Source organism: Cytobacillus sp. C11.1 (assembly GCF_058145115.1).
Map to the genome: position 1 here is coordinate 632021 of NZ_CM176935.1, position 57671 is coordinate 689691.

The window sequence follows — 57671 nt, forward strand, 5'->3', positions numbered from 1 at the left end:
GGCATTCTGTTACCCCATCTGACATTAATATAATCATATCTCCGGGATTTACTCCTTTTTCGTACTGGCGGTACTTAGTTTTTTTATCTATGCCCAGAAGAAGGCCTTTAGCCACTAGCTCTGTAAATTCACCTTCATCGGCATTGAAGAAAAGCCCTGGCTCATGGCCGGCAGAACCATATGAGAACATATGGGTATTTGTATCGTAAATCCCGTAGAACATTGTTATAAACATAGTCAGATCAACGTTTTGTTCCACAACCCGATTAAGGCTCTCAAGGACACTTTTAGGATCATTGCGGTTTTCAGGCAAACTATCCATGGCGTACTTAATCATGGACATACATAAAGCTGCCGGAAGGCCTTTTCCGATAACATCAGCAATCGCAATGCTAATACTGCCATTTTCATCCTGAACAAAGTGGAAATAATCACCGTTCATATGTTTAGCAGGAACACTAATTGCGCCAATGTCCAGCCCTTCTACAGAAGGAACCTGGGTACCCAGCAGAGTCTGCTGAACATTAGCGGCAATTTCCATTTCCGTTCTAAGCTCCTGCTGAATATGCTTCAAGTTCTGGTGCTCCCTATAGGCAAATCCATACCCAATCATGACTTCCAAAAGGATATCAAAAGAATGGTGAACATACTCAGGCAAGTCTGGATACAGTTCACCCATCAGACTTTTATGAACGCTAATAATCTCTTCAGGAGAGACTTTGTGTTCAATCGACTTCCTGCTGAACTTCTGGCCCTGATACAAAGCCTGTTCAGATTGTTCCTTTATATAATTCTCCAGAATATCCCGATACTTTGACTCCATCATTTCTCGGAAATCCATACCGCTTCCCCCTAACGGAGCCACTTAGTTGCTTTTATATCTGTCCCAGTTCCCGGATTGGAGTCAATTAAGAACTCATCCATTAACCGTTTGACACCTGGCAGGCCGGCTCCTAATCCCCCCGATGTTGAGAATCCATCTTCCATTACTTGGCGTAAATCATTTATTCCAGGGCCGCTGTCTACTGCAACTATACGCAATCCCGCTTTTCCGCCGTCATATATTTTTTCTATACAGATCTGTCCTTGTCCGGCGTATAAGTAGATGTTCCGGGCAAGTTCACTAATGGCTGTAGTGATTCTGGCCTGGTCAACTGTACCAAAACCAAGCTCTTTAGCAACATTCCGCCCAAGCTGGCGGGCTGCAACGATGTCCCATTCGTTTATGATTTTAACGCAGGATTGGTTTTCCATACAGTTACTCCCCCAATTCCTGTTGTAATTTCTCCAAACCTTTTTCTAAATCTAATGCAGTAAGGACATCATCTAACCCAATACCTAACTCAATCAGCGTAATTGCGACGGCAGGCTGTATTCCGGTAATGACTACTTTTGCACCCATCAGTTTGGACATATTTATTACGTCGCCTAAAACTTTAGCGATGAATGAATCAATAAAGTCAATAGAAGTTAAATCAATCACGACTCCATTTGCACTTGTTTCATGGATTTTATGAAGCAAATCCTCCTGAAACTGAAGTGCAGTCTGGTCATCTAATTCCCATTGGATGGAGACTAACAAACAATCGTTTAACTTTAAAATCGGAATTCTCACTTTCACTCCGCTCCCTCCACATTCACAATTTTGCGGCTTGTTAACTCAAGGGCCGCTTCAACTCCCTTTTTAAGAGTATTCTTTGTAGTAAACTGGTTTAAATCGATGCCCAAGTTTACAATTGTTTGGGCAATTTCAGGGCGAATTCCTACAAGCATGCATTTCGCTCCGACAAGCCTTACAGCATCAGCAGCCTGAATAATATGATGGGCTACCATCGTATCGACAACCGGCACACCGGTAATATCAATGAGAACCACTTCAGAACGGTGTTTAACGACCCCATTTAAAAGATTCTCCATGATCTGTTTCGCCCGCTCCGTATCAATAGTACCGACAAGTGGCATAACCGTTATTCCTTCAAAAACAGGTATCAGCGGAGCAGACAATTCCTGGAGAGCGATCTTTTGCAGGGAGACCGTTCTTTCCCATGTGGTTGAATACATATTAACGACTTCATTCACCATCGGAGTCATCCAGCTGTCAAATTCATATACAATTTTCAGCTGGTTTTCATTCGTAACAATTCCTGCATCCTGCATGCTCTCAAATACAATTTTTCCGAATGTTTGCAATCCCTTGGTTACAAAACTGAGAGGCCAGCCCAAGCGGACAATTTTCTCAGAGAAATCACTTAGCTTTGAAGTGAATTCCTCATTTGAGCTTTTTATATTTGAAATAATCAGGTCTATAAACTCCCGGCTCGTCCCAACAAATACCTGGTCGGAAACAACCTTGGTAACTCTTTCGTCCGCATTTTCCTTAGTGGCTTGAAGCCAGTCATTGAAAATAACGTCTTTATTTTGCTGAATATAATTTAAAATTGTGGAATCCATTAGTGCCTCCCTATTTTATCATATATATATTATTAGCCTTCCAAATCCCCTTTATTGTAAAGCAAACAAAAAATTTGTAAAAAAATAAGTAAACCCCGTTCCATATACATCTATTTAATGATAACAAGGATTGCCAGTCAAATGATACCTATTATGTTTCCCTAATAATAGAACGATGCATGTTATTTCGACAGTTTTTTATAAAAAACCTCTTTTCAACCTATAAATAGGATTAAATTAAGGGGCTGACTATTAAAACACCAAGGTGTAGTCCTCCATTTAATTGGGTATATTTACACAACTGATGCTTTTTAAAAATATAAAAGACTTTCTTTTTTACCCTCTTTCAAAAGATGTAAACCTTTTTTGCATAAAAACAAAAAAAACGCCCTTAAAAGAGCGTTTTGTTAGAATTCGATGAGGCCTAAGCTGATTTGCACGGCTTCATCCACTTTTTCCATCATTTCGTCATCGAGATGGGTTATTTTATCGGTTAAGCGTTGTTTATCAATTGTACGAATCTGTTCTAATAAGATGACCGAATCCCTTTCAAAACCATAACGCTTCGCATCAATTTCAACGTGAGTAGGCAGCTTAGCTTTTTGAATTTGAGCTGTGATTGCTGCAACAATTACTGTGGGACTAAACCGATTCCCGATGTCGTTTTGGATGACAAGCACTGGACGGACGCCGCCTTGTTCTGAACCAACAACTGGGGATAGGTCTGCAAAATAAACGTCACCACGTTTGACAATCAAAGGATTATCCTCCGCTTACTAGACGTTCAACTGTGTGTTCTGCCTCGTATTCCGCTTGAAATGCTTCAGATGCAATCGTCAAATTTATTTTCGCCATCTCCATATAGCCTCGTCTCATGGATTCGCGAATTTGTCTTTTTTTGCGTTCACGCAAATACATTTTGGTTGCTTGATAAATGAATTCACTCCGGTTAACGTTTTCCTGCTTTGCAAATCCGTCTAACTCGGTTAAAAGATGTTGCGGTAATTTTACCATTATCTCTGTTGTTGTGCTGGACTCAGACACAAACATACACCTCCACCATCACTACACACCATTTTTATATCTACCATTTTCAATATTACCATTAATAACGCCCACTGCAAAGGGGATTCTTTAATTCTTCTGTATTATCGGCCAAAAAAATAACCTTTTATGCATGAAATTCGATGAAATGGCAATTGAAAGCAATCGCCCTCTTCATTATAGCAGATAATTGACTCCCCCGATAATCTGGCCATCTCTTTTATATATGCGCGGAACCCGAGAAGATACCATACAGGTAATTTCATAGTTAATTGTTTCAAGTTTTTCGGCAACTTCATCCACAGTAACTCTTTCGCCGCCCTGTTCGCCAATCAGAGTAACCTGCGTTCCAACAGGCATTTCATGAGGAAGCTTAATCATGCATTGATCCATGCATATTCTCCCAACGATCGGAACCCTCATACCTTCTGCAAGAACTTCCTGCCCCTGAAGCTTTCGGATCCAGCCATCCGCATAACCGATCGGCAAAGTCGCGATCCATTCATCCTCACTAGCCTCATAAGTGGCACCATAGCTAACCTTTTCACCTTTATGAATCTTCTTGACATGAGCAATTCTTGTATTTAGGGAAAAAGCCTCTTTCAGCGGAAAAGGAAGCTCGGGCTTCATTTCCATTGAAGGAGCCAGTCCGTACATGCTGATGCCCATTCTCACAGCATTTAAATGGGCCTGGGGAAATCTAAGACCAGCAGCGCTATTACTGGAATGGACATACTTCGGAACCGCTTCCATCCATTCCACCATCTCCTCAAATCGGCTCAGCTGCTGCTCAAAATAAGCATTATTCAAAGAGTCTGCTGTGGCAAAATGGGTAAATACCCCTTCAATCAGAAAGCGCTTGTCCCCTTTGATAACGCTCTCAATTCCCTGCAGCTCATCCAGGCTGCGAATGCCCAAACGTCCCATTCCTGTGTCAAACTTTAAGTGGATGGCCAGCACCTCACTGCTCTTAATGAAATTTTTGGCAGACGCTAGCCAATCCTTTTGAAATACTGTAAGGGAAATATTCTCTTTGGCTGCATCACCCGCATTTTCCGGACGGCTCGCACCCATTACTAAAATAGGGGCTGCAACCTTTTTCTTTCTCAAAGCTATCGCCTCATCGAGTGTTGCAACTGCAAGATAGGAAGCACCTGCATCCAATGCAGCTTCAGCCACAGCGGCGTCGCCATGCCCATAACCGTTCGCCTTTACAACAGCAATGACAATTGTGCCTTCTTTTACATGCTTTTTCATTGACTCTACATTATATGAAATATGGTCAAGATTTATCTCTGCCCAAGTATCTCTATACATATTTGTTTGTTCACCCATTGATGTATTCACGTCCTTTAGCCAATTCCATAATCTGTACATGTCGATTATCAAACTCCACAGGAGGATTTGTCAAATGAATTATTTGGCTATAAATATGGAATTTCTTCTATCAAACGCAAATCGGTAAGTGCCCATAATTTTAACAAATATGGCCAAGCGGCCGATAATATATAAGGTAAACAGCATGAAATCAGTTCAATTCCCGAAAACTCAACCTGATTTTTAGCAAAAACAAATCTATAATCTGGAAACAATAATAAAACAGGCCCCTCTTGAGGACCTGTTTAAGGTAAGACTTTATTTCACCATGTCACCCTGGACGGAACGGGCAAGCATGGACATCTCTTCCGGAGATAAATCGTTGGAAGCAATCATGTAATCAACACCCTGGTATGTCCATGAAATGGTGTTGTCAGATAAAGCTCCAATTGTAAATCCAAGATCAACCGGTTCTCCTTTGACTGAAGTTACGGAGGATGAAGCTGGCATTACAGTGGCTTTTTCTTGTACAAGCGTGAAGGATTTTTCGCCATCATAGGTTAAAACAACCCGCTTGCCGCCTTCTGTTTTCATTTCCTTCTCATCGACTAAATTCACTCCTGAAATTTCCATTTGAGGATATTTAACCGAGAATTCCTGTTCTTCCACCTCTGCCATAACCGGTACTTCCAGCTGGGCACCTGTCATGTTCTTCTGCATATCAAAGTCCTTTTTATCAAAGCTGGCATTAAACTTCACATTTGAGAATTCTACAGTTACAAGTGCATTTTTATCCGGATCCATAACCTTTACGCTAACCGGAGACAAGTCAGACTTTTTCAGTGTGATTTCCTGGACTGGAAGCATCTGATTATTTTGGTATCTTGTCTTCGTTTCAAACACATAATGATCTTTTGTAGCTGAGAACTTAGCTTCCTTATCCTCAATAATATCCTTGACTAATGATTCATATAAATAAGCCTGGCTGCTGTTTTGCGGCCAATCACTCTGGAAGCGGAAACTCTTATTCAGCGCAGGAGTGAGGACAAATACGCCGTCATCGTTCCGCAGAATCATTTGGCTTTGGTCCTTTTGGGCATTTTTAAGATTCACCCGGTAATAGGTTGGTTCCTTATGCCAAACTTCAATATCGTAGGTTTGCGGGTCAGTGCCCATTTGCAGAGTCATTTTGGCATCTGCCTTATACCCTTTAATGTCTTCCAGCTTATTGCCAAGCTCCTTTACAACATCGTCTTGTGATTTAGATCCACAGGCAGACAATGCAAAAACAACCATGAGCCCGGCAAGCAGCATTAACAACTTTTTCTTCATTCCTTCAGCCCCTTTGTCTCATTTCAGTGAGATCGGCCAATCCTTTTGGCCTGTCTCTCCTATCGCACTATGAATATATGAGACAACCTTAGGGAATATGCTAGGAGGAATGGCGAGCTTTGTTAATTTCTTGCCTCTGTTAAAATGGCCTGTTGAATTCACTCAAGAAACACCTAACCGCGGGCTATACCAGGCCCCTTGTCGCATGGGTATGCTTTAACACGCTTCTCCCGATAGAGTTTCGTGCCTCCTGCTCCAATCACCAGGGTACCAATATTATGATGAGCTTTAAAACAGCCAGTTACTAAGCTTCTTCGATGACCACCTGCGCAACGGCATATTCTCTGCTATGGGAAATTGACAGGTGGACTCCTTTTTTAAAAGGTTTCGATATAAAAGGCTTTCCTAGTTCATCCTTTTCAATTTCAATATCCTGAAAGGAAAGTTTTTCGCCAATTCCGGTTCCGGCTGCTTTAGAGAAGGCCTCTTTCGCAGCAAATCTCCCAGCAAGATACTCTACACGCCTTTTTTCTGGCAATTCGTTATACACAGCCAACTCCCACGAAGTCAGAATCCTCTCAGGAAACCGCTCCTGCCTGGCTATTATTTTTCGAATGCGGTCAAGCTCGGCAATATCTATTCCAATACCTGAAATCATCACTCATCTTCCTTCTATTTAGAATATCTGCTGCATAAAGAATACAGTAGAAGCTTGGGTATGTACACACACGAAGACCTGGGTGCTGGCCTAAAGTGCTTTATTTATATGAACAAGGGTTATCGCATGATGAAAACAGCCCTTTCAGGCTATGATGGAGATAGAAGAAACCTATTAACCAACAATAACGGAGGTTGCCAATGTTTACGAGAACGGAAAGCTTAAAAGAATTTATTCGTTTTTACCCTGTTGTTTCCGCTATCATTTTTATCCATATCTTACTCTATTTATTAACAGTCATTCCCATCTTTCCCAATGTGCTGATATTTGAAAAACTCGCGGGAGTCAATCTATATATCCGCCAGGGTGAATACTGGCGGCTGTTCACCCCGATGATTTTGCATAGCGGATTTCCCCATGTTCTATTCAATAGCTTTTCTCTTGTTCTATTTGGCCCTGCCCTGGAACGGATCCTCGGGAAAATAAAATTCATCATTCTATATGTTACAGCCGGGGTGGCGGCCAACATCGCCACACTCATTCTGGAACCAAGGACATATATACATGTTGGAGCGAGCGGAGCTATATTTGGTTTATTCGGCTTCTTTGCTGCCATCATTATCTTCCGCAAAGACCTTTTATCAAGGGAGAACTCGCAAATCATTCTGACCATCACCGTGATTGGTGTGATCATGACCTTTTTGCAGCCAAATATAAATGTAACAGCCCATATTTTCGGGCTTATCGCCGGGTTCCTGATCGGCGCAGCTTTCCTTTCAAAAGGACGTCAGTCTAGGACAGCCGGGATAACACTTCCAGGGAAAATATCCGGATTGCGCCCTTCCCTAAAAGGAATACCAGCTTCCAGGCTCCTATTATGGAGTGTAATTTTGCTGTTGGCTGTATTGGGGTTTCTGGCAAAATAAAAAGGCTCTTTTCTAAAAGATTTCTTGTTTATAAAGGCCCTTTTCTCATAGATTGTTGTTTTTATTTATGAATTCTGCCCGTTGATTTCAGCACGGGGCACTCAGCGAACCCGCGGGGAGGGTAGCGAGCCTCCCGAAGTGGAAATTAACCACTTCTCAATACTTGTTTAATAAGCAACAAAGTTGGCGAAAACAGCCAAATAAAAAAGAAAGGCGCTCATTGGCGCTTTTCTTTTGGTAATGCATTATTTCCGTTCAAGCCTGTATAAGAGTACCATTTATATATCGCACTTACGTCTTCTCGATCAAGATCAAGCACCGTTCCGCCAGTTCCGCCAGTCCCAGACATGGCTACTGCTTCAATGGTAGCCAGATTCCGCCTTTTTTGAAAATAGCTTTCTCTCATCGATAGCGACTGAATGCGATTTTTCCTCATAAAAACAGTCGTCCTGACTATGCCGCGATATCTGAGCGCAAGCTGATGTGAACTAATATCCCAACCCGCATCTTTGTACTTGAGATACGACCAGACAAAGGAGATGATCAACAGCAGCAGAGAGAAGTATCCCAATGGCCTGAAAAAAATAATTGGAGCAATAATAAAGGGCAGAATTCCCAGAAGCCCCCTCCAAATATATCTATTGAGCGCTCTCTTTGGAGCTTTGAAAAAGTCTGGCTGGAGTTCGTAATCAGGCAAATCTGATTTTAACAATCCTGCTATCCTGCTTCTTTTTACAATTGGCAAAACCATGACACGGGCGCTTTCACTATCTTCGAGCGAACCGCCAGCGCTTTCTATATAAACAGTGGCCAATCCAAACGGCTGCCTTATAAGATTCTCACTGATCTGAATAGCCTGGATGCGGTGCAGCGGAATGGTAATTTGCCTTTTCTCCAGTAAACCTCTGGTTATGATTAATTCCTTGTCTGTTTTTTTCAGTGTGAAATCGGCATACTTTAGCATCGTTCCTACAAGGGCAATAATCCATGCAAAGCCGAAGCCGATAAAGATAAGAATGCTCACAAAAATCACGCCGTTAGCAATAAACCCTTCCAATCCCGCAAACACTTTATCATAAGGAATGATTTCTTCAAATTGAAAAATAAAAGCAAAAACTGCGGAAATGACAACCCCCACTCCACCTGACGTTGAAGCAAGAAGGAGCAGCTTTCCCGGTGAGATTTTATAAATGATTTTCCGCTTTGCTGCAGGTGATTCAAATTCATTGCTGATTTCTGAAGGTTTCTTTTTGGCCGTTGAAAATGCCTGTTGAATAAAGTCAGCATCTTTCCTGGAAATAGCGGTCAGTACTGCTTCCGCATCTCCTGCACCGCTAGAACCAGCGGTTTCCACCTTCATTTTCACAAGCCCGAATGGCCTTTGCAGCAGCCCTTCAGATAAGTCCAAACTTTGAATTCTTTCAAGAGGGATATACCTTTTCTTTCTGACTAAAATACCATACTCAATTCGGAGCTCCCCCTCCTCAAGCCTATAGGTATATCTTAGCCAGGAAAGGACTCCGAAGATAAACACAGCTATAACAACTCCAGCTGTAATAACCAGCTGAAACACTTCGCCGTTTCCACCCCTGCTTCCAAAAACGACAAAGATTAAAAACGGAACAATTAATTCCTTCAGCTGCTTCAGGAAATTCAATACTGCAGATATTGGATGTAGGCGTCTCGGATTAGACATCATCGTCTGCAACCCTTGCCAATTGAGAAATGAAAAAGCGCAGCTCCTCCGCTTCCTCCACATCCAACGCAGGAATCTCATGGACTGTAGCAGCAGTGGATATTATGACAGTTGCCAACCGATACTTCCGCAAAATCGGCCCTTGTCTTGTGTCAACATGCTGGACCCGAATCATCGGGACAAGCGTTCTTTTAATAACAAAAATTCCATGTTTAAGTTCAATTTCTTTTTCCCGAACCTCATATCTCCATCTCTTCCACCTCAAAGTTGGAATAATCGTAATCACAAAATAGGCATAGGCAGAAAAAAACATCAGGGCAGCCCCTATCACCCAGATAGGCCAATCGAATAAGCTGGCTAAAGCAATGATTCCCCCTGATAAAAGCAAAGGAAATACAGAGTGGATCGTGCCGGAGATTCGCCATGCAAGCAGTCCCCGTGCCGGAATCCTTTTATGCGGCTCTGTAATCATGTAGTACCCCCTGGAATTCCAAAATATCACTCTTATTAGTATACATGACACGAAAAAGAAGTGTCTTCCTTTTATGAAAAAAGTGGGGGCTTACGCTTAAATTTCAAAGCTCGACTGGTCAATAAATTTAAGGTTCGGTTTCGTCCTTAGGTCTTTAGCCAGCTGGAATAGGGCACTGTCCTTCATCTTCGCTTCAATCATACAATGGATTTCTGGAACTGAGCCTTTTATATTTTGCAGGAATTCCATGAACATTTCTGAGTCGACATTATCTGCATGGGCCCTGAAGTCCTTTTCTGATTTCGGGCTGGAAATATGCATTTTCACAGGAAGATCAGAATGTTCCCATGTACCAGCAACTCTCTCCCACTGATCGATCCAATTGTCATTCTGAAAGTTCGCCAGATGATGATGGTAATCAAAAACAAGTGGAATTCCAAGTTTTTCACAAAGATACAAGGTGTCATCAAGCGTAAAGGTCGTATCATCGTTCTCGAGGATAACCATCCGCTGAATGCCGGCTGGCGTGAACCCCCAATTATGTATAAACTGCTCCAAAGCCTTTTCTTTATCGTCATAACCGCCGCCCACATGAAGAACACAGCGATGAGACGGGTCAACCCGCATTCCTTTTAACAGCGCCCGATGCATAGCTAACGTTTTAATGGACGTATTCAGCGTTTCCACTTTTGGTGTATTAAGCAGTACAAAATGGTCTGGATGAAAGTCCACCCTCATTGGATTTTCCTCTAAAAAGTCCCCGATATTGGATAAAGCCTCCTTAAGAGGACGCATATACTTCCAAGCAGACAATTCCTCATGATTTGCAAGTGGAATTAACCGGGAGCTGAACCGAAAAAAATGAATATCATGTGCCGCATTATGCTTCAGCAAGCGTAGGCAGTTCTCCAGGTTAGAAACCGCAATCCGCTCAAGCCTGCCAATGGCCGCCTCCCGATCCTTGATAGCAGAAAATTGTTTGAACGTCATCGTTTGCGAGGGTGAAGCATTTTTTAAATTCATGCTCATTGCGACATATCCGAGGCGCACTATCGTCATGGTTAGTTCCTCCTATACCTGCGTTTTCCTTAGTATATACGGCTGTGGCGGAGAAATTACTATAAATGGCTGAGGCAGTCTTATCAGGGGCAAAGGCAACTTTAAAGAATTTTGCCGGAAAAATCCCACAAACAAAAAAAGAGAGCAGAAACTCTGCTCTCCCCACTTATTACCGATAGCTATTGCTGTTTGATCGGTTATTGTTATTATGGCGTTTTCCAGTGTGGCCTTGGCGGGATTTGTAGGATCCTTTTTGGCCTCCTTGTCTGCCTCTTCCTCCGTAGCCGCCGCGGCTTCTGTCGTTTGGCTTTCGGTCACGCTTGGCTGGAAGCGGCTTTTCTTCCGTTAGCTTAACTGGAGTTGTATCCGGTTCTTTTGTCAGCATTTTCAGCACGGCCTGAACAACTGTCGAAGCTTCTTTTTCGGCAAGCAATTCATCCGCAGCTTCTTTATAGCTATCAAGGTTATTTTCCTCGATTGTTTGCAGGATTTTGTCCATAACCGCTTTTTGCTGGCCTTCAAGTGCTTCATCCAGTGTTGGAGCATCCATGCGTTCCATTTTTCTCTTCGTTGTTTTTTCAACAACATGCAGATAAGACTTTTCACGCGGGTTGATAAATGTCATCGCAACACCTGTTTTGCCGGCACGGCCTGTACGTCCTATGCGGTGAACATAGCTTTCAGGGTCTTGCGGGATATCGAAATTGTATACATGTGTAACGCCGGAAATATCCAGTCCTCGAGCAGCAACATCTGTCGCTACAAGTACATCAATGCTGCCTTCTTTAAATTTGCGCAAAACAGAAATGCGCTTTGCCTGGCTTAGGTCTCCGTGGATTCCTTCAGCCATGTATCCGCGCAGGTTCAATGCCTCTGCAAGTTCATCAACGCGGCGCTTTGTGCGTCCGAAAACAATGGCCAATTCAGGTGATTGGATATCCAAAAGCCTTGTTAGCACATCGAACTTACTTTTTTCATGTACTTCAATATAATATTGCTCAATAGATGAAACAGTCATTTCCTTGGCCTGTACACGTACAACTTGAGGGTCCTTCATGAAACGCTCTGCCATTCGGCGGATAGGGGCAGGCATAGTAGCTGAGAAGAGAAGCGTCTGGCGCTCTTCAGGAATTTGCGCAAGGATTGCTTCAATGTCATCAATGAATCCCATGTTCAGCATTTCATCCGCTTCATCGAGAATAGCCGTATGGACATTATCAAGGCGCATCGTTTTGCGGTTGATGTGGTCCAGTATCCGTCCTGGCGTTCCAACAATAATATGCGGCTTGTTCTTTAAAGCGCGAATTTGGCGGTTAATATCCTGTCCTCCATAGATTGAAAGGACTTTTGTTCTTTTGCCATAACCAATTTTATATAGCTCTTCAGATACTTGAATAGCAAGCTCGCGAGTTGGAGCGATCACGATTCCCTGGATAAAATCCTTCGTGTTGTCAATTTTATCAATCATCGGAATTCCAAACGCGGCCGTTTTTCCAGTACCTGTTTGCGCCTGGCCGATTAAGTCTTTATTTTCTAAGCTCAATGGAATCGTTTGGGCCTGGATTGGAGTCGCTTCTTCAAAACCCATTCGTTTTAGTGCTTTCATTGTCGCTGGGCTGATGCCCAAGTCTTGAAACTTTGTCAATGTATTCATTCTCCTTCTAATCATAGAAAAATTTTGTTCCTGCACATTGCAGGCAGGAGTTCTCCTGAAAATTGGCCTATGAGGCACTCTTCCGGACGATTATAAGAAAAGTTTAGGCATCCCTGATAAGTGCCTGAACAGAAAGTATCCAGCTTCAGAAAGCTATACCTTCTTATTTTTATAAAAAGTGCGGTGTAATTTCGCTAAGAAGAGTCTCACTCAATATGAAACCCGCTTGAGGATAGGATGAGGGTAAGTTCAAACCCTAATTGATTTATGGACAAGTAGGTCTCTTGAAATGAATGGCTAACCATATTTTAAGATGGATAGCACTCAATAAAATACGGCCTAACAGAAAGTACGTCAATAGAGGGAATTTTATTGCTTTGGCCAATTCCCTGTACAAACATACTTCCGTATTTAATGAAAAAAGACATTCTCCTGTTGGAGTATGTCCGGGTTTCCAAAAGAAGTTCCTGTTGGCACTTTGGTGTTAATATTACCATTTTCAAGTAAGCAATGCAAACTTGACGACTGGCTGAAAACCCTATCATGCCGGCTTTTCTTTTAGAAAAACGAGGATTTCGTGAAACAGCTGATCTCTTTCTTCACAATGACAGATTAAATGCTTCGAGTCTTTTAAAAAAATCAGTTTTTTAGCAGAAGAACCAATATTATTGTATAAGTATCGTGCGCTTCTGGGAGGAACGACACCATCGCTTTCCCCTTGTGCGATTAGAGTCGGTACGGTAACCTGGTTCAGAATCGGCCTAATAGAAGCCACCAGACGGCGAAACTGAAGTGTGGCTGTTATTGGTGTAGCACTGATTTTTTGCTTGTACCTGACAAACATTTCATTACCAGCCAAGTTGCCCCGGAAAGCATCCTTTACCATATCCTTAATATCGGAAAAAAGCTGCTTAGGATTTACGTAATAGGCAGCCGCACTGAGAAGAACTAATTTATCCACAGGATAATGCACGGTTAAATAACTGGCAATCAGGCCGCCCATTGAAAAACCGACCACATACACCTTCTCACACCGGTTAATAAGCCTTTTTAGGTCTTCTTCCGCATGCTCAATCCATTTGTGATATGCGATGCCCTTAAGCTTCAATTCATCCCCGTGACCCGGCAATGTTGGCACTGAAATCTCCCAGTCTGTATGTTCCTTTAAATAATCAACGAGGGGCTCCACTTCATAAGGGGCTCCTGTAAAACCGTGTATACACATGCAGCCAATCATCCGTGATCACCGCCTTTTTTAAAAAAATGGAGTCATTTTCTATTTTACACTTTTTCCTTTTTCGCATACTAATCAAACCTATTGCAAGAGCTTAATTTAGAGCAGAAGAACTATAGAAAAATAATTTAACCCCTGTTCCACGTGGAACAGGGGTAAGTTACCTATAATAACAGTTTTAACCAATTTACATGTGCTAAGGGGTTTTAAAGCCTTCTGATAGCTTCACAATCATTTCATTCATTCGTTTTGCTTAGTTTGCTTACGCTTTGTACTAGCAACCCAGTCGATATTTTAAGGGGGTGCCAGAGTATTGAAAAAGAAAAGGCATTCATTGCTGTTCTAGTACCTGTATAATTTCTGTTAAATCTGCTGCATTATGCTTTTTATCTTTATTGGGCAGCAATTTTCAATTTTTTGGCTATTCAGCAATCATGTCATAGATCTCCTGGTAAAAGTTATTGAAGGGCTGAGACGACTTCTTCCAGCTTCATGCCCCTTGATGCTTTAACCAGTACGATTGTTTCTTTATCGACATGCTTCTTCAATTCTTCAATCAATGGCTGTTTATCTGTAAAAGCAATCACCCTATCGGCTGTGAGTGATTGTTCTGCCCCCTTGGCAATAAACTCACCGAGCTTGCCGAATGTAAAAACGTAATCAACTTTTTCCGAATCTACTGCTTTCCCAATGGCAAAATGGAAATCTTCCTCCTGAGGCCCAAGCTCCAGCATATCGCCGAGAACCAGAATTTTCTTTTTATAGCCAGGCAGATTAGCAATAAGCTCAATTGCAGCATTCATGGAAGTCGGGCTTGCGTTATAGGCATCATTGATAATCTTTTCGCCGTTCTTCCCTTCTAAAATTTCCATTCGCATATTTGTCAGCTTCAAGCCGGAGAAGCCCTCATTCATTTTTTCATATGGCACACCAAAATGTGAAGCTGCACTCATGGCCGCCAGCGCATTCAGGACATTGTGTGTACCTAATACCGGCAGATAAAACTCTTCATTTGTGCCATTAATCATAAAAGTACTGCCGCTGTCATTCTGTTCAATACTAAGCGGATAGACATCATTTGTTTCGGTTCTGCCAAAGGTCCTTAAAGCTGCTGAACCCGTATAAGAATTTAATTTTTCATTAAGAAGCGGTTCGTCACCATAATAAATAACCACGCCGTTATCCTGAAGACCATTAACGATCTCAAGTTTAGCCTCCGTAATTCCCTCTCTGGATCCTAAGTCCTGAAGATGTGACTCGCCTATATTCGTAATAATTACTGCTTCCGGACGGGCAAGCCTTGTAAGGAAATCAATTTCCCCCCGTCCGCTCATGCCCATTTCCAATACAGCAATTTCTGTATCCTCTTCTAAAGCGAGGATTGTTAAAGGCAGGCCAATATGATTATTGTAGTTTCCTTCTGTCTTCTGCACCTTGTATTTTACAGAAAGCAAATTGGCTGTCATATCCTTGGTCGTTGTTTTCCCATTGCTCCCCGTAATACCTACTGCTTTTACCTTTAGTTCACCGCGGTAGCTTCTCGCCAATTCCTGGAGAGCTGTCAATGTATCTTCTACCAGCAGGATTGGCAAATGAAGCGGAGGATTCGGGACATCCTTTTGCCAGAACGCTGCGGCTGCCCCTTTTCGAAGGGCGTCTTCTACAAAACGATGGCCGTCGGAGTTTTCCCCTTTGAAAGGGACAAACAGATTGCCTTGCTCGATTTTTCTTGAATCAATACTTACCCCTTTAATGGCGGTATCATAAAAAGATGAAAAATCATTCTCAATCTTAATCATTTGTCCAATCTCTTGAAGTGTTTTCTTAATCATACGGCTCCTCCTATTTTGACAGTTTTTCATTTTTGCACGAATGGCAGCTGAAACCCTATCAGTTATGTACGAACAAAAGGAACACGGCAAAGATGCCGTGTTTCCTTAATGATAACGTTAATGCAGCCAAATGGCTTTACATTGTGTGTTTAATATTTTGTTTTTCAGTGTGCCGTTCAATTGCCAGATTTACAAGCTTTTCAATTAGCTGAGGGTACTCAACACCAGTATGCTTCCAAAGAAGCGGGAACATGCTGAAAGGTGTAAATCCAGGCATTGTGTTCACTTCGTTAATGTATAGCTTCCCCTCTCTTGTCAAGAAGAAATCAGCTCTGACAAGACCGGAGCAATCGAGGGCTTTAAACGCTGCAATCGCCATATCCTTCAGCTCGCTGTACTCCTTTTCAGAGATTTCAGCTGGTATGATCAATGCTGTATCTCCATCTTCATATTTGGCTTTATAATCATAAAACTCCACTTTTGGTACAATTTCTCCGGCAACAGAGCATTCCGGGTAGTCATTGCCAAGTACACCCGCTTCAATTTCCCTTGCTGTAACGCCTTCTTCAATGATAATTTTACGGTCGAATTGGAAAGCCTCTTTAAACGCTTCCTCAAGCTCTGTACGATTCATACACTTGCTGATGCCCACACTTGAACCTAGGTTGGCCGGTTTAACAAAACACGGGTACCCCAGTTCCTTTTCTACTTTCTCATAGGCAGCTGCGGATTCATTTTCCCATTCACTGCGGATAAACCAGACATATTTCACCTGCGGAAGTCCTGCCTGTGCAAAAATATTTTTCATAATTACCTTATCCATACCAGCAGATGAAGCCAATACTCCATTGCCTACATACGGAAGGTTAAGCAGCTCCAATAAACCTTGAACCGTGCCATCTTCACCGTTAGGTCCGTGAAGCAGCGGAAAAATTACATCGAAAGGACCTTTCTGCTGAGAATCCTGAAAAAGTGTCGGTGCCAATGCTGTTGGCGGAAGCGCCTCTCCTTGGGAAAATTCCAGTTCCTTCACACTGGAAACAGGGCCCTGCAATTGCGGGCCCTTAACCCATTGTCCTTCTTCGGATATATAAATTGGATGAATTTCAAATTTGTCTAAGTCCAGCGCTTTGATTACAGCCATTGCTGTCTGCATGGATACTTTATGTTCTGCGGATTTTCCGCCGTACAATAGGCCAACCTTCGTTTTCATAAAAGAACCTCCATTATTCAATCATGGATTACCAGGCAAGTAGCGCCAAGTGGTATTTCCAGTGTAAGTATCATCTCTTGTCTGCCCGCCAGCGCAAACACGTGCTGGTGAAGCTTCACTTTATTGTAACACTTTCTAAATTAAGAAAGGGAGTGATTACATGTTCAAATATTAAGGAATTTTTTTCTGCTCATACGCCCATATTCCTATATGTATGAAAAAGATTTAAAAAAGGAAACTTTTCTTATCCTTATACCTGAAGAAAATACCTTATTATTACTTCCTTTTCTGCCATAATTTAAAACCCAAAAATCACAATGTTATTTTAAGATAACGCTTTATTTCTTATATTATAGCGTTTTATACCGTAATCCCTTTTTAAGTAGATTAATAGTCAGAATTTATATAATTATTTTATTTTTATAATAAAGCTTTTCACTCTTAACTTTTTATCTAAAACAAGTTATAATCCCCCTATGGAAAACAAGTGTATTTTTAAGGAGGACAAAAATGAAAAAGTTCGGATTGCTTCCCAGAATTATTTTAGCTATCGCTTTAGGTATTATACTAGGTTCTTTTTCTCCTGAATGGTTAATTAAACTATTCGCTACTTTTAATGGCCTATTCGGAAACTTTCTTGGCTTTGCCATTCCGTTAATCATTATCGGGTTCATCGCACCAGGGATCGGCAGCATGGGCAAGGGAGCAGGCAAACTGTTGGGCATTACAACCGGTTTTGCATATGCTTCCACAGTTGCGGCAGGACTACTGGCATTCTTCACTGCCACTGTCCTATATCCGATTCTATTAAAAAATCAAAGCTTCAAGGAATTTGAGAATCCGGAAGAGGCACTGCTTTCTCCATTTTTCCAGGTGGATATGCCTCCTGTAATGGGTGTTATGACAGCACTTCTTATTTCGTTCACTTTAGGGCTTGGCTTAGCGGCGATTAAAGGAAACACGCTGCAGAATGCCATGAACGATTTTCGTGATGTTATTGAAAAACTGATTGAAAAAGTCATTATTCCATTGCTTCCTGTTCATATATTCGGGATTTTTGCCAATATGACACAGGGCGGTCAAGTCGGCGCCATCATGTCAGTATTTGCAAAAGTATTTGTAATGATTATTGCTCTTCATATTATCTTTTTACTGGTTCAATATACGGCTGCAGGAACGGTTACAAAATCAAATCCGATTAAGCTGATTAAAAATATGATGCCCGCTTACTTCACAGCACTTGGAACACAATCATCCGCATCAACAATTCCCGTCACGCTAAAGCAGGTTAAAAAGCTTGGCGCACGTGAAAAAGTGGCTGATTTCTCTGTTCCTTTACTGGCAACGATTCATCTGTCCGGAAGTACCATTACTCTTGTAAGCTGTGCAATTGCTGTTATGATGCTCCAAGGACAAACTGCTTCTTTCGCAGAAATCCTGCCGTTTATCTTAATGCTTGGCGTAACCATGATTGCTGCACCAGGTGTTCCAGGCGGAGCCGTTATGGCGGCACTTGGATTGCTTGAAAGCATGCTCGGCTTCAATGAAACGATGATTGCTCTTATGATCGCACTTTACCTTGCCCAAGACAGCTTTGGAACAGCCTGCAACGTTACAGGTGACGGAGCGCTGACATTACTGTCTGATAAAGCAAACGGAAAAGATAAAAAATTGCAGCCACAGGCTGTAAAAGCCAGCTAATTAAAAGGTGTCCCGATTGGGGCACCTTTTTTGAGCTTGATCAGGAGGTGGGCTTCAAATATATGTAGGATGGACTTATTAGCTGAGTTCGGTCCATCATTACCCTTTGAAATTCTCTTTTACTAATTATTATCCTTCATTACCCCTTTGATGAACACTTCTATATTATTTTGCTATTTTTGTTCTTTTAGTACCTTATTTTGTTTTTATAGAATCCAAAATCTTGATTAGGATTCAGATTTCGGCTCTTTGCGAATATAACGGTCACTTCCCTATGTTTATCGGTCAGATTTTATTATTATCGGTCACTTTTCATTTTTATCGGTCATTTTTTTGCTATATCGGTCACTCTGCGCTGCATCAGCTTTACATCACTTCGAGGGTGAAAACAAAACCTTCCGGCCCCAATAAAAAACTGCCAGATAAAAACCAATTTCAGGCTCTTATCTGGCAGCTTTCTATTTACTTTACAATCATAACCGGCGCTTTAACCCGTTTGGCAATTTTATGGCTTACACTTCCAAGCACCATTTCCTGCAGTGTATTTAATCCACGGCTGCCTACTACCACAATATCAAAATCTCGTTGGTTGGCGTATTCCACAATAGCCGGGCCAGGCTCTCCCTGTAAGAATTTTATTTCATAAGAAAGATTTTTTTCTTTTAATATATTTTCAATAGGCTCCAAACGGCGTTTTCTTACTTCGTCCACAACCGACTTGTCGAAATGATGAAGTATATCCTCTTTTGACTTCTGTCCATCAATTGCGTATACAATGGTGATTTCAGCATCGGGATTTTGTTCGGCCAAATAAATGGCTTTTTTGGCTGAACGAATGGAATGATCGGATCCATCTGCAGCTATCAGTATCTTTTTAAACACGTCTTCACCCCTATATTTTTATCCTTATCAAAAAAATACCACAGTCCAGAAGACTGTGGCAGTAATTTTTATTTTATTTTTAATGCCCGGATAATTTTGCACCAGGTTTGCGGTGGACCGCTATACGCTCAATTAAATTGGAGCTTGGCGCGTTCAATCCCGATAAGCGGACTAACACACCATTATCTCTTAGCTTTAACACAATCTTATCTATTGCAGCGACACCTGAATCATCCCAGACATGCGCCTGAGAAAAGTCGATTTCAACTTCTTTTAGTTCTTCATTAAAGTCAAAGGCTGCTACGAGTTCATCTACAGAAGCAAAGAAAACCTGGCCTGTAACGGCATAAATTTTCTTTGCTCCTTCAATTCGTGATGTAACATGCACTTTAGAAATTTTAGCAACAAAGAAAATCGCACTTAAGATAATACCTGCGAAAACCCCTTTTGATAAATCGTGAGTAAAAACTGTTGTCACAGTAGTTGTTACCATAACAATGCTATCAGTAACCGGAGTCTTGGCAAGCCCCTTAATTGAAGACCAGTCAAAGGTTCCGATTGAAACCATAATCATGACACCAACCAGTGCAGCCATCGGTATTTGAACGACAATATTGCCTAATACTAAAATCAAGAACATAAGGAATGTACCGGCTACAAGAGCAGACAGCCTGCCCCTTCCCCCTGATTTTACATTAATGACGGACTGTCCGATCATTGCACACCCAGCCATTCCGCCGAATAAACCAGCTACGATGTTCGCAATACCCTGTCCGCGGCTTTCCATATTTTTATCACTTGCTGTATCAGTCATATCGTCAACGATTGAAGCAGTCAAAAGTGACTCTAAAAGACCAACAATTGCAAGAGCAAGTGAATAAGGGAAAATAATTTTTAATGTCTCAATATTAAATGGAACATCCGGAATAAAAAATGCCGGCAATGCAGAAGTTAAGGCTCCCATATCTCCAACTGTTCGAACATCACTCTTTGTCATAATGGCAATGACTGTAATCACAATAATTGCTACTAACGGTGAAGGTACTGCTTTCGTAAGCCTTGGGAAAATATAAATAATCGCCAATGCTCCGGCAACCATCGCATACATAACCCATGTAGCATCTACAAATTGCTCCAGCTGGGCCATGAAAATCAAAATCGCCAGCGCGTTCACAAATCCAATCATAACGGCACGCGGAATAAATTTCATAAAGCGGGCTAATTTAAGCACACCAAATAAAATCTGCAGAACCCCTGTTAAAATGGTCGCAGCAAATAAATACTGCAATCCATGATCAGCTACTAATGTAACCATCAGCAAAGCCATAGCACCAGTTGCAGCAGAGATCATCCCTGGCCTTCCGCCAACTATTGCAATCGTTACGGCAATACAGAAGGAAGCATACAACCCAATCATTGGATCCACACCAGCAATAATGGAGAAGGCAATGGCTTCAGGTATAAGAGCCAATGCTACCACAATTCCGGCAAGTATGTCCCCTTTAACATTGCCAAACCATTGTTCTTTTAATGAATTAACTTTCAAACAAACACCCCTTCTCTGAAAAGCAGCAGAGCGCCTGTTTTTCGGCGCTCCTGCTAGACGATATTATTTTTTTATTGTAATGACTTTGAACTCTCATCAAAGTCGAGCCGACAAAAACAATAGAATCATATCACATTTGTCAGGAAATACAAGTTAGAATGAAAGCGTTTATAACACACGAATTCTCTCTATACCTATTAAAATCTCATTTTCTCTATTGGAGACATTATTTTTACACAAACATAAAAAAGGACCCTATGATCAGGACCCTTTTAATCAAATGGCGCTGGATAAAGGCCTATTAAATCCATAATCCAAATAACCCCTCAGTTATCCCGAGGTTATACATATAATAGATTCCAAACAGAAAACTTACTGATCCGGCAGCTTGTGTCAAAAACCGGTTTACCTTAACATTGCCTTTGCAATAAACAAATGGAATACCAAGGATCGTTGTAAAAGTTAACATGCCAAAGATAGTACCCAATCCGAATATCCCTATGTATAACGCACCTTCCCAAACTGTGGACACGGTGGACATGGTCAATAACACCATGGCTGCACTTCCAGCAAGGCCATGGACGAACCCAATAATGGTCACTTTTATTAACGATGATTTTTCCCGGGATTCTGTATTCCTATCAGTATCTTGTTTTTTCATAAATAGTAAACTCTTAATGCCTAAGTAAACCAGCATAATGCCGACAAGAAATTCAAGGGACATTGCCCACTTATCTGTCAGCTCTCCTTTCATGAGAATTAAAGCCATTCCCACGATGAAGAGAGTAAGCGTGTGTCCGATTCCCCAAAACACCCCTGTTAGCGTTGACCGCAATAACTTCTTGCTCTTTCCGACCATCGTGGAAACAGCAATAATATGATCCGGTTCGATGGAATGCTTAATGCCTAATATAAATCCTAGAAATAATACTGAAACCAAACTCATAAACATGTTAACGTTTCCCCCCGCTGCCTAATTTCACGCTGCCATTCATCTAATCTTATTTATATATTTTCATCATAGTCTCTCCATACGTGTTCATAAACCTTTTTCAAAGGGATGTTATGAAGGGCGGCAATCTTTTTGCATTCCTCATATTCAGGGGCTCTTTGGACAACTTTCCCCTTATAGATTCCCTCTTTTACTGTTACTGTTCCCCATTCTATGTTCACCTTTTTAAAGTGACGTTCCAAACGGTGAACTGTTAGAGGATAATAGCGGATGCCAAGAGTGGTTGTTTCTGCAAATAAGATGTCTTTCATTTGATTCACCTTTGCCTGCGAACAAAGCAGCTGCAATAATACTCCTGGCCTATTTTTCTTCATATAGATTGGAGTGTAGAACACATCGTTTGCTCCGGCTTCAAACAGCCGATCCATGACATGGCCCAGCCACTCCCCAGGTATATCATCAAGATTGACTTCCATTTTAAACATCTGGTCATCCATATGCTCATGGTCAGGCGGAAGTTGAGAAGCCATTTCACACACTCCTTTTATTCTTGAATGGAACGTCTACTCCCCAATAATGACACGGAGGACGTTGGGATGGTCTTTAAAAGTTTTAGTTCCAGCACCATAGCCAATGGATTGAACCTTCATAGAAGGTATCGAACAAAACTCTTCTGCCAGTACAGAAATAATAGCGGCACCTGTTGGCGTGGTAAGTTCCGCTCTAACATCCGATTGTTCAATTGGAACGCCTTTTAATATTTCAAGCGTGGCAGGTGCAGGCACAGGATATATCCCATGATCAATATGAATTCTTCCCTTTCCCACCGGAACCGGCGAAGACTTAATTGCAGAGATATCTAACTGGTCTATTAAAATAGCAGCACCGATAATATCAATAATTGAATCTACCGCACCCACTTCATGGAAATGGACTTCATCCAATGGAAGTCCATGGATAAGCCCCTCCGCTTCCCCAATTTTCCGGAAGATTTTTAGCGCCATATCCTCTATATGATGATTGAACCCTGCTTCTTTTATCATCTTTGCAATATCCGAATAGGAACGGTGATGATGATCGCCATGATTGTGGCTATGGGTATGATCATGACTGTGGCCGTGATCATGCTCGTGATGGTGATCATGGCTATGGCTGTGTTCATGATCGTGTTCATGATCATGACTGTGGTTGTGATTATGTTCGTGGTCATGAGTATGATCATGCCCATGATGATCATGGCTATGGCTGTGTTCATGCGCGTGTCCATGACTCTGACCTTCATTCAATAACAACACATCGAACTTGGTGCTTGAAATACCATTTTTTACAACATTTTTCCATTTCAGCTCATATTCATCTTCGATATCCAGCTTCTTTAATTCTTCAACTAGAACACTTGGATCTGCCCCCGCATCGATTAAAGCCCCAATAACCATATCTCCGCTCATTCCTGAGAAACAATCAAAGTAAAGTATTTTCTTCATTAATCCCGGCCCCTTTTTGTGCTAAACGATGGATTAGAACCGCGTTGTATCCGCCGCCAAATCCATTGTCTATGTTTACTACGCTAATTCCTGACGCACATGAGTTCAACATCGTGAGCAATGCAGATAGCCCATTGAAATTCGCACCGTAGCCAATGCTTGTTGGAACGGCTATAACAGGATGGGAAACCAGTCCGCCAACTACACTCGGAAGAGCTCCTTCCATTCCTGCCACAACTACAGAAACAGTTGCATTCTGGATTTCTTCCGCATGATTTAATAGCCGGTGGATTCCCGCAACCCCTACATCATAAAATCGGCGGACTTCACTTCCCAGCACTTCTGCAGTAAGAGCCGCCTCTTCAGCCACCCTTAAATCTGAAGTCCCTGCTGCAACGACTGCAATATAACCTGATCTTAAGCCAATATTATTTTCATCTTTCCAATAGAGAATTTGTGCGATTTCACGATATACAAATTCAGGGCACTCGCGTAATACATCTTCCGCCTTTTCCTTAGAAATCCTGGTAACTAGTACCTGATTATTTCTTGCTCTTAAAGATTGAATGATGGAAATGATTTGTTCAGCTGACTTTCCTTCCCCAAAAACAACTTCCGGGAAGCCCTGGCGCTTTTTCCGGTGATGATCCACTTTGGCAAAACCCAGATTTTCAAAGGTTGCTAGCTGCTCCTTTGCGTCTGAAACACTAAGAGTGCCCTTTTGAACTTGTTGTAAAATATTTTCCAGAATGATAAACAACCCCTTTTTTAAAATCTTATTTATCTAATAGGTGAACAGATCTCGATATAATGGCCATCCGGATCTTCCACATAAGCCACCTTCTGCCCCCAAGGCTTTTCAATCGGCTCAAGCAGAACAGTAACTCCTGCTCCCTTTAACTTTTCTACAACAGCTTCAACCTCTTCCGTTACGAAACCAAGCTCGAAGGTCTGCTCCTTTCTCACTCCATCCGGAATCGGAAGCCCCGTAACCTCACGCCCGCCTTCTCTGGTATTAAAAGAAAGAATCGTACTGCCAGTATCATATTCAATGTATGTTCCAAACTCATTCCTTAACTCCAGGCCTAGCAATTCTCCATAAAAATGTTTCGTTTTGTCCAGGTTTTCCGTATATAGAATGACATAGCCCATTTTCAGCCTCAATCAGTTCACCTTCTTTTAAAATTTGTGCTATATAATAAATTCAATAGAGCAGGTGAATTCTCCTTTCCAAAAATGAAACAAAAAAAATACCAATATAATGATAAGAGCTTATTAAAAGACACTAAATAGAGGTGAGGCAGAGCAAGGCTTGGAGGGAGACAGTAAGACAAGGATTTTCTAAAAAGCGAGTCTCCAGTATTTTAACTTTACGGGGTGTACTGAGGGAAGAGTGGGAAGAATTGAAAGCTCGCCGGCAGTGAAAAGAGACTCGCCTTTATGCGGGCCTCTTTTTAGTCTGTGAGCCATTCTTTAAACCTTTGATAGAATATGAAAATAACTTCCTGCCAGACGCCTTATCTCTTTTGTTTTTCCCTGGGGATAAACGGCGATAAAGCATGTAGATGGACCGGAAGATTTATGGAGATCCAAGTCTGTATTAAAATCACTATTCGTAAACTTTTTATTAAAAAATAGACCATTTAGCTCTTCAATAATGCCCTTTGAGCCAACAGGAAGAGTCTCAACATCCGCGAGGGAGTTAATTTCCTGGAGTAGCTTCAAGGGGGCTGCTTCTGACCCTCTTTCCACTACCTCTTCTCCGACTAAAGGGGTACCAATGACAGCAATCTCAGTTTGGTTTGTATAAAGGAAACGCTCTGAATGGCCATTGCCCTTCATCTTCCCAAGAACTGATAGTCCAACAGCAGACTGCAGCAGGGTGAAGTTACTTTCTGTGCTGCCGTTAATCTCGAGATCCCCGATATCCAATTCCTCAGCACCACGTTTAATGCCTCTTACAAGCGCATCCCAGGCATCCTCTCCGCAGAAATTATGCAAAGCTGCAGCAAAAGGCTCCGCACCAGCCGATATACATTCCATAACAGCTACCCGAAAAGAATAGTATGCAACTGTTTCATATGGCACTTTAACAGAATCCTTCTCTTTTTCCCCGATTCCGCCGCTGTTATCGCTGGCGATGACTATTGCTTCCTCTGAATTAACAGGAAAAATTAAAACATCCCTCATTGCTCTGCCTCCGCTTTTGTAAGGGGCTCAATCAGCCTTGATAGCTTTGGTATTAATATATAAGCAAAAACCATATTTAGAATAGAGCCAATAAAAAGGGAAGGCACAATGGCCATGTAAAAAGCCTTGCCCATCAAAAATATAAAAGGCATCGGGGCAGCAAAAGCATTTCCAAACACAAATAGTACCCCAGCCTGCCAGCGCTTGCCCCTCCGGTATAGGAAGCCAAATACAAAGGATAAAAGAGCCATTTCACCGGCAATGAGGAAATGAAGCGGCCCAAGCGGCAAACCGCTAACCATTGCCGAAATCAGATGGCCAATCGAGGCAACAATAGCTCCGCCGGTTCCACCAAGCAGAACAGCTGCAAGCAGGGCAGGAAACGCATCCAGGGCCACACTTCCGATGATTGCAGGTATTTTAATTGCTGCTCCGACAGCTGTCAAAGCAACCAGCATTCCAGCCATGGCCATTTTCATGCTTTTCATTTATTTGTCCTCCTTGCGCTTACCTTCCCGGAAAACTTTCGCGCTGCGCACATACTCAACATCTTTTTCATTCATCCGGAAATTGATGACTCTGGCAAGAGCGAAGAAATAATCGGATAATCGGTTCAAGTATTTTAAGGCAACGGCAGAAGTCTCCGGATCTGCTTTTCTTAATGAAACAACCAATCTCTCCGCTCTTCTCGTCACTGTCCTTGCTATATGGATTGATGCAGAAGCAGGAGTTCCACCTGGCAAAATAAATCGTTCCAGCTTAGGTGCTTCCTCAATAAACCCATCGATTTTAGCTTCCAGATAATCAACTGATTCCTTGGTTAGCTTCAACTCCCGATTCTTTGAAACATTTGCCAAATCTCCTCCACAATCAAAAAGCTCATGCTGAATTTTCTCCAGGTCATCCAATACATCCTGAAAAACGCTGCCATCAAGCTGTGTCATGGCCTGACCGACAAAGCAATTCACTTCATCAACTGTTCCATATGCCTCAACCCTTACATCATCCTTCTCCACTCTGCCTCCGATAATGCTCGTTTTCCCCTCATCGCCTGTTCTTGTGTAAAGCTTCATAAACCATTCCCCATTTCATTTGATTTTTTGGCTTATGCCATACCAGATTAAATCAACCCTGTTTGATTGGGCTGCGGTATCCTGATAGGCCCAGCCGGTTACATCCCGCCACTTTCGATCATCAGCTTCCATTGGAACAATCCCTTTTGAAATATCGGATCCTATTAAAACGATTTTTCTATGGTTATCTTCCTTTTCCCAATCAAGCCATCCCCTTAAGTAATTCTGCCATCTGGTTCGAACTTCCCTGGCATCCGATTCCTTTAACCAATCCCGGATCCAAGCCTCAATGCCCTCCAGTACAACGATTCCGCTTATGTGAAAACCATTGACTGTTTCACCCTTGTAGGCGGAGACCCACTGGTACGGAACATTCTCCAAGTTATAAAATTTCTTCACCCACCTGGACTTTCCATTAAAGGCGCCGCCCGTAACAAAGTGCATCTCTCACCCCTCCTTAACTCTTCATAATTCCAAAAAAGCTCATATCCTTTTCCAAAGGGGATCTGCCATTCCCAGAATTCTTTGCCTTCAGGACCATGCTTGCTTAACAGGTACCGGATAACACCGCTATGTGTTACAAGCGCGGCTTTCCGAATACCTTTTTCTAGCATCCTATGAATCAGCTTTTGCCAGCCCCTATCAACCCTTTCCGAAAATTCCTCGTATGTTTCCCCTCCAGGCACGCTTTCTGAAAAAGGATCTTTTAACCACCTTTTATATGCAGCATCATTTTTTAACTCTTCATAGGTTCTGCCTTCCCACTCGCCAAAATTAATTTCCCGCCATTCTATGCATGATTCAAGATTATTTCCTGGAAAGAGCATTTGAGCAGTTTGCTGGCATCTGCCTGAATCACTGGATTGAACCAAATCATAGCAGGCAGGCACTTCAGTAATTTTTTTCTTATCGATGGGACATAGAGGGGAATCCGTCCAGCCCAGGTACGCATATCGCTTATTGGCCTCTGTCAGCCCATGGCGAAATAGTGCAATATCCACACAGCCATCCATAACAAAACCTCCGTTCCTTCTACACTTGCACCCAGCACATCCCCTGTCATGCCGCCAAACCATGTTTTAGCTTTTTTTGATAGAAAAAAGAAAAGCAGCACGGTAATCATCATCATTAATAGAAGTCCAAACAGGGCTGGTTCTACTAGAAAACCTGCTGTCCCGGCAATTAGCAGCAAATAAATTGGATAGATATACAAAGTTTTACTGGAAGCGGACTGCTGAAATAAAAATCCAAGGCCTTCCTCCTTTGCGGCCTTCACCCTCATCAGCAGTATTCCCATCATCATTTTTCCGAAAAAAGGGATCAAGGCAATTAAAAAGTAAGAGACACACCTTGATAGAATGGCAATCTCATAGATAAACAGAAAGCGCGACCCCAATAAAACAATTACAGATAGGACGCCAAATGCCCCTGTTCTCGGATCACTCATGATTTCGAGCCTTTTTTTCTGATCGCGATAAGAAAAAAAGGCATCACTCGCATCCATCCACCCGTCCAAATGAATCCCGCCAGTCAGTACGATTCCTGCGAGCCAAACTGCAAATGCAGCTGCTAAAATTGAAAAAGGAGTCCATTCAAGAAAAGCATAAAGCATAAAGGCATAAAGGCTACCCTGAAACAGTCCAACTAGGGGAAATGTTCTAATCGCCTTCTCAAGATGATCCCTGTCCATCGGAAGGGCTATCGGTATCGGAATACTGGTAAAAAATTGAAGATTAATCAATATACCTTTAAGCCATATCATTGGCAGAGCTCCAATGAAAGATGATTTCCTTCAGCTTCTCCCAGTCAAGATGCTTCAGCATGCCCTCGGCCAGTTCATCGTATTTTTCATCGGCCACTGCACCCTCAGCCTCATGACTTTCAACGTTGGAGAGTGAATCCTCTACTGGGATATGATGATTTTTTATGTATGGAAGGACACCAAGTACCGGCAGCTTTGTTTTACTTTCAATCCACTGGATCCCATCCTCGAACAGCTCAGGTTTACCGTGAAATTTATTAATAATAATGCCCTGTACCCGTTGTCTCTCTTTTGGAGAAAGCAGCTCCAAAGTTCCGACAATGCTTGCAAACACTCCGCCCCTTTCAATATCGGCGACTAAAACTACCGGCACATCTGCCATCTCGGCTGCCTTCATATTGACGAGTTCTTTTTCTTTTAAATTGATTTCAACCGGGCTTCCCGCACCTTCCATAACGAGAAGATCGTAATCCCTGCTTAATTTTTCAAGGGCCATCTGAATTGTCTCCAATCCTGCTTGATAAAAAGAATCCTTATAGCACCTCCCCGTAACTGTTCCTATGGGGTCTCCAAGAAGAACAACCTCAGACTTCTGGTCATGCTTAGGTATTAATAGGATGGGGTTCATCCACTCACTTGCCGGAGTTTTTGCTGCTTCTGCCTGCAGCCCCTGGGCTCTGCCAATTTTCTTTCCCTCGTTTGTTTTATATGTGAAATTGCACATGTTTTGCGATTTAAAGGGAGCCACCCTATATCCTTCGTTTGCAAATGCCCGGCATAGGGCAGTTGCGATCAGGCTCTTCCCGACATCCGATGACGTTCCCTGAATCATAATTCCTTTCATGCCGGTTCTCCTTTCATTTGAAGCGGAATGCCTGCCTCGATCAGAAAAGCTTTCTCAGCCTTCTCCGCCATTTTTTGATGAAGACTCCCTAATAATCTTCCATATGTAAAAACAAGTTCATTTCCGCCCATAGGTTCATTCAGCACTTCATTGCTGACAACAATGAGCGTTTTGCAGTCTCGTTGAATGTGCATAATCCCCTCAAGAATATTAGCGTCTATTTGCTTTTGAACAGCCGAATCCTTCCAGCGGTCTTTCGCCAAAAACAGCTCATTGTTCAAAAGAGTTGTTAAACAGTCGAGCAAAACAATATCATTTTTGTCAAAGATCCCTGATAGCTCAGCTAGCCTAGAAGGCTTTTCCCATGTTGTCCATTTTAGGCTGCTGCTTTTTCGATCCTCTTGATGCTTTTGAATCCTTGCCTCCATTTCAGGATCATTGGCTTGCCCTGCAGCAATAAAATGGAGGTTTCCTCCTGCCTGTTTGGCTAAATCACAAGCCAGATTTTCAGCAAAAGAGCTTTTTCCGCTCCTCACTCCTCCGGAAATGAAAATGATTGGTGATTCTCCCTCCATTCTCCCATCGCCTCCATTAGCCGGTCATTATTTTCCGGCCCTTTAATTGCAAATCTTAGCCATTTTCCTCTCAATCCGGGAAAGTTCATTGTATGCCTCGGAATAATTCCTTTTTCCAGCAAATATTGAAAAAGCGGCAACTGATCATCCAACACCGGATCCTTCAGCAAATAAAAGTTCACATCTGAAGGTGAGACCGAGAAGTTGTGCTTTTGGTAAAAAAGGAATAGCCTCTTTTTCTCCTTTTGGATCACTTCCCTTGTTAAGTGAAGATGCTGTTCACCTTCCAGGCACCATTCGCCTGCTTTTAATGCAAGGGCATTGACACTCCAATGAGGCTGAATGGCTGACACTTTTTCTATCAATTCCTCATTTGCCAGCAAATAACCGAGACGCAACCCAGGTATTGCAAACATTTTTGTCATGGACCTTAAAATCATGATATATGGATTATTTTTTATATAAGGGATAATAGATTGATAGTCCTTTACAAAGTCATAAAAAGCCTCGTCGATCACCAGCAGACAATGACGCGCAATGCATGCTTCTATTAGTTCCTTTACTGCTGATTCCGGATAAAAAATACCGGTTGGATTATTCGGGTTACAGAAAAAAACAGCATCCGCATTCATAAGCATTAAAGATAACGCTTCCATATTCAGATTCCATTTATCAGGCTCCAGCTGATGATAGGTGATCTTGCAGCCATTTACTTTACAGGCTGCTTCATATTCTGAAAACGCCGGCTGAACAATTAGTACTCTTTTTCCTGCCATCATTCTGGCTATGAGAGAAATGAGCTCTGCTCCGCCATTGCCAACTAAAATTTGTGTATCTTTAACACCTGCAGCAAGTGCTAATTTCTTTTTCAAGGTTAGAGTATTTGGATCAGGGTAATCTGTGATAAAGTCAATAAGTGTACCCCATTTTTCTATTAATTCCGCCGGCGGTCCAATGGGATTTATATTTGCACTAAAATCAATCCGCTCTTCAGGCAGCAGCATATCCATCGCTGCATATAAATATTGGGGATTAGATCCGTGTGATGGCCATTTCAATAATCATCCCTCCAGCCCATATTAAAATTAAAAACGTGAAAACTGACCGTTTCATAATAGTGATAGAATCCAAGATATGTTCTTTTTCGAGGAAAACATGATGTTCACCCATTGCAGCCCGATTAGAAAGGACTCCTTTATAAAAATTAATGCCTCCAAGCTGGACGCCAAGGATTGCCGCTGTTGCTGCTTCACCCCAGCCGCTATTTGGACTTGGGTGCTTTCTTGCATCCCGAAGCAAAAGCCTCCAAGCCTCCCCCGCTGGAGTTTGTTTGGGCTTGCTGCTAAGGAGCATGCAAAACGCAGTTAATCTGCTTGGAATCCAATTGGCTGCATCATCAACAATGGCCGATGCCCAGCCAAACTTTGCATATTTCTCATTCCGATAGCCGACCATGCTGTCACATGTATTAATGGCTCTGTAAACAAGAGCGAGAGGCGCCCCGCCAATCAATGCCCAAAACAGCGGAGCGGTAATGCCATCACTCGTATTTTCTGCAACTGTTTCGACCGCAGCCCGAACAACTCCGGACTCATCCAGGCAATCTGTGTCTCTTCCGACAATATAAGAAAGCTTTTGCCGTGCATCCTCTATATCGCCCTTTCTTAATGGCTTATATACAGCCACAGCTGCTTCTTTCAGGCTCTTTTGGGCAATTGCTGCTGAAATAAGGATACCTTCCGCCAGAATGCCTGCGATCGGATGAATCTTATAACAAAGGCTGGTAAGAAACACTGATATGCCGGCTACTATAAGCAAAACGATTCCCAGCATGGCGACTCCTTTTAATCTTCTGCAGCGCCCTTGGTTAAGTGCTTTTTCGAGTGTATGTATAAAAGAACCCATCCACCTGACCGGATGCGGCCAATCTGGAGGGTCCCCAATCAGCAGATCTATTACATAAGCTAAGATAATGGCGAACAAATGATAAATAATCATTGTTTAATCCTTCTTTTCGAGTTCTGAATTGCTTCAGCTGTACTTTCATAGACACCTTTTCCAACCACTTTACCAAGTGGTGTGATGGTGCCGGCATACTCCAGCTTTTCCCCCTGCTGTGTGGCAGCCACCAAAATGCTATCAGTAGAGGTGCCGGTTGCAATCGTACCTGTTACAGCATCCATTACCTGCTGGTCTTGCATGGCCTTTGTTTTCGCTTCGGTTGCTGTCATAATACATTGGATAAAAGCTTCCTCTGTCATATTCCCATTGACAAAAACCCACGTATTGATTGTGCCTGGTGTCAGGTGATAGGAGTGCTCCTTGCTTCTGGAGGCATCTATTGCATTTCCGACTCCTGCGGTTACAACAATATAAACAGAGAAATCCTCGTCCTCATAAAGCCGGCAGCTAAAATCCTCCAAGTATACGGCTGTCATCATTCCTACTGTTTCACCAGGTTCAAAACCCTGCTTCTTTATATAGTCTGCCATCTCCAACCTATGGTCACTGCAATCATAATCCTTGCTGACATGCCTGTTGACAAAGGTCCGATTCCAGCCGGTTCCCGATCCAACGACCCCAGAGGACATGGTTCTCATAGGAATGGGTGATTGAAGGATCAGCATTTCCTCATTTTGCTGCAGCAAACTTTCATCAATACGAATAAGTTTCTGCTCATCTGCTGCGGTCTTTTCCGGCACCAGCACCATTTGCGGGGCAGGCACTCTCGGGTGCGGCTGCTTTTCAATCCTTGTTTTATAAACATCCCGGATCCGCTCCTCTTTTAAAACCTCATTTGGAACGTGATCAATATTGATTTCACCATTTTCCAGAAGCAAAAGGCGATCGCAGTATAATCCAGCCAGATTCAAGTCATGAAAAATTGAAATAACCGTCAGCCCGCAGTCCTTTGCCCAGGCTCTTAATAAATCAAGGAGTTCCTTTTGATAGCTGAGGTCAAGATGGTTGGTTGGCTCATCCAGCAATAAGATCTCAGGATTTTGCGCAAGGGCCTGAGCCAAAAACACCCGCTGCCTTTCTCCTCCGGAAAGCTGCTGGATATCCTGATCCTGAAACTTGGATATCCCAGTTTGCTCCATGACGCGGTTCACTGCTTCTTCATCCTCTATTGACCAGCTTTGAAACCAGCCTTTTTGATGGGCGTATCTTCCGAGGGAAACCGTTTCTTTGACCGTATAGGAAAATGCCTGTGAGGAATGCTGGGGAAGTACCGCTATGATTTTTGCAAGTTCCTTTGGAGAATAGTCCTTAATCGACTTGCCCTTAATCATGACGTTCCCGGATTTTACTGGGAGTATTCCGCTTAGCATCTTCAGCAGTGTGGTTTTTCCGCTTCCATTCGGGCCTAATATTCCAAAGAGCTCTCCTCTTCCCACTTCAAATGACACATTTTTTACTATGGATTTCCCGCCATATCCCCCGATCACTTTCTGAGCGCTAAGCATATTTAACCTCTTCCTTTTGTCCGTCTATTCATTAATATGATGGCAAAAACGGGAGCCCCGATTAAAGCAGTAATGACACCAATAGGCAGCTCTGTTGGCGCAATAATCGTGCGGGCCACGAGATCAGCCATTATCAGGAATCCTGCTCCAGTTAAAATTGAGAGCGGTAATAAATGCCGATGATCCGGCCCCCATATCAAACGGGTAAGATGGGGAATCACCAGCCCAACAAATCCAATGGTCCCTGAAACAGCAACTGCTGCACCCGTTAAAATCGAACCGGCAATCAGAATCATCATCTTTCTTTTTTGCACATTCACCCCAATATGCTGGGCCCTTTCTTCCCCAAATGACATGGCATTCAATTCATTACTGTTCATCAAAAGGATCAAAGAACCTATCAAAAAGAACGGAATCATGATTTTTATATAAGCCCAGCCCCGCATGGAGACACTTCCAAGCAGCCAGCTGATAATCTGCCTTAACTCTTCCCCCGTCAGCGCAATCATCAGGGAAATAAGGGCACCTAAAAAAGAACTGAAAATGATTCCTGTTAAAATAATGGTCTCAACTTTCATGGACCTTTCAATCTGTCTTGCAAAAAGCAGGACAATAAAGATCGTCAAAAAAGAAAATAAAATACTTAATAATGGCAATGTAAATATTCCTGCAAGCGGGATGGAGATATTAAAAAACAGGGTTAAAACCGCTCCAACCGATGCACCAGATGAAACACCGAGTGTATATGGATCAGCAAGCGGATTTCGCAGCAGCCCTTGAAAGGCGGCTCCCGCAATGGCGAGAGACGCTCCCACAAGACCTGCCAGCAAGACCCGCGGCAGCCGAATACTCATGACAATATTTGTGTGCATGGGGTCTGCCGCTTCAGTTGGAATCAAACGGAAAACCTCTGTCGCAATCACCTTTATAATGGTCATAGCCGGAACATTTACAGTTCCTATCGAAACGCCAAGCAGCATCGCAAAAATAAGAAAAGCAAAGGCTGCTATATAAGCTAAAACCTTATTATTTAAATGTTTCAGGGTAAACTGCTCTGGCAAGTTCCTCTACTCCTTCAATAATCCGCGGACCTGATCTGGTAACCATATCTGAATCCACATCGGTAACGTGCTCATCTTTCACAGCGCTGACATCCTGCCAGCCGTCACGATTTACGACTTCTCCCACTGGATCTTCTGTATAGTATCCATAAGTTGTTACGATTACATCCGGATTCCGCTCTACAATCGTTTCCGGATCAATTTTTACCCAGCCTTCTTCAGTTACAGCATTTTTTGCATTGATTGTGCTAAGCATTTCATCCATAAAGGTATTTTTGCCGGGTGAGTAAATCTCTGGAGCCGGAGCTACTTCGACATAAACTGACTTTCTGTTCTCCTCTTTAATATCCGCTGCTTTAGCTTTGATTTCCTCAAGCTTTTTCTTCATGCCTGCCACCAGGTTTTCCGCTTCGGCCTTTTCACCGGATGCTTCCCCGATCATCATGATAGACTCAAACACCTGGTCAAAGTTCTCAGCATTGTTTACAACCAACACCGCTATACCGGCATCCTTCAGCTGCTGCAAGCCTGCGGCAGCCAACTCTGCAGTAGACTCATGTGCCAGCACAAGTTCAGGGCTTAAAGAAATAATCTTCTCTACATTAAATTCCTGGCCGCCGATCTTTTCTTTCTCGGTTGCTTCTGACGGGTAATTATCAAAGTCGGAAACTCCTACCACTTCTTCTCCCAATCCCAATTCAAAAGCAATTTCCGTATTGCTTGGAATCAGGGATACGATTCTTTCAGGCTTTGATTCAATGATTACTTCTTCATCAAGAGCATCCTTTATCGTTACTGGAAAATCAGTTTTTCCCTCCCCAGCAGACTGTTCTTCCTTAGCGGAATCATTCTTCTCAGGCTGCTCAGCATTCTCACCGCATCCAGCCAACACTCCTGCTGCAAGCAGCAAAGTCAACAACAACGAATAAATCTTCCTCATCCTTCATTCCTCCAATACTTTTCGACAAAATTCGGGTGGTACCTGGTACCAGCAAGGTAAATAAAAAAACATCTCCTCGAATGGCAAGGAGATGTTTGTGTGGTCATAATTCTCAATTATGTATGAAGAAAAGATGGCCGGACCAAACACCTCCCTATCCTCGTAGGTTTAAGGGTGCTTAAGAATCAGGCAGGTCTCCTGGCTCATGGTCATTGCCGTTCTGCACCTTCCCATACGCATATGTACAGTGGATTTGCAGACGGCTCCCATTTACAGTGGCGGGACCGCGCTGGATTTTCACCAGCTTCCCTATTAAGTCTTCAAAAGAATAATAGCCAATGGCCTTTACTCTCTTTAAGAAGACACCTGTTCTTTCGTGCATATAAAATTTTTCTATTTCCGATTATACACCATCCAGCTTAAAATGTAAGAGAAATTTGCTGAATGTTGTAAAAAAGTTCAGCATACTATCGGGAGTAAATCTTCCATTCTCTTGTTTTCTTATCGAACACAATCTTCGCTTCACAAGGCTCCTTCACGATCGATTCATATTCGTCATACATATCATCCATATTGGCAAAATCGCCAATTATCCAAATAGGAATTTCAATTCGGACCCGATTCTGATCAATGTCCTTTATAGACAGCACTGCCCCTTCTTTCATTAATGGCTTCAGTGAAAGAAGGACGTCTCTTGAAATAGGCGGATACGTCTTTTTCTTTTTAATGCCGAGCAGCGTTTTTTCGACTTTCATTTGCCCCATTTTACCCGGGATTACTTCTCCGAGCATTCGGTAAAAATCATTCAAGTCCCTGTAATAGGTACGATTAAACCAGCCGTCATCGATGGCAAGGTACACATACCGATTACTCAAATAATTGTAAAACGGCGGCTTTAAGTGCTCTTTTACATGGCCAATATAAAGAAGCTCCGCGATTGCCTGGCCGGGAAGCTCATTTACAGCCTCCTCTTCCTCAAAATCAATCCAGCAAAAATCGCCATAGCCGTAAACATCCTCTTCCACTAATCTTCCAAGCTTGTCTCTTGACACGTAATCGAACATCGTATGCATATTGTAATCGCCATGTTCATAGCGGTGCTTCAGCAATAGCAGATTATTAATCGAATCTGAAAGGGTTTGGACAAACTCCGCAAATTCAATTCCATATGTCATAACATACTGATCCTGTTCATTAAGATGAATATAAATGAGATCACGAATAGCATGATTTCTTTTTTTCAATGGCGAAACCTCCGAACCGTTAACAAGAGTAGTATATAAAGAAAAGCGCAAGGCGCCCGCCTATGAGGAACGCAGGCTAAAAATGCCACCCTCTCAAACGCTAACGCTCTTAGTCTTGCGTGAATTCTGTCGAAGCATTACGTATGGAGCTGGACAGTTATCGAAAAAGACAGCTTCTGACTATGAAACTGTCTGCTTTAACATATGAGTATTTTCTCTTCTCTTATTGTAGCAAAAATATTAAAAAATATCTTTCCAGTTTAGAAAAATATTATTAGGTCTCCCATTTAATTTCCATATACCCGTCTTTGCACTATTTTTAAATTCACTTAGATACTTTTTCATTAAAATTCAGGCATTTTTAAGGATCCCGCACCCTCCGCTCCAAACAACACAGTTCTAATCAACAAAGTACTTAATTTATGGAACTGCAAGAAACTATCTCAAGCTTCAATTCGTCTAAAGATATAGAACAACAAATGAAACTACATCCAAACAGCCATTGTAAGGGGTATTTTTCTTTGTTAGGATAAAAATGTAAATAGGTAAAGAAACCAGGTGTGTATGAATGGATCAAACTAAAAGATTTTCAGATCGAATTGATTGGACGCTATGCTTTCTATTGCTTCTATTTTTTTTAATAAGCTGTATCGCTATATATAGCGGGCAATCCTCTGAGCAATATGCTGGCAACTTTGTGATAAAGCAAATCGTAAATTATGTAATTGGAATCATTATAGTCGCAGTTGTAATGTATTTTGATAGTGAACAAATCAGGAAACTTACCTGGTTCTTATACGGTTTTGGAATCCTATTATTATTAGGGTTGTTTGTTGCACCTGAAAGCATTGCACCCGAGCGTAAAGGGGCAACTCTTTGGTATGTAGTTCCCGGGCTAGGTTCCATTCAGCCCTCCGAATTTGTGAAAGTCTTTTTGATTATTTCTTTAAGCAAAATCATAGCTGACCATCATCAGAAATATTTGAGCAAGACACTTGGTTCAGACTTATTTCTCCTAATTAAGCTTGGAGCAGTAACATCACTCCCATTAGGATTAATTATCATAGAAGACCTCGGCACAGCCCTTGTTATTGTCGCTATTTTAACAGGGACTATTCTGGTTTCGGGAATATCGTGGAAAATCCTTGTTCCGATCTATGGCTTTCTTGGAGCCTTTGCCGGCACCATTCTCTATCTTGTTATACAGGCACCGGAGATTCTGGAGAAATACCTGGGGGTAGATCCCTACCAGTTTAGCAGAATCTACTCCTGGCTTGATCCTGTAAATCATAAACAAGGAGCGGGAATGCAGCTCTATAACTCTATGCTGGCAATCGGTTCTGGCCTGACCTCCGGAAAAGGCTTTACCGACAGGCAGGTATATGTTCCTGACGCCCATACTGATTTTATTTTCAGCGTAATCGGAGAAGAGTACGGCTTTTTTGGAGCAAGTGTTGTCATAAGCCTATTCTTTCTTCTAATCTATCATTTAACAAAAACAGCGCTGGAAACAACCGATCCATTCAATACCTATATTTGCGTTGGAGTCATTAGCATGATTACCTTCCATGTTTTTCAAAACATTGGCATGACCATCCAGGTTCTGCCGATCACCGGCATTCCGCTTCCATTTATCAGCTATGGAGGCAGTTCATTAATGGGAAACATGCTGGCAATGGGGCTAATTTTCAGCATGCACTATCACCATAAAACCTATTTGTTTTCGACAGATTCAAATTTTGTTGCAAAATAATTCCAGCAGAGTATAATAGCATTAATATATTTAGCGTCCATGATGAAGAGAGTAGCAAAGACCCCCTTCCTTAAGCGAGACAGGGATGGTGCAAGCCTGTTGGAAGTTCTTTTGCGAAGCGCACTTCGGAGATGCAGAGCTGAAACCTAAGTAGGCTTTGCCGGGTCAAGACTCCCGTTAACAGATTCTTTAAAGAGGTCCAATCAAAGTAGAATGGACAATCAGAGTGGTACCGCGGGTAATTCAAGCTCGTCTCTATTTTAGAGACGGGCTTTTTTATTTTCAGGGAGGTGTTATTATGTTGAACTTTAAAGAAATTTTCACTGCTCAATTGATATCTGTATTGGATGGGCAAACATCAGAAGAAGAGATTGCTGACTTAATCGAAATTCCAAAAAACCATGAGCATGGCGATCTGGCATTTCCTTGCTTTACGTTTGCCAAAGCATTCAGGAAATCGCCGGCCGCTATAGCAGTTGACCTCGCCAGCCAGATTAAGGCACCGCTCATTGAAAAAGCGGAATCATCCGGACCTTATATTAATGTCTTTTTTTCAAAAGCAGATGCCGGGAAAATCATAATGGATAGAATTCTCAAAGAAGAAAAAGAGTATGGGAAGCTTACAATCGGAGCCGGAAAAACAGTGGTGCTCGATTTTTCATCGCCAAACATTGCAAAGCCTTTCTCCATGGGGCACTTACGTTCGACGGTCATTGGAAATGCACTCGGCAATCTTGCTGAAAAATGCGGTTACAAGACTATTAGGATCAACCATTTAGGAGACTGGGGCACTCAGTTCGGTAAATTGATAACCGCTTATAAAAAGCGGGGAATCCCAGATAAGGTAAAAAGAAATCCAATTCAGGAATTGCTAAGCTTATATATTCGGTTTCATAATGAAGTCGAAGAGAACCCTGAATTAGAAAATGAAGCCCGCTATTGGTTCAAGGAGCTGGAGAATGGCAATGAAGAAGCTGCCAGCCTCTGGGGCTGGTTTAGAGAAGAATCATTAAAAGAGTTCCAGCGCATTTACGACATGCTTGGCATCCATTTTGATTCCTATAACGGCGAAGCTTTTTATAACGACAAAATGGAAGCTATTATAGAGGAGTTAAGCGCCAAGAATCTGCTTGTTATGTCCGACGGAGCCGAAGTAGTTCAACTTCCTGATCAGGACCTCCCTCCTTGCCTGATCAAAAAGTCCGACGGGGCAACCTTATATGCAACACGTGACCTCGCTGCAGCTTTTTACAGAAAAAAGAAATACCACTTTGATCAGTCCTTATACATTGTAGGACAGGAACAAGGCATCCATTTCCGCCAGGTCAAAAGTGTCATCAAAACAATGGGCTACGAATGGGCAGACAATATGGTACACGTCCCATTCGGCCTTTATATGAAGGATGGCAAAAAGATGTCCACCCGTAAAGGCCGGGTTATTCTTCTCGAGGAAGTTCTCAATGAAGCTGTTCTACTCGCAAAGCAAAATATAGAAGACAAGAATCCGCATTTAGAAAATAAAAAAGATATCGCCGAAGCCGTAGGAATTGGCGCCATCCTTTTCCATGATTTGAAAAATGATCGAATGAATAATATTGAATTCTCACTTGAAGATATGCTGACATTCGAAGGCGAAACCGGCCCCTATCTGCAATACACCAATGCTCGTGCCTATTCCCTGCTCCGCAAAGCGGAAGATGATGGCCATTCATCTGAAAAAGGCCTCTCTGATTCATATAGCTGGGAAATCATAAAGCTTCTCTATCAATATCCTGACAAACTTAAGAAAGCCTACCTTCACCATTCTCCATCTGTCCTGGCAAAATATTTAATTGATGTGGCCCAGGCATTTAATAAATATTACGGGCACGTAAGAATACTGGAGAAGGATACAGACATCAAAGGAAGGCTAGCACTCGTAAAGGCTGTCACGATTGTTCTCTCGGAAGGCATGCAAACTCTGGGTATGAAGGTGCCTGAACAAATGTAAAAGGAGAGGCCGTTACGGACTCTCCTTTCTCTCTTTATAACGGGACTTTGCCAGCTTCACTTTAACCAGGCTTCTTACTAAAAAGCCGCCGACAAATATAGCCATTAAAACAAGACCAGAATAGTTCAGATTTACTAATTTAAGAATAACACTGGCAACGGTTGCCATATAAAGAGCACCAAGCATATATGTTATTTCCTCGTTCTCAAAGTAGGAAGTAAGTTTTGCCCCGAGTTGTGATCCGACCAGACCGCCTGCCACTAAAGAAATGCCAATCCAATAATCAATGGAAATTGTGGATGCATAAGAGAGAAAACCTGCTGTAACGATTAATAAAATGGCAAATAAGCTGGTGCCCACTGCTTTTTTAGGCAATAATCCCAAGAATGCGACCGATAGAGGCACCATAATAAAGCCCCCGCCAACCCCCAGTGTGGTTGAAACAAAACCAGCAAAAAAGCCGATTAAAACCATCTTTATAATGGAAGGAGATTTTCCACTCCTGTTCTCTGCGCCAGATTTAGACTTCCTGCCTCTTTTCAGCATGGTAAGAGCAAAGTAAGACAGCAGGACGATATAGAACATGGGGACTGCCCACTCATCCCAGCCTCTTTCTTCCAGAAAAAACACAAAAGGCCGAGCTGCCTGTGTTGCAGCCATTCCGCTTAAGCCGAGAATAAGGCCTTGCTTCAGCAAAATATTCTTCATCTTGATATGAGCGGTAATGCCGGAAATCGAGGTTCCGATTGAAAATAGCAAACTTGTTGTAATTGCTTCTATAGGAGAAAATCCAAATAGCATTAAAGTGGGGGTCAAAATAAATCCTCCGCCTACCCCAAAGAAACCTGAGAGCACACTTATCAGTGCCCCTAGAAGAATGAATAAAAGATATTCCATAAGAAAGCCTCACTTATAAAAGTATGTACTTTTCGATGATACTATATCACTTTACCATACTCAGCAGGGTTTATAAGAATCGATCACCAGTATTTGCAGATTTTCGAACGGGATAAATATCCCAAACCCTTAACAATCCATTCCTGCATGACGGGCTGACCCGAAAAGTGGTATACTTCACATGTGTGATTATGAAAGCTATAAAGGAGAATAAAATAAATGTCTGAAATGATTCATGCAATTGAAGAATGGCTCATGGAGTATGGCGTCTTTGGCTTGTTTTTCGTCTCTTTTGCCGATTCTTCTTTCTTTCCAATTCCACCTGATGTACTGCTGATTCCAATGGGGGTTTCCAACCCGGATAGTGTGCTCTGGTACGCATTTATTACCACAGTCGCCTCCGTACTTGGCGCCATTCTTGGCTGGTTTATCGGAAAAAAACTTGGCCGCCCTGTTTTAAGATACATCATCTCTGAAGAAAGAATCCAGAAGGTTGAAGACTATTTCACGAAGTATGGCGCGATGGCGATTTTAATCTCCGCATTTACTCCGATACCTTATAAAGTCTTTACCATTTTTGCCGGAATATCAAATATTCGTTTGAGAGTCTTAGTCATCTGGTCCATCATCGGCAGAGGAGCCCGTTTCTTTTTAGAAGCAGCCATCATTATGGTGCTGGGGGCCCAGGCAAAGTCGTTTATTGAAGAAAACTTTACAATGCTAACGCTTATCGGCGGACTAATTATCCTTGTTGTTTATGTTATTTACCTTGTTATTAAAAAAAGAAATAAAACAGTGTAAATCTATCCCGGTTTAAAACCGGGCTTTTTCTTTGAACATTTCCCCTATAAAAACCTTATTTATAATTATTATAAATTAATATTGATTTTAATTAAATATTTGTTATAATGAAGTTACAAGCTAACCAAAGGGGAATATTTAAATGGAAAAATTATATTCAGCATTAAATGTTCAAATTGCAAACTGGAGTGTTCTTTATACTAAATTGCATCGTTATCACTGGTTTGTAAAAGGGCCATTCTTCTTTACACTGCATGAAAAATTTGAGGAATTATATAATGAAGCAGCTGAGGTTGTAGATGAAGCAGCTGAGCGACTGCTGGCTATTGGCGGCACACCTGCAGCAACTCTGAAGGAATATTTAAGTGTAGCTACCCTGGTAGAGTCAAATGGCGAAAGTAAAGCAGAAGACATGGTTGCCAATCTGGCTTCAGATTACAAACATTTAAAAGAACAACTAATTTCATTAGCTCAAGCCTCTGAAGACCACGAAGACCAAGTAACTGCAGATTTTGCAATCGGGCTGATTGAAAAACTTGATACTCACATTTGGATGCTAAACGCCTACTTAGGAGAGTAACTTAATATAGAAAAAGAGTCAGTGAAAAGAATCACTGGCTCTTTATTTATGTTCAGAAAAGAATACCTTTATGATCTTATAAGGGCGTAATTATTTTTCCCCAACAGCTGCTATGAGATGTTATGATTGACCTGATTAGTTCATACAACTTAGAAAGGAGTTTCCATAATGGCAAATTTAAAGTATTCTTTATTCATTTTTCTTGGCGCATGCAGTTATGGTATCTTGGCATCCATTGTTAAGCTTGGTCTTCAGGCAGGCCATACTGTTCACGAGCTGACAGGCAGCCAATATTTATTTGGGCTCCTTTTGCTATTGCTTTCATTCCCTTTTATTAAGAAAACGAAAGTTACCTTTAAACAAACAGCAGCTTTGTTAATTACGGGAGCTTCATTAAGTTTAACGGGAATTCTATATGGGCTGAGCCTTGACCGGAATCCTGCTTCTATCGCTGTTGTTCTGTTATTCCAATTCACCTGGATTGGAATACTAATAGAAGCACTTTATGAAAAAAAGAAACCAAGCAAAGCAAAACTTATTTCTTCGTTCTTGCTGATTATTGGTACAGTGTTTGCAAGCAATCTTACTGCCGGCGGCTCCGCTCCCATTAAGGCTGACGGATTAATTTACGGACTCCTATCTGCTATTACCTTTGCATTGTTTATTTTCGCAAGCGGCAAGGTTGGAAAAGGAATTCCTGGTATCCAGCGAAGCATCTTTATTACCCTTGGAGGCCTTCTTCTGGTTGCAGCAGTTTCCGGACACATTTTAATCAGCGGCGGCATACAACTGCAAGGTTTATGGAAATTCGGACTGCTGATGGCTTTATTCGGCGCCATTTTCCCGATTATTTTCTTTGCGATCGGCTCTCCACACATAGACTCTGGACTCGCCACTATCGTTGGCTCTGCGGAACTTCCAGCCGCTGTTGCTGCTGCCATGCTTCTGCTTGGAGAAAGAATCACGGAAGCACAGACCTTCGGAATTGTCCTAATCCTGATCGGAATCAGCGTTCCACAGTTTTCTTTTAAAAAAGTTTCAAAGAATCGTTATAGCACATAAGGAGGGGAAACCCTCCTTTTTCTTGAATTGATAAACGAATGAGGAGGGATTTTTTTGCTAGATACAGTTTTTAAAAAAGTAATTGATTCTGAGGAAGAGCTCCGTTTATTGCTTGGCACCCCCAGCAGGACAGCAGCCAATAAAATCATACATAAACTCGATCATCATTGCCGAAAGTTTATTGGAAAGTCTCCGATATTATTTCTCTCAACCGCTGATAGTGCGGGCAGATGTGATACTTCCCCGCGCGGTGATGCCCCTGGCTTTGTACATATTCTAGATGATCATACTATCGTTATACCTGAACGCCCCGGCAATAAAAGGATGGATTCATTGCTCAACATCCTTTCCAACCCGCATGTTGGACTGCTTTTTGCAATTCCCGGACTTGAGGAAACACTACGAATCAATGGCCATGCAAGAATTATTAGAGATTCGGAAATTTTAGAACAAATGGCAGCCTATGGAAAGAATCCAATTCTGGGAATAGCTGTTGAAGTGGAAGAATGCTATATTCACTGCGCAAAAGCCTTTAAGCGATCTAAGCTTTGGGACCAAGGCCATTGGCTGGATAAACAAGATTTGCCTAAACCCTCGCAAATCCTTGCTGACCATGTCAACCTGCCTGGTCTTGACAGTGAAAAAATTGAAAACGCCCTTTTGGAAAGCTATGAGAAGAGGCTCTATTAGGGGCTATAATGGGTTTTGCGTTTATATGGCAATTTTCGCGAAAAAACGATTTATACATAGGTTTTGGACTTGTCCAAAGCCTTTTTTCTATATATAAGTCCATCTGAAGAGTCTATTTAAATCCTAATTAAGCATTCACTCTGTTTACTCCAAAAAGGATTGGGTATATGAAAGTATGCAAAAATACAATTTCTTTAAGGAGTGAACAATTTTGGACAATAATCGGTATTGGGGCGGGTTTGATTACCTTTTGGCCAAGCTGCCTGATTTATTATTAGCACTTTTAGTTTTATTAATTGGATGGGTTATCGCAAAAGCCATAGAAAAGGCCGTTTTAAAAGGACTTCGTAAAACCAGCCTGGATGACAAGGTATTCCCCGATAAAGCAAACAGAAAATATTCATCCGAGAAAATTATCAGTAAGATCATTTACTACCTTCTGCTAGTATTCGTGTTCATCTTATTCTTCAATATTCTTGATCTGGATATTATCGCAACTCCACTAGTGGGCATGTTCTCCTCTATCATGGCTGCAGTTCCCAGCATTTTAAAAGCAGCTCTTATTCTCTTATTTGCATGGCTTATAGCTTCCGGTCTCAGCTTCTTAATTAGAAAAGGCGGAAAAACGCTAAAAGTTCATGAAAAATTGGATAAATGGAATTTAACCGACAATAAGGAGCAGCCTTCCAGTGTAATCGATAAGGTTGCAAAAATTGTTTTTTATCTTGTTTTGCTTATTTTCCTGCCAGCTGTATTGAGTGCATTAAACCTGAATGGCATCGCTGGACCGTTCACCGGCATGCTGGAAAGTATCCTGGCATTCTTGCCTAAGCTTTTGGCAGCAGCCCTTATTTTATTAGTAGGATGGTTTGTTGCAAAAATTGTGCGAGATATCGTAACGAATTTCCTGCAGGCAATCGGAACTGAGAAATTAACGAAAAAACTTGGCTTAACTCGTTTATTTGAAGGGACAAGCCTTGCTTCTGTAATTGGTACAGTTGTTTTCGTACTAATTTTAATCCCAACAGTAATCGCTGCGTTAGAACAATTGGATATTGAAGGCATCTCCGGGCCAGCCATTGCGATGCTGAATGACGTTCTGACCATGCTGCCGAATATCGCCGTAGCCATTTTCTTTGTGCTGATTGGTGTATGGATCGGAAAATGGATCCGAAAGTTTGTTTCCAGCCTATTAGAACGCATCGGATTTGATTCTTACTTCTCTGGAATGGGATTAAACAAATCTGCTGCAACAGGCAGCGGTTTGACCTTCTCCCAGGTTATCGGCTATATTGCTGAAGTCATTATTGTCCTCTTGTTTGTTGTTCAGGCCCTTAATATACTTGGTCTTGATTTCTTAGTGACACTTGCAACTGGCGTTATTGCTTACCTGCCTCATGTCATTGCGGCTCTCGTTATTCTTGGAGTCGGCTTATGGCTCGGCAGCCTTGTGAAAAAGCTGCTTAGCACAGTGCTTCAAGGACCGCATTATAAGTTCCTGGCAAACGTTGCGCAAGCAGCCATAGTCGCCATCTCCATCTTTATGGCACTTGACCAGCTTGGTCTTGCAGCCTCCATTGTCAATGCTGCCTTTATTCTAACACTTGGCGCATTGGCACTTGCCTTCGGCCTATCATTTGGCCTTGGCGGAAAAGATTTTGCTGCCAAGTACCTTCAAAAGCTTGATCGTAAAATTGAAGAGACAACCATTAATAAAGATGCAGATACAAAAAGTGTGATGAAAGAAGCAATGCCTGAGAAGAAACCAGGCAGCACTGCCTCTGCCCCTACTAACGTAGATAAACCGATTAATCCATCAAGCCCGGATCCGACCAGAAATCCGGCTAATGATCCATTAAATCCACGCAATAATCGCATGGATGAAAACAATGGGCCGATGAAACCATAAATCATGCCAAGTGAAGCACGTCCAAAAGGACGTGCTTCACTTTTATTTTTCTGCCTTTACCCTTCACAAAATCAAAAAAATTAAGTACAATACTAATACCAATAAAACCAATAAGAAAGGTCGGAAAATAATTTGGCAACTAAGCCTTCTTCCATCCCCCGTCCTCTAGTCAGAACCAATCAGTGGTCCATTGTATTGAGTGTTATAGCCTCATGGCTTTCTGCTCAGATTTGGATTCTAGCCATTCCGCTGGTCGCAGGCATAATGGGATTATTGTTTGGTTTCAATCCTATTATGCGTATAGCAAAGCTCTTTTTAAAAAAGAAGCCATCCGAATATATACCGGAAGATTGGGAACAGCAGCAGTTTAATCAAGTTATTGCCGTTACTTGCCTGGCACTTGGCTTAATAAGTTACCTGCTGGGTTGGACGTTCGCCGGATATGCATTTACAGCTATGGTTGCTTTATCCGCATCTATTGCCATTCTTGGATTTTGCGTTGGATGTTATATTCGCTTTCAGCTGAACCAATATAAATACAGAAAATCATTAGACAAAGCATAAGGCAGCCTTTTTGGCTGTCTATTTCCTTTTGGCTGTTTTCGCAAACTTTGTTGCTTTTTAAACAAGTATTGCGGAGAGGTTGATTTCCACTCCAGGATGCTCGCTTTCCGCGGGGTGGGCGGTGAGCCTCCTCGGCGCGCAGCGCCTGTGGGGTCTCACCTGTCCCACTTCTCCCGCAGGAGTCTCGCACCTTGCGCTCCATCAACCAACCTTATTTATCAATCTTTTAGAAAAAAGCCTTCCTTTTTGACCCATTTGTTTCAAAGGACTTTCTGCGGGGTACTTAAATCATATAGCATCAAATCTCGCCATTGTTCTTTTAAATCATTTCTGAGGTGAAAAAATGAAAACTGCCAGCAAATTTCTTTTAACGAAAGACGATATGACTAACCCCGATATCGTACCAGAGTGGGTCATCAAAGAATACCTAACCTTTCATGATACAGTAACAGATAAAACGTTTCCTTGCTATTTTGGGATGACAGCAGAGCTAAGGGGCGAGCTGCGTTATGCCTATATTACCCGGGAGGACTGGTCCAACCTGCCGGAAGCGCTCGAGTCCTTTATCGATCTTTTCGATGCTCCCAAAATGATTCGACACGGCCTTTTTGTATTTGTAGAGCCGGAGAAAGATGAAAAATCATTGGAACATTATAGAGAGTATTTCTGGAATGTCCTGCAGTACTTGCATAAAGTCGATACAAAGCCTTGGCCGAAGGATTATCCAACAGATCCCGACCATCACTTATGGGCATTCTCATTTGCTGAAGAACCGTTCTTTGTGTTTGGAAATGCACCAGCCTATAAACAAAGAAAAACAAGAGACCTAGGCAATAGCCTGGTACTTGGATTTCAGCCCCGCAGAATCTTTGAAGGGCTTGAGGGTACCTCCAAAGGAGGCATTATGTCCAGAGAAAAAGTAAGGGAACGTGTGGAAAAATGGGACGGCCTCCCCACCCATCCAAACATCAGCCACTACGGGGATCCTGAACACCGGGAGTGGAAGCAATACTTTATTGGCGATGATGTTAAACCAATCGAAGGGAAATGCCCTTTTCATCATGGATAAGTTAAAGGCTTGGACCGTAAAATGTTCAAGCCTCTTTGGCGGATAGTTCTTTATAGTTGCTTATTTTTCCCCTTCTTATTTTTCCCCTTAGTAAATGAATAAAGTCTTAATTGACTATATATTTCCGTAGTTGATGATTTAACGGCTGAAGCTGACGATAAGTTTCTCTTAAATACAAAAAGAGAGTTAAATCAGATGTTTTAACTCTCTTTTTTGCCAGTTATTCCAAGCCTTTTTCAATTTCTTTTACCATTTCTGCTACAGAAACTAATCCTCCGCCAGAAAGGTACCAATAATCTGGATTCAAGTAGATAATATGATCATTTTCATACGCCTTTGTCTTTTTCACAAGTTCATTTTCAATAATTTGTTTAGCGGAGGATTCACCTTCTACTGCTGCCCCTCTGTCGATGACAAATAGATAGTCCGGATCTTTTTCTACAATATATTCAGGAGAAACGCTCTGACCGTGAGTGGAAACTTCAATTTTATCATCAGCAGGCTTAACACCAAACACATCATGGACAATGCCAAAGCGGGAAGCAGGTCCATATGCACTAAGGCTTCCTTCATTCGCTAAGATGATTAACCCATTGCTTCCATCTGCAGTTGCTTTCTCTTTTAATGCTGCGATGGACTCTTCAATACTGGCAAGCTCTTTCTCTGCTTCTTCTTCCTTTCCGAAAATCTCGCCTAATGTTTTGGTATTTTCTTTAAAGGATTCCATGTATTTGGAAGTATCAACACCCATAAAAATAGTTGGAGCAATTTCGCTTAATTCTTCATATGCTTCCTGCTGCCTTCCCGAAATGATAATTAGTTCCGGCTGAATTTCGCTGATTTTTTCAAAATCAGGTTCTTTCAGGCTTCCAACATTCTCATACTTGCTGTCTTCGAACTTTGAAAGATATTTAGGGATGTTCATCTGGGGAACGCCTGTTACTTCGACTCCAAGCTTATCTAATGTATCCAGCACACCGAAATCGAAAATTACTACCTTTTCCGGATTCACTGTTACCGGTGTTTCGCCTAATTGATGCTTAATTGTGATTTCATTTGATTCTGTTTTGCTGCCCTCACCTGAGCCATTTGCTTCTTGTGATGTTTCTGTACCGCAAGCTGCTGTCACAATCGCCAACACAGCCATTATTAAAAACAACGATAACTTTCTTACCATGTTTGTTCACCTCATAGAATAGTATTATTTCAAGAATTGCCCGCTGATCTCAGAACTTTTCATAGAGGAGGGCCCTTCCCCTACTTGCCCTTTGAACAGCACTCAATTTTAAGAAACCATTAGTTGAATACCATACAAAACTTTTGACAGTTAAACTCTTGAATTTGGATATTCATATCATAGACTTCCTTTAACACCGGAGAAGAAATAATTTCATCTGTCGTGCCAGCCTTGACTACCTTGCCATCCTTTAAAGCGACAATATAATCCGAATAGGTGGAAGCAAAATTGATATCATGAATAACAATTATGACAGTTTTGCCCATTTCCTGGGTCAGCCTGCGGAGCACTTTCATAATCTGCACCGAGTGCTTCATATCCAGGTTATTAAGAGGCTCATCCAGAAGGATATAATCTGTATTTTGAGCAATGACCATTGCAATATAAGCCCGCTGCTTTTGGCCGCCGCTCAATTGGTCCAGATATTTGTTTTCAATATCCTTTAACTCCATATACTCAATAGCTTCATCGACATACTTCCAATCCTCTTTTGTCAAACGCCCCTGTGAATAAGGAAAGCGCCCAAATGAAACAAGCTCCCTGATTGTCAGCCTGATGCTGATATTATTGGATTGTTTGAGTATGGAAATTTGTTTGGCAAGGTCCTTGCTTTTACATTGATCCAGCCTTTTGCCTTCGATTAATATTTCCCCCTCATCAGCAGAGATAAGGCGGCTGATCATCGAAAGAAGAGTACTTTTACCAGCACCGTTCGGTCCAATAAAAGAGGTGATCTTTCCTTTTGGTATACTAACTGAAACATTTTCAACTACATACTTACTTCCATATTGTTTTGAGACATTCACGACATCTACCATGTTTTATTCTCCTTTAATAGAAGATAGATAAAATATACACCGCCGGCAAAGTTAATGATGACACTCAAGGTCGTGGAGAAGCTAAACACTCTTTCCACGATCAGCTGGCCCCCGACAAGAGCAATTATGCTAATTAGAATTGATCCCAGAATTAAGTATTTGTGCTGAAACGTTTTCATGAATTCATGGGCAACATTTGCGACAAGCAGGCCAAGGAAAGTGATTGGTCCGATCAAAGCTGTCGCAATCGAAACCAGGATGGCAACAATAATCAAGAGTCTTTTTACGACATAATCATAGTCAACGCCCAGATTTACCGCCTGCTCCCTTCCAAGGGAAAGCACGTCGAGGTATTTTGCAAAACGGTAAAAATAAATTCCTGTTAAGGTGATAAGAACCATTGCAATGATTAGGAGATCTGTATTCACATTATTGAAGCTTGCGAACATTCGATCCTGCACAATCATGAATTCATTCGGGTCAATCAGTACTTCCATGAAAGAGGATATGCTTTGGAAAAAGGTTCCAAAGATAATTCCAACTAATAATAGAAAATAGATATTTTGGCCGCCCTCTTTTTTAAAAAGAATGCGGTATAGCAGGCCTGCGAATAATACCATCAATCCTACCGAGATGATAAAATTAATGTTTTTGTTCATAACTGTCTCATTCATCGAACCCAGTACGAAGATGAGGAAGGTCTGAATTAGCATATATAGGGAATCCAGGCCAATAATGCTTGGGGTTAAGATTCGGTTATTCGTAATTGTCTGGAAAATCATTGTTGAAAAAGCAATGACACCGCCCGTTAGAATGATGGCGAGGACCTTTTTCCCTCTTTTAGGAAGTGCGTAGTCCCAATTGCTTCCTAAATCTATAAATAAAAAACCTAAAATCAAAATAATGGATACGCCTGCAAGGATGCCGATTTTTGCTTGTTTACTCATATGCCTTTCTCCTCATGATCAAATAAAGAAAAATTCCGCTGCCAATCACACCTACTGTTACACCGATCGGAATTTCATATGGATAAATAATCACGCGTCCGAAGATGTCACATATGAGTACAAATATTGCGCCCATCAGTGCTGTATGGGAAAGGCTTTTCTTTAAGTGGTCTCCTTGATAGATGGTCACGATATTAGGAATAATCAAGCCCAGGAAAGGGATCATTCCCACCGTCAATACGACCACTGTTGTGACAAGAGCAACGATAATCAAACCTACATTCACAACCTGCTTATGGTTAAGCCCAAGGTTAACTGAAAATTCCTCTCCCATTCCTGCAATAGTGAACTTATTGGCATAGAGGTAAGCAACGAGGACGATCGGAATGCTAATATACAGGAGCTCATATCTCCCCTGAATCATCATAGAAAAATTCCCCTGCAGCCACGAAGACATATTTTGAACCAAATCCTCTTTCAGTGCGAAGAAGGTTGTGATGCTTCCTATGATATTTCCAAACATTAGCCCCACTAGCGGTATAAAGATGGCATCTTTAAACTTGATCCTATCCAGTATTTTCATAAAAATGAAAGTTCCCAGAAGCGCAAAAGCAAAGGCCACCAGCATTTTTACGAAAGGACTAGCTGAAGTAAACAGCATAAGAGAAACCAGTATACCCAGCCGGGCTGAATCCAGCGTACCCGCCGTGGTCGGAGATACAAATTTGTTTCTGGACAGCTGCTGCATAATCAATCCGGCAATACTCATACTCATCCCCGCAATAATGATACTTATAAGCCGCGGAAATCGGCTGGCTGTTAAAATATGCAGCTGGTCTTCTCTCATATTAAACAAATCGAGTGGACTTACATTCTTAACCCCAATAAATAATGAGGTAAAGGATAAAATAATAAGAATACTGATTAAATGCCTTTTTTTCATAACAGTTCCTAACACTTTCCTAGAGTGAAGTCTTTAAAATATGAAACTAATAATCATTCTCACTATTAGCTTAAAAAATAATTGATAATGGTTATCATTATCAATTATACCTATATTTTAAAGGTAATTTTTAGCAGTGTCAACGCCTTTGGTGAGAAGGATTATCATTATCGGATAAAAAATAATGGCTTTACTTGTTTAGACAAGTACTATGCAGGAAATCTCACTTGAGATTTTCCCTTACCTGGTCCAGAACACGGAGACATGTCTCAAGCTCCTTTCCATCGATTGAACCTGATGCATCTTCAATCGTCTTTAAAGCAAGTGACGTGAGACCATTTTCCATTTCCCTGCCCTTGTCTGTCAGGTAAATAAGATTAATTCTCTTATCAGCCTTATCACTAATCCGGACAACCAAACCTCTTTTAATCATATTATCAACCAGCCTTGATACACTTGGCTGATCTCGCTCATTTTTCATAGCAAGCTGATTCTGGGTTTGCCCGTCTTTTTCATAAAGTCGGCTCAAGATCTGCCATTGCTCGTATGTCACATCAAAACCTGCATCCCTGAAATTCTTGTTCAGGCGATTGGACATTAAGCGGGAAGCATGGAAAAGCTTGTAGCCAAGAGAATCATCTAATAGATACCTTTCTTTTGCCATTATGTTCTCCTCTTCTCTTCAGGAGCTTACACTATTTAGTTTAAAAGAAAATACTTGTTGATGCAAGTATATTTCAAATTGTTTATAATTATAACTAATCATTGGTGACTCTCTCCTTAAACCACTAAAGAACCGGACTCATCAGAACGGTTCTTTAGTCCTTCATCATATAACGGTATATACGGTTCCCTATTGAGGAGAGTACTTCTCTTCCGGCTGTCTGGTTCTTCAGCTCGTCAACAAGAACTGCAGCGTATACTATTTTTCGATTACCGGTAAATATTGCACAGTCATGCTCAATTCCCGGCAGTTCTCCTGTTTTACCAGCTACCTGTACTTTCGCCGGGTCCACAGTGTTTGCCAATTTGTTTTTAAACTGCTGCCCGTCCAATATCCGTTTCGCCAAAGCCTTATTTTTCTCAGATAAAAGTGAACGCTCTGTCAAAGTCTTTAAGCAGGACACCATATCTATGGCAGTTGTTTTATTATCCAAACCCCTTTTTAAAGCCTCAAAATCCATCATCTTTCTATTGAGTTCTGTGTTTTTCAGTTCGATACTTTTTATATAGCCATTGATTTCCTCTTTCCCTATCAAATCAATGACGAGATTCGTAGCTGCATTGTCCGACACAATAATCATAAGCGTCATTAAGTCTATGACTTTCATCTTCAAACCTTTAGACATAGACTGCAATACTCCAGATCCGCCAACCCGGTCTGCATCATTTATCTGAACTTCCTCATCCAGTTGAAGCAGACTATTCTTCGCTTGAGAAAGCCCCGCCAATAAAATGGGCACCTTAATTAAGCTCGCTGAAGAAAACACCTCACTGCCATTCTCTTCGATAATGCCTTCTTCTGTTTGGATAAACAACCCAACGCGGCCTTCACAGCGGCTGGCCAGTTCAAGAATTTCAGCCTTTAATTCAAGGAAGCCCATCTTATTTAGTCACCGCTACCTGCGGCCGATTATTGTCTCCTGTGACTTTTTCATTGTATAGATGGCATGCCACATAATGTTCCTTTTCAATTTCCTGCCACTCGGGCTTCATTTTCGCGCATGCTTCCATTGCATATGGGCAGCGAGTTCTGAATACACAGCCGCTTGGCGGATTCATTGGGCTTGGAAGCTCTCCTTCCAATATAATTCTTTCCCGGTGATCCTCGATATCAGGGTCAGGAATAGGGATCGCAGACAATAATGCCTGAGTATATGGATGGAGAGGATTTTTATATAAATTTTCACTTGTTGTTAATTCAACCAAGTGACCCAAATACATAACGGCAATACGGTCACTGATATGTTTAACCATTGATAAATCATGGGCGATAAACAGATAGGTCAGGCCCTTCTTTTTCTGCAGCCCCTTTAGCAGGTTCACAACTTGTGCCTGGACGGATACATCAAGCGCTGAAATGGGTTCATCAGCGATAATGAACTCCGGATCGAGCGCCAATGCGCGGGCAATCCCAATCCTTTGTCTCTGACCGCCGCTGAATTCATGAGGGTAACGGTTAGCATGGTCCCTATTCAGCCCAACATCCTCCAAAAGCTGATACACCCGTTCAAGACGTTCCTTTTTATTCGGATATAAGCCATGGACCTCCATAGGCTCTGAGATGATTTCTTGAACCGTAGATCTTGGATTTAAGGAAGCATACGGATCCTGGAAAATCATTTGCATCTTCCGGTGAAAAGCGAATCTCTCTTTTTCAGTCATTTTATGAACGTTTTTTCCGTCATAAATAACCTCGCCCTCAGTACGATCATATAAACCGATTATCGTACGCCCCGCGGTTGACTTACCGCATCCTGACTCTCCTACAATTCCAAATGTTTCGCCCTTGTTGATTTGAAAGGAAACATCGTCCACCGCTTTCAAGGTTTGTCCCTTGCCCATTGAAAAATGCTTTTTTAGATTATTGACTTTTAACAATGCTTCATTTGGCATCTTTATTCCCCCGTCTCTTGCCAGTAGCGTCTAGCTGCACATAATTCCTTTTCGTATATGGTATCCTTCAGGTCGATTATTTCGATTGTTTTACCGGTATTAGGAGAATGAAGCAATTTTCCTTCACCACAATAGATGCCTACGTGATGAAGCTTGCCTTTTCCTTCTTCATATGCAAAAAACAATAAATCTCCCGGTTCCAGGGCATCCACCTTAACTGAGTCTCCTGCTTCAGCCTGGTCATGCGCATCGCGCGGAATGATATACCCATTAGCTTTGCACATGGAATAGCTGAATCCGGAACAGTCATAGCCAAAGCTGCTCATCCCGCCCCATAAATACGGCAGGTTTAAAAATTGTTCACCGGCTGCAACGATGTCTTTTCCGCTCCCTTTCGGAAGGCTATCCAGAGATTCATGTACACTCACATCTTCTGTCTTTAGAAGGCCATCTCCTGAAGGAGTTTGCACTTTAATCCATTCACCATTATTTTCCAAAACCGGCAGAACCGTTTGATAGCTTAAAACTAGTTCCGGTTTCTGTTCTTTTGAGTAAAGCTTTGCTTTTTTCTTCTGCACGACAGCAACCTGGCCATTATCCAGGCTCCAATCAGTTTTTTGTACAAGCTGGGCCTTGGGGATCCACCCTGGATATCCTCTCTCGTCCTTTGAAGAAGATTGGTCTGGTATAATCACGTGAGCCCAATCCTCTTTTTCTTCCAGCACAATTACCTCTTGCCCGTATAATACCTGCGATTGTACAAGGTTTCTGTCGCAAAGCTCCAACCGTGGCTTATATGTTAATTTTTCAAGCCAGGAATCCAGGTCGACTGGATTGTTGACTGCCTCCCGGTCTATATCCCTTGAGGAATCAAATGCCGTCCACAAGGTTGCTACCGAAACTGAAACCAGCCATCTTTGCTGTATTGTCAAAACGTACTCCTCCTTTTTATAAGGCGCAGATGCCAATGAAATAATAGTTTCTGAAAAGGGGCTATAATCAATTACACTAACAGTCATTCTTAATTAAGAAGTCAATTCCTGTTTGCCCTCAATTAAAGAAACATTCCTGATTCCAAGACCTGGGTCATTAGGAATAGTGATTTTCCGGCCTGTATACCTAATGCCGCCATCTACTACTTCCCTGGCCATCATCAAAGGGGCATCAAAATCAAAGCGGGTGATATTTTTTTTGCTGGCAGCAAAATGTGCAGCCGCCGTGATCCCAATTCTTGTTTCAATCATGCTGCCGACCATGCATTCCATCCCGCAGACCTCTGCAAGCTGATTAATAATCTGCGCCTGGTAGATGCCTCCAGATTTCATCAGCTTTATATTAATTAAATCCGCGCTTCTCGTTTTGATTACTTCAAAAGCCTGCTTAGGCGTAAAGACACTTTCATCAGCCATAATCGGTGTATCAACCGCATCCGTAACCTGTTTTAGCCCTTCAATATCCCATGCTTTCACAGGCTGTTCGACAAGCTCAATATTTAAATCGAGGGTCTCCATTTTGCGGATCGCATAGACAGCTTCTTTTGCCTTCCAGCCCTGATTCGCGTCAAGCCTTATTTTAATTTTAGAGCCGACCCGATTGCGGATTTCCCGAATTCGTTCGATGTCTGTTAAAATATCATCTTTGCCGACCTTTACTTTTAGAACATTAAACCCTTGCTGTACATAAGAAACGGCATCTTCGCCCATTTCCTCCGGTCCATTGACACTAACCGTATAATCCGTTTCCACTTCATTTTTATGACCGCCCAGAAATTGGTAAAGAGGCAATTTACATTGCTGGGACAGGCAATCATAAAGCGCCATATCAACTGCAGCCTTGGCACTTGAATTTCCTATTAAAGCTGACTGAATTCCTTGAAAGATATCTTCATAGTTTAGAAGGCTTTTGTTTATTAATAAAGGCTTTAATACATGGTGGATAGCCGATTCAATACTTGAAAGACTGTCACCTGTAATCACAACAGTCGGAGGTGCTTCTCCCCAGCCGATTATCCCGTTATCACACGTTACTTTTACAACAATTGTTTCGGCTGTCTCGACAGTTCTCAATGCTGTTTTAAATGGTTTTTTCAGTGGTACTGCAACTCTGTTTGTCTCAATTTTGTTTATTTTCATCTATACCACCCTTTTACTCAATGCCGCTTTCAATCGTCAGCTTTTTATTGGTTGCATTTAATTCCGCCTTTACACCAAGGGGAACAGAAATATGAGGGGAACAATGGCCAATATTAAAGCCTTTTAAAGCCGGTTTATTTACCTTTTTAATATAAGTATCCAGCACTTCACCAAGTTCCAGGGAAAGCTCTCTTTGCGGAACACAATTATTAAAATCGCCGATGATAAAGCCTGCCGCATCCTCAAGCTTCCCTGCCATATGGAGCTGGTTTAGCATGCGGTCCACCGCACGGGGCTCTTCGTTGATATCTTCTATCAGCATAAGCTTATCTTTTGTATCGATTTCATATGCAGTACCAATCGTACTTGCCAAAAGCGAAAGGTTTCCTCCGGTTAAAGTTCCTGCTGCACTGCCCTTCACCATCGTTTCCAGATTTGAGATTCCTTCTGGATAATCTAGTACTTCAGGTTCAAATAATTGCCTAAAATACTGCTTGGATATAGGGTCAGCATCTTCTTTTCCAATATCTGAAGCAAGCATCGGACCATGAAAGGTTACAAGCCCGGTCTGCTGGCGAATAGCAGTATGCAAAAAGGTAATATCACTGTAGCCCCAGAATATTTTCGGATTGTCTTTTATAAGGCTATAATTGATTTGTGAAGCAATCCTGCCTGTGCCATAACCGCCGCCTGCACAGATAATGGCTTTTACTTCCTTATCAAGAAACATCTTATGTAAATCTGCCAGACGGTCTTCATCTTTTCCAGCCAAGTAGCCATATTGATCATAAACATGGTTCCCCATCTTCACCTTTAAACCCAGCTCTTCCAGAAAGGATAAGGAACGCTTCAAATTATCCTGATTAGGCGGGCTTGCCGGTGCAATAATTCCAATCGTATCTCCCTTATTAAGGCGGAGTGGTTTGATTGCCATGCTGTCACTTCCTTTTAAGTTGGTATTTAGCATTATATGCTCCATCGGTAAGAATTTTGTCTGGGAAATGAATTCATTTTCGAGGATATATGCTAAATTTCGGGAAAATCTATTATTTTT

57 protein-coding genes, 1 pseudogene, 1 riboswitch and 1 other annotated feature (1 of these 60 cut by a window edge) are annotated in these 57671 nt (G+C 41.9%); of the genes and pseudogenes, 11 read left to right on the forward strand and 47 right to left on the reverse strand.

Annotation, left to right across the window (positions count from 1 at the left end):
- From AC3ZVC_RS03205 to acpS, 9 genes are all read right to left on the reverse strand, one after another.
- A protein-coding gene (locus AC3ZVC_RS03205; protein ID WP_490066219.1) for a PP2C family protein-serine/threonine phosphatase crosses the window boundary here: on the reverse strand, positions 1–841 show its 5' portion. Its footprint begins 170 nt before the window's first position; only the first 841 of its 1011 coding nucleotides appear in the window; the start codon lies at positions 839–841; its stop codon lies off the left edge, out of view.
- Between the two features lie 11 nt (positions 842–852).
- Positions 853–1254, reverse strand: coding sequence for an anti-sigma regulatory factor (locus tag AC3ZVC_RS03210; RefSeq protein ID WP_026580738.1), 402 nt, complete (start codon positions 1252–1254; stop codon positions 853–855).
- Positions 1255–1258: 4 nt separating this feature from the next.
- Positions 1259–1615: an STAS domain-containing protein gene (locus tag AC3ZVC_RS03215; protein ID WP_026041667.1), complete on the reverse strand. Its 357-nt coding sequence runs from the start codon at positions 1613–1615 to the stop codon at positions 1259–1261.
- 2 nt (positions 1616–1617) lie between these two features.
- Entirely contained in the window at positions 1618–2451 is an 834-nt protein-coding gene (locus AC3ZVC_RS03220) for an RsbT co-antagonist protein RsbRA (protein WP_490066220.1), read from the reverse strand.
- 407 nt (positions 2452–2858) lie between these two features.
- Complete coding sequence (ndoA, locus tag AC3ZVC_RS03225) at positions 2859–3209, reverse strand: type II toxin-antitoxin system endoribonuclease NdoA (RefSeq protein WP_009336311.1); 351 nt, start codon at positions 3207–3209, stop codon at positions 2859–2861.
- A 4-nt stretch (positions 3210–3213) separates the two neighbouring features.
- Positions 3214–3495, reverse strand: coding sequence for a CopG family ribbon-helix-helix protein (locus AC3ZVC_RS03230; protein WP_035331931.1), 282 nt, complete (start codon positions 3493–3495; stop codon positions 3214–3216).
- A gap of 177 nt (positions 3496–3672) precedes the next feature.
- Entirely contained in the window at positions 3673–4830 is a 1158-nt protein-coding gene (gene alr / locus AC3ZVC_RS03235; RefSeq protein WP_490068807.1) for an alanine racemase, read from the reverse strand.
- 300 nt (positions 4831–5130) lie between these two features.
- On the reverse strand, positions 5131–6144 hold the full coding sequence (locus tag AC3ZVC_RS03240; RefSeq protein WP_490066223.1) for a LolA family protein: 1014 nt from the start codon (positions 6142–6144) through the stop codon (positions 5131–5133).
- A 304-nt stretch (positions 6145–6448) separates the two neighbouring features.
- Positions 6449–6802, reverse strand: a complete 354-nt coding sequence (gene acpS / locus AC3ZVC_RS03245; protein ID WP_490066224.1) for a holo-ACP synthase — start codon at positions 6800–6802, stop codon at positions 6449–6451.
- 200 nt (positions 6803–7002) lie between these two features.
- On the opposite strand from acpS, the gene AC3ZVC_RS03250 reads away from it, so the two are divergent.
- The gene (locus AC3ZVC_RS03250) at positions 7003–7728 is read left to right on the forward strand and encodes a rhomboid family intramembrane serine protease (protein ID WP_490066225.1); all 726 of its coding nucleotides are present in this window, start codon (positions 7003–7005) and stop codon (positions 7726–7728) included.
- Positions 7729–7945: 217 nt separating this feature from the next.
- Here the strand turns inward: AC3ZVC_RS03250 and AC3ZVC_RS03255 are convergent, their stop codons facing one another.
- From AC3ZVC_RS03255 to AC3ZVC_RS03285, 7 genes are all read right to left on the reverse strand, one after another.
- Positions 7946–9424 carry a PH domain-containing protein gene (locus AC3ZVC_RS03255; protein WP_490068808.1) on the reverse strand — a complete coding sequence of 493 codons (1479 nt, stop codon included), beginning with the start codon at positions 9422–9424 and terminating at the stop codon, positions 7946–7948.
- Complete coding sequence (locus AC3ZVC_RS03260) at positions 9417–9896, reverse strand: PH domain-containing protein (RefSeq protein WP_490066226.1); 480 nt, start codon at positions 9894–9896, stop codon at positions 9417–9419. Before AC3ZVC_RS03260 ends, AC3ZVC_RS03255 begins: the two co-directional genes overlap by 8 nt.
- A 96-nt stretch (positions 9897–9992) precedes the next feature.
- Positions 9993–10955, reverse strand: a complete 963-nt coding sequence (uvsE, locus tag AC3ZVC_RS03265; RefSeq protein ID WP_490066227.1) for a UV DNA damage repair endonuclease UvsE — start codon at positions 10953–10955, stop codon at positions 9993–9995.
- Between the two features lie 169 nt (positions 10956–11124).
- The gene (gene cshA, locus AC3ZVC_RS03270; protein ID WP_490066228.1) at positions 11125–12600 is read right to left on the reverse strand and encodes a degradosome RNA helicase CshA; all 1476 of its coding nucleotides are present in this window, start codon (positions 12598–12600) and stop codon (positions 11125–11127) included.
- 550 nt (positions 12601–13150) lie between these two features.
- Entirely contained in the window at positions 13151–13846 is a 696-nt protein-coding gene (locus AC3ZVC_RS03275) for an alpha/beta hydrolase (RefSeq protein WP_490066229.1), read from the reverse strand.
- 455 nt (positions 13847–14301) lie between these two features.
- Positions 14302–15675, reverse strand: a complete 1374-nt coding sequence (locus AC3ZVC_RS03280) for a UDP-N-acetylmuramoyl-tripeptide--D-alanyl-D-alanine ligase (protein WP_490066231.1) — start codon at positions 15673–15675, stop codon at positions 14302–14304.
- Between the two features lie 136 nt (positions 15676–15811).
- On the reverse strand, positions 15812–16888 hold the full coding sequence (locus AC3ZVC_RS03285; RefSeq protein WP_490066232.1) for a D-alanine--D-alanine ligase: 1077 nt from the start codon (positions 16886–16888) through the stop codon (positions 15812–15814).
- 510 nt (positions 16889–17398) lie between these two features.
- Here AC3ZVC_RS03285 and AC3ZVC_RS03290 point away from each other — a divergent pair.
- Positions 17399–18589 (forward strand): dicarboxylate/amino acid:cation symporter, encoded by a 1191-nt coding sequence (locus AC3ZVC_RS03290; RefSeq protein ID WP_490066233.1) that lies wholly within the window; start codon positions 17399–17401, stop codon positions 18587–18589.
- Positions 18590–19051: 462 nt separating this feature from the next.
- Here AC3ZVC_RS03290 and AC3ZVC_RS03295 read toward each other — a convergent pair whose 3' ends face one another.
- The 20 genes and pseudogenes from AC3ZVC_RS03295 to AC3ZVC_RS03390 form a co-directional block, all read right to left on the reverse strand.
- A complete protein-coding gene (locus tag AC3ZVC_RS03295) occupies positions 19052–19471 on the reverse strand; it encodes a universal stress protein (RefSeq protein WP_490066234.1) in 420 nt (139 codons plus the stop codon).
- Positions 19472–19550: 79 nt separating this feature from the next.
- Positions 19551–21017: a SulP family inorganic anion transporter gene (locus tag AC3ZVC_RS03300; RefSeq protein WP_490066236.1), complete on the reverse strand. Its 1467-nt coding sequence runs from the start codon at positions 21015–21017 to the stop codon at positions 19551–19553.
- A 301-nt stretch (positions 21018–21318) separates the two neighbouring features.
- On the reverse strand, positions 21319–21969 hold the full coding sequence (locus tag AC3ZVC_RS03305; protein ID WP_490066239.1) for an urease accessory protein UreH: 651 nt from the start codon (positions 21967–21969) through the stop codon (positions 21319–21321).
- A 53-nt stretch (positions 21970–22022) separates the two neighbouring features.
- A pseudogene (larC, locus tag AC3ZVC_RS03310) lies at positions 22023–23453 on the reverse strand (nickel pincer cofactor biosynthesis protein LarC).
- Entirely contained in the window at positions 23431–24204 is a 774-nt protein-coding gene (gene larB, locus AC3ZVC_RS03315) for a nickel pincer cofactor biosynthesis protein LarB (RefSeq protein WP_490068809.1), read from the reverse strand. The pseudogene larC and the gene larB overlap by 23 nt, the downstream one beginning before the upstream one ends.
- A gap of 29 nt (positions 24205–24233) precedes the next feature.
- Positions 24234–24617 carry a VOC family protein gene (locus tag AC3ZVC_RS03320; protein ID WP_490066243.1) on the reverse strand — a complete coding sequence of 128 codons (384 nt, stop codon included), beginning with the start codon at positions 24615–24617 and terminating at the stop codon, positions 24234–24236.
- Between the two features lie 309 nt (positions 24618–24926).
- Positions 24927–25643 carry an ATP-binding protein gene (locus AC3ZVC_RS03325; protein ID WP_490066246.1) on the reverse strand — a complete coding sequence of 239 codons (717 nt, stop codon included), beginning with the start codon at positions 25641–25643 and terminating at the stop codon, positions 24927–24929.
- Complete coding sequence (locus AC3ZVC_RS03330) at positions 25640–26131, reverse strand: ECF transporter S component (RefSeq protein ID WP_490066248.1); 492 nt, start codon at positions 26129–26131, stop codon at positions 25640–25642. The genes AC3ZVC_RS03325 and AC3ZVC_RS03330 overlap by 4 nt, the downstream gene beginning before the upstream one ends.
- Positions 26132–26716: a cob(I)yrinic acid a,c-diamide adenosyltransferase gene (locus AC3ZVC_RS03335; RefSeq protein WP_490066251.1), complete on the reverse strand. Its 585-nt coding sequence runs from the start codon at positions 26714–26716 to the stop codon at positions 26132–26134.
- Between the two features lie 15 nt (positions 26717–26731).
- Positions 26732–27160 (reverse strand): bifunctional adenosylcobinamide kinase/adenosylcobinamide-phosphate guanylyltransferase, encoded by a 429-nt coding sequence (locus tag AC3ZVC_RS03340; RefSeq protein ID WP_490066252.1) that lies wholly within the window; start codon positions 27158–27160, stop codon positions 26732–26734.
- Complete coding sequence (locus tag AC3ZVC_RS03345) at positions 27112–27729, reverse strand: histidine phosphatase family protein (RefSeq protein WP_490066253.1); 618 nt, start codon at positions 27727–27729, stop codon at positions 27112–27114. The genes AC3ZVC_RS03340 and AC3ZVC_RS03345 overlap by 49 nt, the downstream gene beginning before the upstream one ends.
- On the reverse strand, positions 27687–28478 hold the full coding sequence (gene cobS, locus AC3ZVC_RS03350; RefSeq protein WP_490066254.1) for an adenosylcobinamide-GDP ribazoletransferase: 792 nt from the start codon (positions 28476–28478) through the stop codon (positions 27687–27689). The genes AC3ZVC_RS03345 and cobS overlap by 43 nt, the downstream gene beginning before the upstream one ends.
- Positions 28465–29322, reverse strand: coding sequence for a cobyric acid synthase (locus AC3ZVC_RS03355; RefSeq protein ID WP_490066255.1), 858 nt, complete (start codon positions 29320–29322; stop codon positions 28465–28467). Before AC3ZVC_RS03355 ends, cobS begins: the two co-directional genes overlap by 14 nt.
- A complete protein-coding gene (locus AC3ZVC_RS03360) occupies positions 29319–29897 on the reverse strand; it encodes a bifunctional adenosylcobinamide kinase/adenosylcobinamide-phosphate guanylyltransferase (protein WP_490066256.1) in 579 nt (192 codons plus the stop codon). Before AC3ZVC_RS03360 ends, AC3ZVC_RS03355 begins: the two co-directional genes overlap by 4 nt.
- Entirely contained in the window at positions 29855–30955 is a 1101-nt protein-coding gene (gene cobD / locus AC3ZVC_RS03365; protein WP_490066257.1) for a threonine-phosphate decarboxylase CobD, read from the reverse strand. Before cobD ends, AC3ZVC_RS03360 begins: the two co-directional genes overlap by 43 nt.
- Positions 30930–31895, reverse strand: coding sequence for an adenosylcobinamide-phosphate synthase CbiB (cbiB, locus tag AC3ZVC_RS03370; RefSeq protein ID WP_490066258.1), 966 nt, complete (start codon positions 31893–31895; stop codon positions 30930–30932). The genes cobD and cbiB overlap by 26 nt, the downstream gene beginning before the upstream one ends.
- Positions 31892–33364: a heme ABC transporter ATP-binding protein gene (locus AC3ZVC_RS03375; protein WP_490066259.1), complete on the reverse strand. Its 1473-nt coding sequence runs from the start codon at positions 33362–33364 to the stop codon at positions 31892–31894. Before AC3ZVC_RS03375 ends, cbiB begins: the two co-directional genes overlap by 4 nt.
- A gap of 2 nt (positions 33365–33366) precedes the next feature.
- A complete protein-coding gene (locus AC3ZVC_RS03380; RefSeq protein ID WP_490068811.1) occupies positions 33367–34344 on the reverse strand; it encodes a FecCD family ABC transporter permease in 978 nt (325 codons plus the stop codon).
- A gap of 46 nt (positions 34345–34390) precedes the next feature.
- Positions 34391–35365 carry an ABC transporter substrate-binding protein gene (locus AC3ZVC_RS03385; protein ID WP_490066260.1) on the reverse strand — a complete coding sequence of 325 codons (975 nt, stop codon included), beginning with the start codon at positions 35363–35365 and terminating at the stop codon, positions 34391–34393.
- 171 nt (positions 35366–35536) lie between these two features.
- A riboswitch (cobalamin riboswitch) is annotated at positions 35537–35722 on the reverse strand.
- 110 nt (positions 35723–35832) lie between these two features.
- The gene (locus tag AC3ZVC_RS03390) at positions 35833–36609 is read right to left on the reverse strand and encodes a hypothetical protein (protein WP_490066261.1); all 777 of its coding nucleotides are present in this window, start codon (positions 36607–36609) and stop codon (positions 35833–35835) included.
- Between the two features lie 568 nt (positions 36610–37177).
- Here AC3ZVC_RS03390 and AC3ZVC_RS03395 point away from each other — a divergent pair.
- Complete coding sequence (locus AC3ZVC_RS03395) at positions 37178–38362, forward strand: FtsW/RodA/SpoVE family cell cycle protein (protein WP_490066262.1); 1185 nt, start codon at positions 37178–37180, stop codon at positions 38360–38362.
- 30 nt (positions 38363–38392) lie between these two features.
- Positions 38393–38622, forward strand: a binding site (T-box leader).
- A gap of 41 nt (positions 38623–38663) precedes the next feature.
- Entirely contained in the window at positions 38664–40352 is a 1689-nt protein-coding gene (argS, locus tag AC3ZVC_RS03400) for an arginine--tRNA ligase (protein WP_490068812.1), read from the forward strand.
- A 12-nt stretch (positions 40353–40364) separates the two neighbouring features.
- Here the strand turns inward: argS and AC3ZVC_RS03405 are convergent, their stop codons facing one another.
- Positions 40365–41249: a sulfite exporter TauE/SafE family protein gene (locus AC3ZVC_RS03405; RefSeq protein ID WP_490066263.1), complete on the reverse strand. Its 885-nt coding sequence runs from the start codon at positions 41247–41249 to the stop codon at positions 40365–40367.
- 219 nt (positions 41250–41468) lie between these two features.
- On the opposite strand from AC3ZVC_RS03405, the gene AC3ZVC_RS03410 reads away from it, so the two are divergent.
- From AC3ZVC_RS03410 to AC3ZVC_RS03440, 7 genes are all read left to right on the forward strand, one after another.
- Positions 41469–42050 (forward strand): YqaA family protein, encoded by a 582-nt coding sequence (locus tag AC3ZVC_RS03410; RefSeq protein ID WP_214724255.1) that lies wholly within the window; start codon positions 41469–41471, stop codon positions 42048–42050.
- Between the two features lie 142 nt (positions 42051–42192).
- Positions 42193–42630, forward strand: coding sequence for a Dps family protein (locus AC3ZVC_RS03415; RefSeq protein WP_490066264.1), 438 nt, complete (start codon positions 42193–42195; stop codon positions 42628–42630).
- Positions 42631–42798: 168 nt separating this feature from the next.
- Positions 42799–43692 (forward strand): EamA family transporter, encoded by an 894-nt coding sequence (locus tag AC3ZVC_RS03420; RefSeq protein ID WP_490066265.1) that lies wholly within the window; start codon positions 42799–42801, stop codon positions 43690–43692.
- A gap of 48 nt (positions 43693–43740) precedes the next feature.
- Positions 43741–44382 (forward strand): pyridoxamine 5'-phosphate oxidase family protein, encoded by a 642-nt coding sequence (locus AC3ZVC_RS03425; RefSeq protein ID WP_490068814.1) that lies wholly within the window; start codon positions 43741–43743, stop codon positions 44380–44382.
- Between the two features lie 211 nt (positions 44383–44593).
- On the forward strand, positions 44594–46291 hold the full coding sequence (locus AC3ZVC_RS03430; RefSeq protein ID WP_490066266.1) for a mechanosensitive ion channel: 1698 nt from the start codon (positions 44594–44596) through the stop codon (positions 46289–46291).
- A 132-nt stretch (positions 46292–46423) separates the two neighbouring features.
- Positions 46424–46855 carry a DUF4395 domain-containing protein gene (locus AC3ZVC_RS03435; RefSeq protein ID WP_490066267.1) on the forward strand — a complete coding sequence of 144 codons (432 nt, stop codon included), beginning with the start codon at positions 46424–46426 and terminating at the stop codon, positions 46853–46855.
- 343 nt (positions 46856–47198) lie between these two features.
- Entirely contained in the window at positions 47199–47924 is a 726-nt protein-coding gene (locus AC3ZVC_RS03440) for a YqcI/YcgG family protein (RefSeq protein WP_490066268.1), read from the forward strand.
- Positions 47925–48144: 220 nt separating this feature from the next.
- On the opposite strand, the gene AC3ZVC_RS03445 is transcribed toward AC3ZVC_RS03440, so the two are convergent.
- The 10 genes from AC3ZVC_RS03445 to AC3ZVC_RS03490 form a co-directional block, all read right to left on the reverse strand.
- The gene (locus AC3ZVC_RS03445; protein ID WP_490066269.1) at positions 48145–49101 is read right to left on the reverse strand and encodes a siderophore ABC transporter substrate-binding protein; all 957 of its coding nucleotides are present in this window, start codon (positions 49099–49101) and stop codon (positions 48145–48147) included.
- Positions 49102–49220: 119 nt separating this feature from the next.
- The gene (locus AC3ZVC_RS03450; RefSeq protein ID WP_214724239.1) at positions 49221–49979 is read right to left on the reverse strand and encodes an iron ABC transporter ATP-binding protein; all 759 of its coding nucleotides are present in this window, start codon (positions 49977–49979) and stop codon (positions 49221–49223) included.
- A complete protein-coding gene (locus tag AC3ZVC_RS03455) occupies positions 49973–50926 on the reverse strand; it encodes an iron chelate uptake ABC transporter family permease subunit (protein ID WP_490066270.1) in 954 nt (317 codons plus the stop codon). Before AC3ZVC_RS03455 ends, AC3ZVC_RS03450 begins: the two co-directional genes overlap by 7 nt.
- Positions 50919–51869: an ABC transporter permease gene (locus AC3ZVC_RS03460; RefSeq protein ID WP_490066271.1), complete on the reverse strand. Its 951-nt coding sequence runs from the start codon at positions 51867–51869 to the stop codon at positions 50919–50921. Before AC3ZVC_RS03460 ends, AC3ZVC_RS03455 begins: the two co-directional genes overlap by 8 nt.
- 223 nt (positions 51870–52092) lie before the next feature.
- Positions 52093–52533, reverse strand: coding sequence for a MarR family winged helix-turn-helix transcriptional regulator (locus AC3ZVC_RS03465; RefSeq protein ID WP_490066272.1), 441 nt, complete (start codon positions 52531–52533; stop codon positions 52093–52095).
- Between the two features lie 154 nt (positions 52534–52687).
- On the reverse strand, positions 52688–53473 hold the full coding sequence (locus AC3ZVC_RS03470; RefSeq protein WP_490066273.1) for a serine hydrolase: 786 nt from the start codon (positions 53471–53473) through the stop codon (positions 52688–52690).
- A gap of 1 nt (position 53474) precedes the next feature.
- Positions 53475–54485, reverse strand: coding sequence for an ABC transporter ATP-binding protein (locus AC3ZVC_RS03475; protein WP_490066274.1), 1011 nt, complete (start codon positions 54483–54485; stop codon positions 53475–53477).
- A gap of 2 nt (positions 54486–54487) precedes the next feature.
- Complete coding sequence (locus AC3ZVC_RS03480; protein WP_490066275.1) at positions 54488–55417, reverse strand: C40 family peptidase; 930 nt, start codon at positions 55415–55417, stop codon at positions 54488–54490.
- Between the two features lie 93 nt (positions 55418–55510).
- Positions 55511–56617, reverse strand: coding sequence for a dipeptide epimerase (locus tag AC3ZVC_RS03485; RefSeq protein ID WP_490066276.1), 1107 nt, complete (start codon positions 56615–56617; stop codon positions 55511–55513).
- 13 nt (positions 56618–56630) lie between these two features.
- Complete coding sequence (locus AC3ZVC_RS03490; protein ID WP_490066277.1) at positions 56631–57551, reverse strand: S66 peptidase family protein; 921 nt, start codon at positions 57549–57551, stop codon at positions 56631–56633.
- Positions 57552–57671 lie beyond the last annotated feature (120 nt).

Excerpts from the sequence above, each read along its gene's own strand:
- AC3ZVC_RS03210 (WP_026580738.1), bottom strand. The coding sequence starts at position 1,254 with ATGGAAAACCAATCCTGCGTTAAAATCATAAACGAATGGGACATCGTT.
- AC3ZVC_RS03220 (WP_490066220.1), bottom strand. The coding sequence starts at position 2,451 with ATGGATTCCACAATTTTAAATTATATTCAGCAAAATAAAGACGTTATT.
- alr (WP_490068807.1), bottom strand. The coding sequence starts at position 4,830 with ATGGGTGAACAAACAAATATGTATAGAGATACTTGGGCAGAGATAAAT.
- AC3ZVC_RS03240 (WP_490066223.1), bottom strand. The coding sequence starts at position 6,144 with ATGAAGAAAAAGTTGTTAATGCTGCTTGCCGGGCTCATGGTTGTTTTT.
- acpS (WP_490066224.1), bottom strand. The coding sequence starts at position 6,802 with ATGATTTCAGGTATTGGAATAGATATTGCCGAGCTTGACCGCATTCGA.
- AC3ZVC_RS03250 (WP_490066225.1), top strand. The coding sequence starts at position 7,003 with ATGTTTACGAGAACGGAAAGCTTAAAAGAATTTATTCGTTTTTACCCT.
- AC3ZVC_RS03255 (WP_490068808.1), bottom strand. The coding sequence starts at position 9,424 with ATGTCTAATCCGAGACGCCTACATCCAATATCTGCAGTATTGAATTTC.
- AC3ZVC_RS03260 (WP_490066226.1), bottom strand. The coding sequence starts at position 9,896 with ATGATTACAGAGCCGCATAAAAGGATTCCGGCACGGGGACTGCTTGCA.
- uvsE (WP_490066227.1), bottom strand. The coding sequence starts at position 10,955 with ATGACGATAGTGCGCCTCGGATATGTCGCAATGAGCATGAATTTAAAA.
- AC3ZVC_RS03275 (WP_490066229.1), bottom strand. The coding sequence starts at position 13,846 with ATGATTGGCTGCATGTGTATACACGGTTTTACAGGAGCCCCTTATGAA.
- AC3ZVC_RS03280 (WP_490066231.1), bottom strand. The coding sequence starts at position 15,675 with ATGATTAAGAAAACACTTCAAGAGATTGGACAAATGATTAAGATTGAG.
- AC3ZVC_RS03285 (WP_490066232.1), bottom strand. The coding sequence starts at position 16,888 with ATGAAAACGAAGGTTGGCCTATTGTACGGCGGAAAATCCGCAGAACAT.
- AC3ZVC_RS03290 (WP_490066233.1), top strand. The coding sequence starts at position 17,399 with ATGAAAAAGTTCGGATTGCTTCCCAGAATTATTTTAGCTATCGCTTTA.
- AC3ZVC_RS03305 (WP_490066239.1), bottom strand. The coding sequence starts at position 21,969 with ATGTTTATGAGTTTGGTTTCAGTATTATTTCTAGGATTTATATTAGGC.
- AC3ZVC_RS03325 (WP_490066246.1), bottom strand. The coding sequence starts at position 25,643 with ATGAGGGATGTTTTAATTTTTCCTGTTAATTCAGAGGAAGCAATAGTC.
- AC3ZVC_RS03330 (WP_490066248.1), bottom strand. The coding sequence starts at position 26,131 with ATGAAAAGCATGAAAATGGCCATGGCTGGAATGCTGGTTGCTTTGACA.
- AC3ZVC_RS03335 (WP_490066251.1), bottom strand. The coding sequence starts at position 26,716 with ATGAAGCTTTACACAAGAACAGGCGATGAGGGGAAAACGAGCATTATC.
- AC3ZVC_RS03340 (WP_490066252.1), bottom strand. The coding sequence starts at position 27,160 with ATGCACTTTGTTACGGGCGGCGCCTTTAATGGAAAGTCCAGGTGGGTG.
- AC3ZVC_RS03345 (WP_490066253.1), bottom strand. The coding sequence starts at position 27,729 with ATGGATGGCTGTGTGGATATTGCACTATTTCGCCATGGGCTGACAGAG.
- cobS (WP_490066254.1), bottom strand. The coding sequence starts at position 28,478 with ATGATATGGCTTAAAGGTATATTGATTAATCTTCAATTTTTTACCAGT.
- AC3ZVC_RS03355 (WP_490066255.1), bottom strand. The coding sequence starts at position 29,322 with ATGAAAGGAATTATGATTCAGGGAACGTCATCGGATGTCGGGAAGAGC.
- AC3ZVC_RS03360 (WP_490066256.1), bottom strand. The coding sequence starts at position 29,897 with ATGGAGGGAGAATCACCAATCATTTTCATTTCCGGAGGAGTGAGGAGC.
- cbiB (WP_490066258.1), bottom strand. The coding sequence starts at position 31,895 with ATGATTATTTATCATTTGTTCGCCATTATCTTAGCTTATGTAATAGAT.
- AC3ZVC_RS03375 (WP_490066259.1), bottom strand. The coding sequence starts at position 33,364 with ATGCTTAGCGCTCAGAAAGTGATCGGGGGATATGGCGGGAAATCCATA.
- AC3ZVC_RS03380 (WP_490068811.1), bottom strand. The coding sequence starts at position 34,344 with ATGCTGCTTGGCGTTTCGATAGGAACTGTAAATGTTCCGGCTATGACC.
- AC3ZVC_RS03385 (WP_490066260.1), bottom strand. The coding sequence starts at position 35,365 with ATGAGGAAGATTTATTCGTTGTTGTTGACTTTGCTGCTTGCAGCAGGA.
- AC3ZVC_RS03395 (WP_490066262.1), top strand. The coding sequence starts at position 37,178 with ATGGATCAAACTAAAAGATTTTCAGATCGAATTGATTGGACGCTATGC.
- AC3ZVC_RS03405 (WP_490066263.1), bottom strand. The coding sequence starts at position 41,249 with ATGGAATATCTTTTATTCATTCTTCTAGGGGCACTGATAAGTGTGCTC.
- AC3ZVC_RS03410 (WP_214724255.1), top strand. The coding sequence starts at position 41,469 with ATGTCTGAAATGATTCATGCAATTGAAGAATGGCTCATGGAGTATGGC.
- AC3ZVC_RS03415 (WP_490066264.1), top strand. The coding sequence starts at position 42,193 with ATGGAAAAATTATATTCAGCATTAAATGTTCAAATTGCAAACTGGAGT.
- AC3ZVC_RS03420 (WP_490066265.1), top strand. The coding sequence starts at position 42,799 with ATGGCAAATTTAAAGTATTCTTTATTCATTTTTCTTGGCGCATGCAGT.
- AC3ZVC_RS03440 (WP_490066268.1), top strand. The coding sequence starts at position 47,199 with ATGAAAACTGCCAGCAAATTTCTTTTAACGAAAGACGATATGACTAAC.
- AC3ZVC_RS03445 (WP_490066269.1), bottom strand. The coding sequence starts at position 49,101 with ATGGTAAGAAAGTTATCGTTGTTTTTAATAATGGCTGTGTTGGCGATT.
- AC3ZVC_RS03450 (WP_214724239.1), bottom strand. The coding sequence starts at position 49,979 with ATGGTAGATGTCGTGAATGTCTCAAAACAATATGGAAGTAAGTATGTA.
- AC3ZVC_RS03455 (WP_490066270.1), bottom strand. The coding sequence starts at position 50,926 with ATGAGTAAACAAGCAAAAATCGGCATCCTTGCAGGCGTATCCATTATT.
- AC3ZVC_RS03460 (WP_490066271.1), bottom strand. The coding sequence starts at position 51,869 with ATGAAAAAAAGGCATTTAATCAGTATTCTTATTATTTTATCCTTTACC.
- AC3ZVC_RS03465 (WP_490066272.1), bottom strand. The coding sequence starts at position 52,533 with ATGGCAAAAGAAAGGTATCTATTAGATGATTCTCTTGGCTACAAGCTT.
- AC3ZVC_RS03470 (WP_490066273.1), bottom strand. The coding sequence starts at position 53,473 with ATGGGCTTCCTTGAATTAAAGGCTGAAATTCTTGAACTGGCCAGCCGC.
- AC3ZVC_RS03475 (WP_490066274.1), bottom strand. The coding sequence starts at position 54,485 with ATGCCAAATGAAGCATTGTTAAAAGTCAATAATCTAAAAAAGCATTTT.
- AC3ZVC_RS03485 (WP_490066276.1), bottom strand. The coding sequence starts at position 56,617 with ATGAAAATAAACAAAATTGAGACAAACAGAGTTGCAGTACCACTGAAA.
- AC3ZVC_RS03490 (WP_490066277.1), bottom strand. The coding sequence starts at position 57,551 with ATGGCAATCAAACCACTCCGCCTTAATAAGGGAGATACGATTGGAATT.